Source organism: Marinobacter sp., from assembly GCF_035268745.1.
GTDB lineage: Bacteria > Pseudomonadota > Gammaproteobacteria > Pseudomonadales > Oleiphilaceae > Marinobacter.
This window is the reverse complement of record NZ_DATFKH010000070.1, coordinates 1-45,212: the sequence shown is the minus strand read 5'-3', so window position 1 is coordinate 45,212 and position 45,212 is coordinate 1. Positions and strand designations below refer to the sequence as shown.

The 45,212-nt window shown below is 57.5% G+C and carries 44 protein-coding genes; 21 read left to right on the top strand and 23 right to left on the bottom strand.

Annotated features, from left to right (window positions below; all coding sequences use genetic code 11):
• Window positions 1-139: 139 nt before the first annotated feature.
• The 7 genes from VJ956_RS06550 (at window position 140) to VJ956_RS06520 (ending at window position 9,244) form a co-directional block, all read left to right on the top strand.
• Window positions 140-1,180 carry a rod shape-determining protein gene (locus tag VJ956_RS06550; protein WP_324082994.1) on the top strand — a complete coding sequence of 347 codons (1,041 nt, stop codon included), beginning with the start codon at window positions 140-142 and terminating at the stop codon, window positions 1,178-1,180.
• A gap of 56 nt (window positions 1,181-1,236) precedes the next feature.
• Complete coding sequence (gene mreC / locus VJ956_RS06545) at window positions 1,237-2,031, top strand: rod shape-determining protein MreC (protein ID WP_324082993.1); 795 nt, start codon at window positions 1,237-1,239, stop codon at window positions 2,029-2,031.
• A complete protein-coding gene (mreD, locus tag VJ956_RS06540) occupies window positions 2,031-2,507 on the top strand; it encodes a rod shape-determining protein MreD (protein WP_324082980.1) in 477 nt (158 codons plus the stop codon). The genes mreC and mreD overlap by 1 nt, the downstream gene beginning before the upstream one ends.
• A 7-nt stretch (window positions 2,508-2,514) precedes the next feature.
• Window positions 2,515-3,120, top strand: coding sequence for a Maf family protein (locus VJ956_RS06535; protein ID WP_324082991.1), 606 nt, complete (start codon window positions 2,515-2,517; stop codon window positions 3,118-3,120).
• Entirely contained in the window at window positions 3,113-4,594 is a 1,482-nt protein-coding gene (gene rng, locus VJ956_RS06530) for a ribonuclease G (RefSeq protein ID WP_324082979.1), read from the top strand. Before VJ956_RS06535 ends, rng begins: the two co-directional genes overlap by 8 nt.
• 90 nt (window positions 4,595-4,684) lie before the next feature.
• Window positions 4,685-8,359, top strand: a complete 3,675-nt coding sequence (locus tag VJ956_RS06525; RefSeq protein ID WP_324082977.1) for a YhdP family protein — start codon at window positions 4,685-4,687, stop codon at window positions 8,357-8,359.
• A 21-nt stretch (window positions 8,360-8,380) separates the two neighbouring features.
• A complete protein-coding gene (locus tag VJ956_RS06520; protein ID WP_324082975.1) occupies window positions 8,381-9,244 on the top strand; it encodes a carbon-nitrogen hydrolase family protein in 864 nt (287 codons plus the stop codon).
• A 222-nt stretch (window positions 9,245-9,466) separates the two neighbouring features.
• Here the strand turns inward: VJ956_RS06520 and yjgA are convergent, their stop codons facing one another.
• The 12 genes from yjgA to VJ956_RS06460 form a co-directional block, all read right to left on the bottom strand.
• On the bottom strand, window positions 9,467-9,997 hold the full coding sequence (gene yjgA / locus VJ956_RS06515; RefSeq protein WP_324082973.1) for a ribosome biogenesis factor YjgA: 531 nt from the start codon (window positions 9,995-9,997) through the stop codon (window positions 9,467-9,469).
• A gap of 21 nt (window positions 9,998-10,018) precedes the next feature.
• A complete protein-coding gene (gene mgtE / locus VJ956_RS06510) occupies window positions 10,019-11,380 on the bottom strand; it encodes a magnesium transporter (RefSeq protein WP_324082971.1) in 1,362 nt (453 codons plus the stop codon).
• Between the two features lie 81 nt (window positions 11,381-11,461).
• Window positions 11,462-11,731 (bottom strand): HPr family phosphocarrier protein, encoded by a 270-nt coding sequence (locus VJ956_RS06505; protein WP_324082969.1) that lies wholly within the window; start codon window positions 11,729-11,731, stop codon window positions 11,462-11,464.
• A gap of 4 nt (window positions 11,732-11,735) precedes the next feature.
• Window positions 11,736-12,617, bottom strand: coding sequence for an RNase adapter RapZ (rapZ, locus tag VJ956_RS06500; protein WP_324082966.1), 882 nt, complete (start codon window positions 12,615-12,617; stop codon window positions 11,736-11,738).
• A gap of 26 nt (window positions 12,618-12,643) precedes the next feature.
• Window positions 12,644-13,114, bottom strand: a complete 471-nt coding sequence (gene ptsN, locus VJ956_RS06495; protein WP_324082965.1) for a PTS IIA-like nitrogen regulatory protein PtsN — start codon at window positions 13,112-13,114, stop codon at window positions 12,644-12,646.
• 137 nt (window positions 13,115-13,251) lie between these two features.
• Complete coding sequence (gene hpf, locus VJ956_RS06490; protein ID WP_150909810.1) at window positions 13,252-13,560, bottom strand: ribosome hibernation promoting factor; 309 nt, start codon at window positions 13,558-13,560, stop codon at window positions 13,252-13,254.
• Between the two features lie 26 nt (window positions 13,561-13,586).
• Window positions 13,587-15,116, bottom strand: coding sequence for an RNA polymerase factor sigma-54 (locus tag VJ956_RS06485; protein WP_324082990.1), 1,530 nt, complete (start codon window positions 15,114-15,116; stop codon window positions 13,587-13,589).
• A 165-nt stretch (window positions 15,117-15,281) separates the two neighbouring features.
• Complete coding sequence (lptB, locus tag VJ956_RS06480; protein WP_324082960.1) at window positions 15,282-16,007, bottom strand: LPS export ABC transporter ATP-binding protein; 726 nt, start codon at window positions 16,005-16,007, stop codon at window positions 15,282-15,284.
• Complete coding sequence (lptA, locus tag VJ956_RS06475) at window positions 15,985-16,590, bottom strand: lipopolysaccharide transport periplasmic protein LptA (RefSeq protein WP_324082959.1); 606 nt, start codon at window positions 16,588-16,590, stop codon at window positions 15,985-15,987. Before lptA ends, lptB begins: the two co-directional genes overlap by 23 nt.
• Complete coding sequence (gene lptC, locus VJ956_RS06470; protein ID WP_324082957.1) at window positions 16,574-17,182, bottom strand: LPS export ABC transporter periplasmic protein LptC; 609 nt, start codon at window positions 17,180-17,182, stop codon at window positions 16,574-16,576. Before lptC ends, lptA begins: the two co-directional genes overlap by 17 nt.
• On the bottom strand, window positions 17,179-17,739 hold the full coding sequence (locus VJ956_RS06465) for a KdsC family phosphatase (RefSeq protein ID WP_324082988.1): 561 nt from the start codon (window positions 17,737-17,739) through the stop codon (window positions 17,179-17,181). Before VJ956_RS06465 ends, lptC begins: the two co-directional genes overlap by 4 nt.
• Before the next feature lie 13 nt (window positions 17,740-17,752).
• Entirely contained in the window at window positions 17,753-18,733 is a 981-nt protein-coding gene (locus VJ956_RS06460) for a KpsF/GutQ family sugar-phosphate isomerase (protein WP_324082955.1), read from the bottom strand.
• A gap of 181 nt (window positions 18,734-18,914) precedes the next feature.
• Here VJ956_RS06460 and VJ956_RS06455 point away from each other — a divergent pair, with 181 nt between their 5' ends.
• The 10 genes from VJ956_RS06455 to hisC all read left to right on the top strand — a co-directional run bounded on the left by VJ956_RS06455 (window position 18,915) and on the right by hisC (window position 27,055).
• Window positions 18,915-19,733: an ATP-binding cassette domain-containing protein gene (locus tag VJ956_RS06455; RefSeq protein ID WP_324082953.1), complete on the top strand. Its 819-nt coding sequence runs from the start codon at window positions 18,915-18,917 to the stop codon at window positions 19,731-19,733.
• On the top strand, window positions 19,733-20,512 hold the full coding sequence (gene mlaE, locus VJ956_RS06450) for a lipid asymmetry maintenance ABC transporter permease subunit MlaE (protein WP_324082952.1): 780 nt from the start codon (window positions 19,733-19,735) through the stop codon (window positions 20,510-20,512). The genes VJ956_RS06455 and mlaE overlap by 1 nt, the downstream gene beginning before the upstream one ends.
• 282 nt (window positions 20,513-20,794) lie before the next feature.
• Window positions 20,795-21,253, top strand: a complete 459-nt coding sequence (mlaD, locus tag VJ956_RS06445; RefSeq protein WP_324082950.1) for an outer membrane lipid asymmetry maintenance protein MlaD — start codon at window positions 20,795-20,797, stop codon at window positions 21,251-21,253.
• Between the two features lie 46 nt (window positions 21,254-21,299).
• A complete protein-coding gene (locus VJ956_RS06440) occupies window positions 21,300-21,929 on the top strand; it encodes an ABC transporter substrate-binding protein (RefSeq protein ID WP_324082986.1) in 630 nt (209 codons plus the stop codon).
• Window positions 21,926-22,237, top strand: coding sequence for an STAS domain-containing protein (locus VJ956_RS06435; protein WP_324082948.1), 312 nt, complete (start codon window positions 21,926-21,928; stop codon window positions 22,235-22,237). Before VJ956_RS06440 ends, VJ956_RS06435 begins: the two co-directional genes overlap by 4 nt.
• Window positions 22,238-22,309: 72 nt before the next feature.
• On the top strand, window positions 22,310-22,552 hold the full coding sequence (locus tag VJ956_RS06430; protein WP_324082946.1) for a BolA family protein: 243 nt from the start codon (window positions 22,310-22,312) through the stop codon (window positions 22,550-22,552).
• A gap of 22 nt (window positions 22,553-22,574) precedes the next feature.
• Entirely contained in the window at window positions 22,575-23,837 is a 1,263-nt protein-coding gene (gene murA / locus VJ956_RS06425) for a UDP-N-acetylglucosamine 1-carboxyvinyltransferase (RefSeq protein ID WP_324082944.1), read from the top strand.
• A gap of 21 nt (window positions 23,838-23,858) precedes the next feature.
• The gene (gene hisG / locus VJ956_RS06420) at window positions 23,859-24,506 is read left to right on the top strand and encodes an ATP phosphoribosyltransferase (RefSeq protein ID WP_324082942.1); all 648 of its coding nucleotides are present in this window, start codon (window positions 23,859-23,861) and stop codon (window positions 24,504-24,506) included.
• A gap of 169 nt (window positions 24,507-24,675) precedes the next feature.
• A complete protein-coding gene (gene hisD, locus VJ956_RS06415) occupies window positions 24,676-25,983 on the top strand; it encodes a histidinol dehydrogenase (RefSeq protein ID WP_324082940.1) in 1,308 nt (435 codons plus the stop codon).
• Between the two features lie 16 nt (window positions 25,984-25,999).
• Window positions 26,000-27,055 carry a histidinol-phosphate transaminase gene (hisC, locus tag VJ956_RS06410; RefSeq protein WP_324082938.1) on the top strand — a complete coding sequence of 352 codons (1,056 nt, stop codon included), beginning with the start codon at window positions 26,000-26,002 and terminating at the stop codon, window positions 27,053-27,055.
• A 16-nt stretch (window positions 27,056-27,071) separates the two neighbouring features.
• On the opposite strand, the gene VJ956_RS06405 is transcribed toward hisC, so the two are convergent.
• Window positions 27,072-27,512, bottom strand: a complete 441-nt coding sequence (locus tag VJ956_RS06405; protein WP_324082936.1) for a YhcB family protein — start codon at window positions 27,510-27,512, stop codon at window positions 27,072-27,074.
• A 189-nt stretch (window positions 27,513-27,701) separates the two neighbouring features.
• Here VJ956_RS06405 and zapE point away from each other — a divergent pair, with 189 nt between their 5' ends.
• The 4 genes from zapE (at window position 27,702) to VJ956_RS06385 (ending at window position 35,294) form a co-directional block, all read left to right on the top strand.
• On the top strand, window positions 27,702-28,799 hold the full coding sequence (zapE, locus tag VJ956_RS06400; protein ID WP_324082984.1) for a cell division protein ZapE: 1,098 nt from the start codon (window positions 27,702-27,704) through the stop codon (window positions 28,797-28,799).
• A gap of 256 nt (window positions 28,800-29,055) precedes the next feature.
• On the top strand, window positions 29,056-30,957 hold the full coding sequence (locus VJ956_RS06395; RefSeq protein ID WP_324082934.1) for a DUF1302 domain-containing protein: 1,902 nt from the start codon (window positions 29,056-29,058) through the stop codon (window positions 30,955-30,957).
• Window positions 30,958-30,997: 40 nt separating this feature from the next.
• A complete protein-coding gene (locus VJ956_RS06390) occupies window positions 30,998-32,359 on the top strand; it encodes a DUF1329 domain-containing protein (protein ID WP_324082932.1) in 1,362 nt (453 codons plus the stop codon).
• A gap of 235 nt (window positions 32,360-32,594) precedes the next feature.
• Complete coding sequence (locus VJ956_RS06385) at window positions 32,595-35,294, top strand: helix-turn-helix transcriptional regulator (protein WP_324082931.1); 2,700 nt, start codon at window positions 32,595-32,597, stop codon at window positions 35,292-35,294.
• Here VJ956_RS06385 and VJ956_RS06380 read toward each other — a convergent pair.
• The 10 genes from VJ956_RS06380 to VJ956_RS06335 form a co-directional block, all read right to left on the bottom strand.
• Window positions 35,289-36,200: an acyltransferase gene (locus tag VJ956_RS06380; RefSeq protein ID WP_324082928.1), complete on the bottom strand. Its 912-nt coding sequence runs from the start codon at window positions 36,198-36,200 to the stop codon at window positions 35,289-35,291. The two genes, VJ956_RS06385 and VJ956_RS06380, sit on opposite strands and share 6 nt — an antisense overlap.
• A gap of 31 nt (window positions 36,201-36,231) precedes the next feature.
• Window positions 36,232-37,158 carry a glucosaminidase domain-containing protein gene (locus VJ956_RS06375; RefSeq protein ID WP_324082926.1) on the bottom strand — a complete coding sequence of 309 codons (927 nt, stop codon included), beginning with the start codon at window positions 37,156-37,158 and terminating at the stop codon, window positions 36,232-36,234.
• Between the two features lie 148 nt (window positions 37,159-37,306).
• Entirely contained in the window at window positions 37,307-37,876 is a 570-nt protein-coding gene (locus VJ956_RS06370; protein ID WP_324082925.1) for a YfaZ family outer membrane protein, read from the bottom strand.
• An 82-nt stretch (window positions 37,877-37,958) separates the two neighbouring features.
• Window positions 37,959-38,153, bottom strand: a complete 195-nt coding sequence (gene yacG / locus VJ956_RS06365; protein ID WP_324082922.1) for a DNA gyrase inhibitor YacG — start codon at window positions 38,151-38,153, stop codon at window positions 37,959-37,961.
• Between the two features lie 30 nt (window positions 38,154-38,183).
• Window positions 38,184-40,526: a response regulator gene (locus tag VJ956_RS06360; protein WP_324082919.1), complete on the bottom strand. Its 2,343-nt coding sequence runs from the start codon at window positions 40,524-40,526 to the stop codon at window positions 38,184-38,186.
• A gap of 63 nt (window positions 40,527-40,589) precedes the next feature.
• Complete coding sequence (gene tsaA / locus VJ956_RS06355; RefSeq protein ID WP_324082983.1) at window positions 40,590-41,336, bottom strand: tRNA (N6-threonylcarbamoyladenosine(37)-N6)-methyltransferase TrmO; 747 nt, start codon at window positions 41,334-41,336, stop codon at window positions 40,590-40,592.
• 31 nt (window positions 41,337-41,367) lie between these two features.
• Window positions 41,368-42,468, bottom strand: coding sequence for a hypothetical protein (locus VJ956_RS06350; RefSeq protein WP_324082917.1), 1,101 nt, complete (start codon window positions 42,466-42,468; stop codon window positions 41,368-41,370).
• Window positions 42,469-43,116: a dephospho-CoA kinase gene (gene coaE / locus VJ956_RS06345; RefSeq protein WP_324082915.1), complete on the bottom strand. Its 648-nt coding sequence runs from the start codon at window positions 43,114-43,116 to the stop codon at window positions 42,469-42,471. It lies immediately after the preceding gene.
• A complete protein-coding gene (locus VJ956_RS06340) occupies window positions 43,116-43,991 on the bottom strand; it encodes an A24 family peptidase (protein ID WP_324082913.1) in 876 nt (291 codons plus the stop codon). Before VJ956_RS06340 ends, coaE begins: the two co-directional genes overlap by 1 nt.
• Before the next feature lie 4 nt (window positions 43,992-43,995).
• A partial coding sequence (locus VJ956_RS06335) for a type II secretion system F family protein (protein ID WP_324082911.1) occupies window positions 43,996-45,212 on the bottom strand: 1,217 nt, incomplete at its 5' end.

The window sequence follows — 45,212 nt, the reverse complement described above, 5'->3', positions numbered from 1 at the left end:
CGGGAGGGGCCAGAACACTGAAGAAAAGCAAGAAAGGCCCCGCCAGAGCCCCGATGGTGCCTTGCCTGAGGGGGTGCTCACTGCTAAAGTTGCCGCATCTTTTCCGGACCGCAACTCTCAGGTTGAAACTACACGAATGTTGATCAAAAGACTCCGAGGCTTATTTTCAAGCGACCTGTCCATCGACCTGGGCACCGCAAACACCCTTATTTATGTCCGCGAGCGCGGCATCGTGCTGAATGAACCATCCGTTGTGGCCATCCGCACCCACGGTTCCCAGAAAATGGTCGCCGCTGTTGGCGCCGAAGCCAAGCGCATGCTTGGCCGCACCCCGGGCAACATCACCGCCATCCGCCCGATGAAAGACGGCGTGATCGCCGACTTTGTGGTCACCGAAAAAATGCTTCAGCACTTTATCCACAAAGTGCACGAAAACAGCTTCATTACCCCCAGCCCCCGGGTACTGGTCTGTGTACCCAGCAAATCCACCCAGGTCGAACGCAAGGCCATTCGCGAGTCTGCCATGGGAGCCGGCGCCCGGGAAGTACTGTTAATCGAAGAGCCCATGGCGGCCGCAATCGGCGCAGGCCTGCCGGTCGAGGAAGCCAGCGGCTCCATGATCGTCGACATCGGTGGCGGTACCACCGAGATAGCCATCATCTCCCTTAACGGCATCGTTTACGCCGAATCCGTCCGCACCGGTGGCGACAAGTTCGACGAAGCCATTGTGACCTACGTTCGTCGCAATTATGGCAGCCTGATCGGTGACTCCACGGCCGAACGCATCAAACATGAAATCGGCTGCGCCTACGAAGGCCTGGAAATCCGGGAAATTGATGTCAGGGGTCGAAATCTGGCCGAAGGCGTACCACGCGCGTTCACGCTGAACAGTGAAGAAATTCTGGACGCGCTGCAGGAATCTCTGGCGCAGATCGTCCAGACTGTCAAAAGTGCTCTGGAGCAGTCTCCGCCTGAACTGGCGTCTGATATCGCCGAGCGTGGCATAGTACTGACCGGCGGCGGCGCATTGCTTCGCGGTCTGGACAAGCTGATCAGTGAAGAAACCGGACTGCCGGTCATTATTGCTGAGGATCCGCTGACCTGCGTTGCCCGTGGCGGCGGCAAGGCCCTGGAAGTTATTGATCGCGGCGGAATCGGGATGTTCTCCCAGGAGGGTTAAACCCGTGGGGAGTACGCACTATTAAAACCATCTTCGTTCAGGGCTCGGTTCCCGGCATCCGTCTTGTCATTGTATGTGTGCTGTCGCTGGCGCTGATCGTCGCCGATGTACGCTTCAATCAGCTCACCTCTGTGCGCAGCGCCATAGGAACGGGGCTGGCGCCGGTGCACTGGCTTGGCAACGCCCCCGGTCGCCTCGGAGACTGGGTCTCGAGCCTGTTCACCACCCGCGATGACCTGATGGAACAGAACGAGGCGCTGAAGGCCCGGCTGCTCATCCTTGAACGCCGTGCCCTGAAATACGCCGCACTTGCCTCCGAAAATAACGAGTTGCGTCGACTGATGAATTCGTCCGAGGTCCTGGATGACCGGGTGATCGTCGGCGAAGTCGTGGCCGTGTCCCCGGACCCGTTTTCCCATGAGATTGTCATCAACAAGGGTAGCCGGGATGGTGTTGAAGTCGGGCAGGCAATCATAGATGCCAACGGACTGATGGGTCAGGTACAGCAGACCAGCAGTTTCACTTCCCGGGTTTTACTGATTTCCGACAGCAGTCATGCGGTGCCTGTGGAGGTTGTCCGCAACGGGCTGAGAGCCGTGCTTCTGGGCAACGGTGATGCTGATGCGCTTGAACTGGTCCATGTGCCGGATACCGCCGATATTCGCGAAGGCGACCTTCTGGTCAGTTCCGGATTGGGCGGACGTTTTCCAAGAGGCTATCCTGTTGCTGAAGTCCAACAGATAACCAAGGAGCCGGGAGAGCCCTTCGTGCAGATCAGGGCCAGCCCGCGAGCCGAGCTGAATCGAAGCCGTCTGGTTCTGGTGGTATTTTCACCGGAAGGGAGTTCCTGATGCTGTCGGTCATCAGTTACCCCGTTTTTATCCTCAGCGTGATTATTGCTCTGGTTCTGAGCAGTTCGCTGTTTCCGGTGGACTGGCTTGCATACCGGCCTGAATGGCTGGGACTGGCGGTGTTTTACTGGACCTTCCGGGCGCCCGCGCAGTTTGGCATTGTGCTGGCGTGGGGCCTCGGGCTTTTGCTGGATGTGCTGGAAGCAACGCCTCTGGGTGTGAATGCCCTCGCCATGGGGCTGATCGCATTTCTGGTACTTACCGTGCATCAGCGCCTGCGGATGTATCCGCTGCCGCAGCAATGCATGATGGTTTTTCTGCTTCTGGGTATCAATCAGATGCTGGTGCACTTTATAAAACAGTCGCTCGGCGCGGGTGACGCAGGCTTCAGTTATCTCTGGCCAGCGCTGACCAGTGCGCTTGTCTGGCCAGTAATATGCGTTGTGCTGGACAATCTGAACCGGAAGCTGGGGTAGAATCATGATGCGGCCTATCATTCTTGCTTCAGCATCACCACGACGGGCAGAGTTACTGCGGCAGATGGGTGCGCTATTCGAAGTGCGGCCCGCTGACATTGATGAGACGCCGCTGGACGGTGAACAGCCCGGTGATTATGTGAAACGGCTGGCCCGTGAGAAGGCAATGGTTGTCAGCCGGCTGGTCCCCGACGGAATTGTAATTGGATCGGATACCTCGGTGGTCGCGGATGGACGCATTCTCGGCAAGCCTGCCAGTCCTGCAGATGCCGCCAAGACACTGCAATTGCTCTCCGCCCGCACCCACCAGGTGATGACAGCTGTGGCGGTTGTCGTCAATGGCTGGGCCGAGGTGCGGCTGGTGGTCACTGAAGTGACTTTCCGTGAACTGCGACCGGATGAAATTTCCGCCTATGTGCGCACCGGCGAACCGATGGACAAGGCCGGAAGTTATGGGGTTCAGGGTTTAGGTGGTATTTTCCTGGAGAGTTTTCAGGGAAGTTACAGCTCTGTTGTGGGTTTACCGCTGCGCGAAACTGCCGATCTTCTGGCGCAGGCGGGTTACCCGGTCTGGACAACCTGGCAACCAGGACAGGAGAGCCTGAATGAGTGAGGAGATTCTGATCAACGTTACCCCGGTTGAAACCCGGGTGGCTCTTGTTGAGAACGGCATGCTGCAGGAGGCCTACATTGAGCGGGCCAGCCGCAAGGGCAATGTCGGTAACATCTACAAGGGCAAGGTCATCAGGGTACTGCCGGGGATGGGGGCAGCGTTTGTCGATATTGGTCTGGAACGGGCGGCCTTTATTCACGCATCTGATGTTGTAACCAATAACCAGACCGCGGATGGGCCGGAGGAATGTCCCAGAGTCGTCCCTGATATCCGCACCCTGCTTCGGGAGGGGCAGTCCCTGGTGGTGCAGGTGACCAAGGACCCCATTGGCACCAAGGGTGCGCGTCTGACTACCCAGCTCTCCATTCCCTCCCGCTATCTGGTGTTCATGCCCGGGGTTTCCCATATTGGCGTTTCCCAGCGCATCGAGGACGACGCCGAGCGGGCCCGCTTGAAAACACTGATAGAGGAAGCGGCCGCCGGGGAACCGCAGGGGGCTGGCGGTTACATTATACGGACCGCCGCAGAGGCGGCATCGGCGGACGATCTGATTGCCGACATGGTGTATCTGCACCGACTGGGACAGGCGATAGAGGAGCGTATCGGTCATGGTCAGGCCCCGACCGTGATCTATCGGGATTTACCGCTTTTTATCCGGACGATCCGGGATCTGATCCGCCCGCAGACGGAAAAAGTCAGGATCGACAGCAGGGAGAGCCATCAACGGGTGATGGAGTTCGTCAATGAATTTGTCAGCGAATTCTCAGACAAGGTGGAATATTACCCGGGCGAGCGCCCCCTGTTCGATCTTTATTCGGTCGAGGATGAAATCCAGAAGGCGCTGGGTCGCAAGGTGCAGCTCAAATCCGGTGGTTATGTGATTATCGACCAGACCGAAGCCATGACCACAATTGATGTTAACACCGGTGCTTTTGTCGGCCACCGCAACCTTGAAGAGACGATTTTCAAGACCAATCTTGAAGCCGCCCGCGCTATAAGTCGTCAACTCCGTTTGCGTAATCTTGGCGGCATCATCATTATAGATTTCATTGATATGCAAGATCCGGAGCACCAGCGCCAGGTCCACCGTATGCTGGAAAAAATGCTTGAACGGGACCACGCCAAGACCAAGATCACCGGTGTGTCCGAGCTTGGTCTGGTTGAGATGACCCGCAAGCGGACCACGGAAAGCCTGGGGCAGGTGTTGTGTGAGCCCTGTCCGATCTGCGACGGCCGGGGCTTTCTGAAAACCAGTGAGACGGTGTGCTACGAAATCTTCCGGGAAATTCTGCGGATCAATCGTGCTTACGATGCCGAGAGCTATCTGGTCATGGCGGCCCAGAGCGTGGTTGACCGGCTGCTGGATGAAGAATCGGATAACGTGGCCGACCTTGAAACCTTTATCGGTAAAGCCATTCGCTTTCAGGTCGAGCCCTTTTACAGTCAGGAGCAATACGATGTGGTTCTGCACTAGTGAACTGACTGGCCCGGGGCTTTAGTCGCTGCGACGCTGACCATGAACGCTCCTTCATCTGACCATAAGCAACCCGGGGCTGTCATAGGATTGCTGTCAAAGCTGGCCAACCTGTTCTGGTGGCTGCTTCTTGTTTTGCTGGTGATTGCGGCCCTGTACGCGGGGCTCGGGCGCCAGCTTACCCAGAACATTGATAATTACCGTACCGAAATAGAGCAGCAAATCTCGGATCGCCTCGGGCATGATGTCCGGATCGGATCTCTTTCTTCCCGCTGGAACTGGCTGAATCCCACCGTTATTGCCCGGGATCTGGTCGTAAAGCAGGAGGCCGGAGATGACGAAATCGTCGCCGCTCTGCAGACCCTCCGTGTGGGTCTGGACTTTCTGGCTTCCCTGAGGCGCTTGCGGATTGTGTTCTCCGATTTTGATGCCGATGGCCTTGATCTGGTTATCAATCAGAGTGCACGGGGCGAAATCAAGGTTGAGGGAGTCGAGCTGGCAGAGCCGGTTGCCAATGATCTGAGCCAGTGGCTTGAGCTGGCCGGCCAGTGGCTCTCCGATCCCTATGTGCGGATTACCCGGGTAGCGCTGGGGCTGCGGGATGGTAGTGGTCATTTGCGCCAGGTTGAGATTCCCCAGTTGAACCTGAGGTATCGTCGCGGGCTGTTCCACGCCTCCGGCCGCGCCATGAGACCGGGCACTACCGAGCAGTTGGCAAGCTTCAGGCTGGTGGGCCAGCATTTCTTCAGGGGCGCATTTACCGGCCAGTTTTATGGTGACATCAATTCCGGGCGCCTGTTTGATGGCCTTATTGAGGAATATGGCTGGAAAGGTGTTCGCGCGGAAGGGTTTGATATCGGGGGCCAGATCTGGCTGACCTTCCAGGACGGCCTGATGAAACAGGCCAGCGGAACCCTGGAAACACCCTATCTGCAACTGGGCGCTGGCCGACAGTCCCTGGCACCTCTGGAACAAATCCGTGCCAGATTCGGCTGGCGTCGTGACGGCACCGACGACCTTTTACCCTGGTACGCGACCGGCGAATTCCACCTGAGCGATCTGACCTGGCGCTGGAACGGTGAAACCGTGCCCGGTTTCGACCTGCGGTTCCAGCCTGGCCCCGGGGCCACTGCGGTCATCGCCGACAGATTTCCGGTTGGCCCGGTTCGCGGGCTGCTGAGAGGTCTGGGGGTTTTTTCCGAGCGAATTAGCCGGGCTCTGGACAACTACCGGCCTTCCGGCACCCTGAATCGCCTGTTGCTGAGGCTTCCCGGAGACGACAGCGGCAATTTCCGGTTGACCGCCGACCTGCGCAATATGGAAGTCCAGGCACACGGCGGCGCCCCGTCGGCAAAAGGCCTGAACGGGACATTACTGGTGACTCGGGCAGGCGGCCTGGTGCAGGCAGATTCGCCAGCACTGACGGTGGGTTTCCCACGACTGTTCGAGGGATTATGGGATGTCCGCAACTTCACCGCCGACGTCGCCTGGCGCCTTGAAGATGGTCTGATACGGGTTTTTTCCAGCGATATGGCCATGGATTTCGGCCCATCCGCGCGCCTGACCGGCGCCTTTGACCTGAGCCTGGGCGCCGAAACCGAAGACCAGCTGGGCCTTCGCGTCAGTCTTGCCGACGGCAACGCCGGAATGCTCGCGGATCTGGTGCCGGTAAAACTTGTAAAACCGGGCCTTTACAACTGGCTGACCACGGCGATCAAAGAGGCCGACATTGTAAGTGGCCGCTATTTCGGACACGGCCAGATTGGCAGCGGTTCGCCCCCGGGCTCGTTCGTGTCATCCATGGTTTACGATTTTGAAAACTCGACGGTGGAGTATGACAAGCGCTGGCCGGAAGTGACTGCTGCGGCAGGCCGGGTCTTTATCCATCAGGGGCAGACACGGATTGACCTTGATTCGGGCCAGACCGGAGGCATTGAGCTCAGTCCCGGACAGCTCAGGGTTCAGCCGGTCGCCGGGGGCAACACCATGGTTTATATCAACACCGCAGCCCCGGTGTCCGGCGATGCCCTGACTTTCTGGCTGGAAGGGAGTCCGCTTGGCGAACTGGCCGGTGCCGCATCGGATAACTTTGTTTTTGAGGGAAATTTCTACCTGAATCTTGCCATCGGTTTTACCCTGGATTCCGATCAGGCGCCGAGCATTGAGGCCACTGTTCGCACTGAATCCGGCGCCCTGAGCTTTTTACCGGCAGATCTGCAATGGACGGATATCGCTGGCGAAATCAGTTACAGCACTGACAGCGGGTTTTCCCCTGCGCCCCTGGCCGCCCGTTTTCTGGGCAATCCGGTGTCGGTATATTTCCAGGCCGATCGACCCGGCGGCGGGCTGAGCGTCCGTCAGACCGGTAAGCTGGATCTGCCGGCGTTACGGAACCGGCTCGGTCTGAGCGAGAGCAACCTGCCGGGCGCATCGGGCAGTATGGAGTATGAGGCCCTGGTGGAGGTGCCGCCGGAAAAGGCAGTGACGGTGACATTGTCCTCGGATCTGACCGGTGTGGTTCTTGACTGGCCTGCCCCGCTGGGGAAAACCGCTGAAACCAGTTCGCCGGCAACGGTCACGATTGCGCCGGGAGATGAAGAAAGTGACCTCGGGTTCGAGGTGAGATGGCAGCAACGGGCAGACTTTGATCTGCGCTGGCAGCCCGATCGGGTAGACCTGAACATAAATAGTCTGCGCCTTGGTGAGCGTCAGTTTGAGCAAGTCAGTGTCGATGCAGTTTTCGGCCATGAAAGCTGGTTGATCAGTGTCGACGCTGAGTGGATGCGGGGCATGGTGACCTGGCCGGTGTCCGGACGTGCGGTGACTGTCGACCTGGAAAGGCTTGCGCTTGTGCGAGCAAGCGACAGGATTGACGAAAGCGAGGCGCCACTGGAAACAGAGGACCCCTTGCGGGCCGTCAGTGAGCTCGATTTCGGAAGCTGGCCGGATGTCGATGTGCGAATTGCCGACCTGCAGGTCAACGCCGAGAGTGCGGGTATCTGGTCATTCGCAATTAAACCCGCTGCCAGCGGCCTGGCTGTGGAAGATATCGAAGGCAAGCTTAAATCGCTCACTCTTGCAGGAGCGCTCAGCTGGGGCATCGACAATGATCGGGAAACGACCGGCTTCAAAGGTAGCCTGACCGGAGAGTCCCTGGAGGACATCAGCACTCTGTTTGCAGCCAATATCCCGTTCCAGAGCGATGACACAGTGATCGAACTGGATCTGGACTGGTCAGGTCGTCCCGACCAGTTCGCGCTGGATAAATTGCATGGCAATGCTAAAGTGCGCTTTGAAGACGGCGTGATTCTGGAGGAAAACAGCACCGCGCAACTATTCCGTGTGTTCAACGTGCTTAATTCGGATACGCTTGCACGACGGCTCAAGCTGGATTTCTCTGACCTTTACGAAGCCGGTGTGGCTTTTGATGCAATTTCGGGCCAGGCCAGGTTTGCCAATGGCGTTCTGACTCTGGATCCTGAACTTCAGATTGTGGGTCCTTCCGGGGCGTTCAAGTTCAGTGGCAGCACCGATATGGCAGAGAAAACCCTGGATATGAACATGGTGGTGGTTCTGCCACTGACCCAGAATCTGCCGCTGGCGGCGCTGTTGTTAGGAGCCGGGGCTCCCATTGGCGGTGCACTTTTTGTCCTGGACAAGGTGCTGGGGGATCCGTTGAGCAAGCTTGCCAGCGCCTCATATAATGTAAAGGGCTCCTGGAGCAATCCGGATGTCAGGTTGAAGCGAATCTTTGATGGTGGTTGAAATACGCAACAGGGGCAGATTATGTCAGCAGTAACAGTGGAAGGTGTTTCAGTTCAGGCTAACCGGGTTGCTGGTATCCAGATGGTCAGCAGTGGCGACGATATTGACAGGAATCTGGAAGATGCCCGGCGGTTGCTGGCTCAGGCGGCGGGCCTTGGCGCCAGGGTTGCTGTGCTGCCCGAAAATTTTGCAGTCATGTCAACCAGTAAGATGGTCGAGTGTGGCCGCCGGGAAGGTCAGGCCGGTGCCCCGGTACAGAGTTTTCTGGCCGAGCAGGCGGCGGCCCTTGGCCTGTGGATTGTGGGCGGTTCCGTGCCGATCAGCACCCGGCCGGATGGCTCGGAGATCGAAGACCGTGTCCGCGCCTCCTGTGTGGTTTTCGATGATCAGGGCCAGCAGGTTGCCCGCTACGACAAGATTCATCTGTTTGATGCCACTGTCGAGGATGCACAGGGGCAGTATCGTGAGTCTGATACCTTCGAGCCTGGCGACGATATTGTTGTGGTGGATACGCCGGCTGGTCGGCTCGGGCTGTCCATCTGCTACGACCTGCGGTTTCCCGAGCTGTTCCGAAAACTGCGGGAACGGGGCGCGGAATGGGTGACAGTGCCCAGTGCCTTTACCTGGACTACCGGCGATGCCCACTGGCACGCGCTGATCAGGGCCCGGGCGATTGAAAATCAGCTATGGGTGGTGGCGCCGGGGCAGGGCGGCTACCACAGTGAACGCCGCCGGACTTACGGCCACAGCCTGGTGGCGGACCCATGGGGCCGGATACTGACCGAGCTGGGCGAAGGCCCCGGCGTGGTGACTTCAGAGCTGGACCACGACCGACTGACCGAAATCAGAACCCGTATGCCTGTGTGGGAGCATCGCAGACTCTGAGGTCCTTGCTTGAGCAGGCGGACAGGTCTTTCCAGAACACGCTGTAAATACGTCCTTGTACGCTCGGGCTCCGCCTTCAGTGCTTATTGCTCCTGCGTCGCACTGAAGTCCAGGGTAGGCCATCCATGGCCTACCCGTGAAGAGCTATTCGCTCTTCACCCATGGCTCCGCACGTTTCTGGAAAGACCTGTCCGCCTGCTCTGCCGTACTTCGGCGTTTTTTTCAGTCCTGTCCGGATTCGGCGTCGTCGATGCATTCCCGCAGGTAGCGGAACAGTTTGCGCGACTGGCCGGTTGCCTGTTCCTTCCGCGAATCGCGCCTGGCGTTGCGTGCCAGGTTTCTCAGATGCTGGATGTCGGCGCTGGTGCAGTAATCCAGAAACGCACCCACGGCGCTGTCGCCTTCAGCAATCATCCGGTCGCGCCAGCGTTCGGCAAGGTGGTGGCGGCGGGTATGCTCTTCGCTTCCGGAATAGAAAGCGTCAATCTGACGTGAAAGGCCTTCCGGGTCGTCCTCCTGGCGAATGATTTTACCGATGTATTGCAGGTGTCTGCGGCGAGCCTCATGCTGGCGGATGCGCCGTGATTCCTCGATAGCGGCTCTCAGAGTACTGCTGATTGGCAGGGCGTCGAGCTGATCGTTGCCAAGCTCCAGCATCCGCTTGCCAAGGTCCTGCAGTGACTGCATCTCCCGTTTGAGCTGGGATTTGCTGGGGCCGTCGTAGGCCGGCGGGTCGTCGTTGTAATGATTCATAGATCCAGCCCGTTTGTCGAGTTAGGCGTATACCAGAGTGGCAAGGCCGAGGAATGACATAAAACCAACAACGTCAGTTACCGTGGTCAGAATCACACTGCCGGCCAGGGCCGGATCGATATTCCTGGATTTGAGAAACAGCGGCAGCACTGTGCCCACCAGTGCAGCGGCGATCAGGTTGATAATCAGCGCTGCGGCAATGATGGCGCCAATCATTATGTCACTGAACCAGAACGAAGCTGCAGATGCCACCACTGCCGCCCAGAGCGCCCCGTTAAGCAGACTGGCGATAAATTCCCGGTTAAGCAGCCAGCCCACATTGGCGCCACTGATCTGGCCCACGGCCATGCCGCGAATCACCAGCGTCAGGGTCTGGCTTCCGGCAATGCCGCCCATGCTTGCGACAATGGGCATCAGCACGGCCAGCGCTACCACTTTTTCGATGGTCGCTTCGAAAATGCCGATAACCGCGGACGCGGTAAAGGCGGTCAGCAGGTTAATACCCAGCCAGACAGCGCGGCGGCGCGTGGTTCTCAGGATGGGGGCAAAGGTATCTTCGTCTTCGTCCAGACCGGCCATGCTCATCAGCGAGTGGTCAGATTCCTCGCGGATAACGTCGACCACGTCATCGATGGTGATCCGGCCCAGCAGCCGGCCTTCCTCGCTCACCACCGGCGCTGATATCAGGTCATAGCGCTCGAACAGGGTCGCTACCTTATTGTCGGAAAGGGTGACAGGGATGGGCTCGATGTCGGTGTCCATTACCTCACGCACCGTAGCAGCCGGGTTGGAGACCAGCATTTTGGTGATCGGCAGTATGCCGATAAATTCGTCCCGCCGACTGACGACAATCAGGCTGTCGGTCATGGGTGGCAGGTTGCGGTGCCTGCGAAGATATCGCAATACAACATCGATACTGATGTCCGGCCGCACCGTGATGGTGTCGGTGTTCATCAGGCCACCGGCGGTGTCCTCCGGGTAGGACAGGACTTCCTCTACCCGCTGCCGGTCCTGCTCGTCCATGGTATCCAGCACTTCCTGGATGACGGTATCCGGCAGTTGCTGCAGCAGGTCAGCGAGATCGTCTGACTCGAAATCCTCGATAATATCCGCCAGTTCCTGGGCGTTGAGCTGGCTCAGGAAATAACTGCGAATGTCATCGTTCAGATACTGAAGAACCTCGCCCTCAAGCTGTTTGTCGACCAGATTCCAGAGCAGGGCACGCTGGCGTGGCGGCGACGACTCCAGCAGGTGGGCGATATCACTGGGGCTCAGGCCGCCGTTGAGGATGCGGGCGACCTGCTTGAGAGCACCACTGTCCAGCGCCTCGCTCAGTGAACGAAGCCGTTGGCGAGCCTGGCTTTTTTCAAGGATATCGGTCATAGAACACCAGCAGTCGGAAAACCTTCGTATTATACCGGAGTCAGGCGGCCCTGGTGAGAACGAGTTGCAGGAGAGAGGGGGTTATTCACCTTCGCCAAAATAGTCCTCGATCAGGACAGTAAGGGCTTCTATAGCTTCGTTCTCGTCTTCGCCATCGGCAATCAGCTCCACCTCGGTACCTTTGCTGGCGGCCAGCATCATTACCGGCATGATGCTTTTGGCATCGACCTTCCGGTCCTTGCGGCTGATATTGATGGTGCTGCTGTATTCAGAGGCAGTGGCCACCAGCTTGGCAGCGGCCCGGGCGTGAAGGCCCAGTTTGTTGATGATCTTGATTGTACGTCGGACCATACAGTCAGGATCCCCGGCTTTGAAGGTGCGGCAGTTCGGTGTGTCGAACCTGAACATTACTGTATCTGTTATGGAAATAAGCGCCAAGTTGTTCGCAGATATAAACCGAGCGGTGTTGCCCGCCGGTGCAGCCGATGGAAATGGTCATGTAGCTGCGGTTGCTGTCGGCAAAGGCCGGCAGCCAGTTGTCCAGATAGTGGGTGAGATCCCCGGTCATTTTCCGGGTGAGCGGATTGGCCTCCAGAAAGTCAATGACTGGCTGGTCAGTGCCGACAAACTGGCGCAGTGATGTATCCCAGTAGGGGTTTGGCAGGCAACGGACATCGAAAACAAAATCCGAATCCAGCGGCACCCCGTGTTTGAATCCGAACGACTGGAACAGCAGCGCAAGTTCCTGTTCCCGGCGACCGGCCACCCGCTGCTTGATCATGTCCCGAAGCTCGTACATTGATAGCCCGGTGGTTTCGATATAGAGATCGGCAAGTCTGGATAGTGGTTCCAGTAACAGTTTTTCGTTGGTTATGGCTTCACGCAGCGAGGTCCGGTCGTCACTCAGTGGGTGTTTGCGGCGGGTTGCGTGGAAGCGCCGAAGCAGAGACTGTTCGTCGGCGTCCAGATAGATGATTTCGACGGTGGCGCCAATCTGCTGAAGGCGGTTGTGCAGCGTTTCAAAATTGCTGAGTTCACCGGACAGGTTCCGCGCATCAATGCTCACGGCCATTTTTGCAAGTCTGCCGGGTGACGACTGGTCGGCTGCCTCCTGGGTCAGGGGTACCAGCAGACCGATTGGCAGGTTGTCGATGCAGTAAAAGCCCAGATCCTCAAGTACATGAAGCGCGGTGCTCTTGCCGGACCCTGAGCGGCCACTGACGATAATCAGTTTCATGCCGGGTTACCTTGAAGGGTTTGGTTTTAATGGATTTCGGCAAGCATCTGCCGATAGAGTGTTTCGCCATCGGTGCATTGGCGCAAGTGATCACAGAATGCCCGGTCATTGAATTTTTCGGCAATCTGGCTCAGCAGTTCAAGATGTTCGCTGGTTGCTTCCTTGGGAACCACAAGCGCAAACACCAGATCGACCGGCTGATTGTCGATGGCGTCAAAGCTGACCCCGTCGGCCAGTGTCATCAACACCCCGACAACATGGTCCAGGCCGTCCAGCCGGCAGTGCGGAATGGCGATACCCTGACCGATACCGGTGCTGCCAAGGCGCTCCCGGGAAACCAGATTATTGAAAATCTGGGTGTCGTTGAGCTTTTCATCCTGATGCTGAATCTGTTCCGCAATGGTCTCCATCACCCGCTTTTTGCTGGATGCGGGCACCCGGCAGAGCGTCAGTTCCGGCGCGAGAATGTTATCGATGGTCAGAGTCGTGTCAGTCATGAATCGACGTCAGTTCCGTAAAAAAAGCTGCGGCGCCCCGGGGCCAACCTACCAGTCTGCCAATTTGCAATCCATTAGCCTGTAAGTCAGCGTCAGACGCCGCAACTTGTTGAGTGACATGCAACGAGGGCCGGCTGTCAGCGGGCGCCGTTGCCGTGCATCCGGTCCACATTTTTCTCTTTGTGCTTGAGAATCTGTCGGTCCAGTTTGTCGACCAGGGCGTCAATGGCCGCGTACATATCCTCATTTTCAGCTTTTGCGTGTATCTCACCACCGATGACATGAAGAGTCGCTTCGGCCATCTGTCTCACTTTCTCAACCTCAAGGGTTACCTGACAATTACTGATATGATCAAAATGCCGCTCGAGCTTCTCGAATTTACCAGATACGTAATCTTTGAGTGCGGGGGTCAATTCCACGTGATGGCCGGAAATATTTAATTGCATAGGCTTCTCCTCTTATCGGATGTTTATTACACCAGTCGCTTTCTTTCGTTTGACGGGGGAATGTGCATCGCCTCACGATACTTGGCCACGGTCCGCCTCGCCACCTTGATACCCTGTTCTCCCAGCATGGTCGCAATCTTACTGTCACTCAATGGCTTTTTCGGGGTTTCGCCGGCAATCAGTTTTCTGATCATGGCCCTGATGGCAGTGGAGGAGCATTCGCCGCCCTCATCAGTGCCGACATGGCTCGAAAAAAAGTATTTGAGCTCGAAGATGCCACGGGGGGTGTGCATGTACTTCTGTGTTGTCACCCGGGAGATGGTCGATTCGTGCATCTCCACCGCCTGCGCAATATCCGACAGAATCAACGGCTTCATGGCTTCTTCACCCTGATCAAGAAATCCCTGCTGATGCTCGACAATACGAGTGGCCACTTTCAGCAGGGTTTCGTTCCGGCTCTGCAGGCTTTTGATGAACCATTTTGCCTCCTGCAGCTGGTCACGCAGGTAGGTGTTGTCGGCACTGCTGTCAGCCCGCTTGATAAGTGAAGCATAGCTGGCATTTACGCGAATGCGCGGTGCTATATCGGGGTTCAGCTCAACCCGCCAGCGCTCGTTGTGTTTCCTGACAATAACGTCAGGGATTACGTAGTCCGGCTCAGCCTGATCAATAGTATCACCCGGGCGGGGGTTCAGCGCGGTAATCAATCCCAGCACTTCCCGCAGCTGGTCTTCCTTGAGGCGACTGCGGCGCAGAAGTTGCGCATAATCGCGATTGCCCAGCAGGTTGATGTAGTGGGTAATAACCAGTCTGGCCTGGGCAAGCCAGGGGGTTTCAGGGGGCAGCTGGTTCAGCTGGATCAACAGGCATTCCTGCAGGTCCCGGGCGAAGACACCGGGCGGATCAAAATGCTGCAGCCGATGCAGTACGGCTTCAACCTCGTCCAGTTCCAGTGGATCTTCATCGGCTTCGTCCATCATGCCGGAGTATATTTCCTCCAGCGGTGACGTCAGATAGCCGTTATTGTTGACGGCATCCAGCAAGGCGTGGGCAATGGCCTGATCGCGCTCATTCAATGGTGTGAGATTGAGCTGCCATTCCAGGTGATCCCGCAGGGTTTCTGTCGGGGAATTGCGGGTTTCGAAGTCGTGGTCGTTTTCGTCGTCGTTCCGGGCAGCTGTGCTCGGGGCAGGCTGGTAGATATCGTCCCAGGCGGTATCCACCGGCAGGTCATCCGGGATGGTGTCCGGGCTGTCCGTCTCTGATGACCAGTCCGGACCGTTTTCGGTCTCATCCCAGTCCCCCGGTGAATCGGTTTCGCCGGCGTCGGGTTTGGCCTCTTCTGCGGTGGTCTTGTCCTGACTGTTTTCATCAGTTGCAGCCTCAGAGGCCTGGTCTTCGTCCTCGGAGGTTTCCAGCATGGGGTTGGATTCCAGTGCCTGCTGGATTTCCTGTTGCAGATCGAGGGTGGAAAGCTGCAGAAGCCTGATCGCCTGTTGCAGCTGGGGCGTCATGGTCAGGCTCTGACCCAGCTTTAACTGTAATGAGGCTTTCATAACCATGATTCAGGATCCGTCACTGAGTCCCTCGCGTCCGGGGCGTTGACAAAAACTCTAAGTATGCTGGCAACTTGCCAGAGACAAGCAAGTTCTTTGCCGAGTGTACTTGCTTGCGGTTGGCAAAACAATCGGGCCCGGGCGGCTCTGGCCCGATTGAGGCTGTCAAAGCCGGAACTCATTGCCCAGATAGACTTCCTTGACCTGCTGATTGGCCAGGATCTGATCGGAACTGCCGGATGCGATGATATGACCTGCACTGACGATGTAGGCGTTCTCACAGATATCGAGGGTCTCACGCACGTTGTGATCGGTAATCAGGACACCGATCCCTTTATCCCGCAGGTGCCGGATAATCTGCTTGATATCACTCACCGAAATCGGGTCAACGCCGGCAAAGGGCTCGTCAAGCAGAACAAAGGCGGGTTCCATGGCCAGTGCCCGGGCAATCTCGACCCGTCGACGTTCACCACCGGACAGAGCCATGCCGACGCTGTCACGAATGTGGTTGATGTGAAACTCTTGCAGCAGTCCATCCGCCCTGGCTTCCCGCTCGTCCCGTTTCAGTTCCTTGCGGGTTTCCAGAATGGCAAGAATATTATCCCGTACCGTCAGCTTGCGGAATACCGACGCTTCCTGGGGCAGATAGCCAATGCCCTGGCGAGCGCGACCATGCATCGGCAATGGGGTTATATCCTTGCTGTCGATGGTTATGCGGCCATTATCGGCGGTAATCAGACCTACAATCATATAGAAGCATGTGGTCTTGCCGGCGCCATTGGGACCGAGCAGGCCAACAATCTGACCACTGCGTATCTCCAGCGACACGTCGATGACGACTTTCTTCTGTTTATAACTCTTGGCCAGTTTACTGGCTCTCAGAACTGCCATCTGGTTGTTGCTCGCTTGCGCTGTTGGGTGAGTTGGGAGAGCTGCGTGGCTGAATCACCATTTCTACCCGACCGCCGCCATCACCCTGGTCGGGGGAACCCTCGGCGGTCACGACACGGTCAACGCTATCATAATGAATGATATCGCCGCGAAACATATTGCCACCCTGCTCGATAACCGCCTCGCCCTCAAAGGTGACCCGATTGTCATCGGCTGACCAGCGGATGTTAACAGCGCGGGCGTTGGTCTCACCTTCATCACCGACCGAGGGCTGGCGGTAACTGGCAGGCTGGCCCCTGGCCTCGATGCGGTTTACGCCTTCACCACTGCGATAGAGCACAACCTCATTCGCCGTCAGCCGGATATCGCCCTGGCTCATCACGACGTCGCCGGTATAGGTGGCAATGCCCCGACCCTCGTCAAGGCGGGCATTGTCGGCATTAACGCGAATAGGGGTGTCGGAATCCAGGTCGAAAGCGACTGCCGGCGCCGCCGTCCATGCCAGTGGGGCGAGCAATGCCAGCACCAGAGCACGCAGACAGGCCCGCTGTCTGTCGCCTGAATGATTATTTACCGGGTTCATAACGTCCTTCCACCTGAGCGTTGAGTTCGAGTATGCGCGGGTCGATCCAGGCTTTCATTCCGGTTGCCCGGGTAACACCCAGGGCGTCTTTGATGGTTACCGGCTCACTGGTGTAAACCGTCCGTTCTTCACTGTCCAGGGTCAGAGCTTCTGTCGACAGTGACATGGGTTCAGAAGGTGATGCGGTGCCGCGCTGATCCGCCAGGCGGAGTATCCGCACATTGCCGTTCAGGTGTATCAGGTCCAGTGCCTGCAGAAATTCACCCTGTTGCGCTTCCAGCTCCCAGGAAGCGTCGTCGGCCTCGCCAAAAAGAGTGGCCCGCGGTTGCTGCATCCGTATGACCTGGTCTGATTCGAACTGTTCGATGCGCTGGCTTTCAATACGGATGGCCAGTTGCCCGGTTACATTGAATGAAAGGTACCGACCGCCTGTTACAAAAGCATCGGGCTCTGCTTTTCCACGCAGCGCAGCGGCGTCGTCAGGGGTCGCCGGTTCCTCATTCTGCCAGAGCATGGCAAAAAGAATCAGCACTGTCACCACCAGTCCGAGCATCCGGATCCTGGGGCTTCGTATCAGTTCGCCTGCTGTCATGGATGCAGTTCCCGGTAAGGTCTGAGCGCGCTGTCCAGCGCGCCGGTGGCCGCCAGCAGCAGATCACAGATTTCCCGAACGGCGCCTTCGCCACCGGCAACGCGGGTGCAGATATCAGCGGACTCGCGAACGGCCCAGTGGCCGTTGGGTACCGTTATGCCCAGGCCGACGAAGAGTATGGCGGGCAGGTCAGGCAGGTCATCGCCCATATAGGCGATGGCCCCGGGAGCCAGGTTCAACCCGCCGGCCAGTTCTTCAAGGGCCGCCTTCTTGTCCTCCCGGCCCTGCATCAGATGCGCAATGCCCAGGTCTTTCATGCGTTTTGCGGTCAGGGGCGAACGCCTGCCGGTGATCACCGCAACTTCGATGCCCGCAGCCATGACCTGCTTCAGGCCGAGGCCATCAAGAATATTGAAGCCTTTCATCTCATCGCCACTGGCGGTGAAGTAAAGTTTGCCGTCGGTCATGATGCCGTCGACGTCCAGCGCCAGCAGTTTTATCCCTGCCGCCTTTTTCAGGTCCGGTTCTGACCATTCTGGACGAAAGCTTTCGGACATCATATTGCTCCCCTCAGATGACGCCGGCCCGCAGCAGATCGTGCATGTTGATAGCGCCGGTCAGCAGGCCATCCCGGTTGATCACAGGCAGGGCATTGATCTTCATCTCTTCCATGATGCGCAGCGCCTCCGCGGCCAGTTGATCTTCATTGATGGTGCGGCCGTTGCGGGTCATTACATCGCGTATGCAGGTGGCGTGGATATCGATGGGGTGGTCCAGGGTGCGCCGCAGGTCGCCATCAGTGAATATGCCGCACAGCTCGCCACTGGCATTGACAACGGTTGTCATGCCGAGCCCTTTACGGGAAATTTCCAGCAGGGCGCCGCTGAGTGTTGTGGTCTCCTGCACCCGCGGAATCTGGTCGCCGGAGTGCATGATATCGGACACCCTGAGCAGCAGACGCCGGCCCAGAGTGCCGCCGGGGTGAGACATGGCGAAGTCTTCGGCGCTGAAGCCACGGGCCTCCAGCAGTGCCACCGCCAGCGCATCCCCCATGACCAGGGTTGCCGTGGTACTGGAAGTGGGTGCGAGGCCAAGCGGACAGGCTTCTACGGCCACACTGATATCAAGGTTGGCGACCGCTTCTCTGGCCAGAACGGAGTTGGCATTCCCGGTCATGCTGACAAGCGGAGCGCCCATGCGCTTGAACAGTGGCAGAATTGTGAGCACTTCAGCGGTGTTACCGCTGTTGGAGATGGCCAGCACCACATCCTGGCTGGTGATCATGCCAAGGTCGCCGTGGCTGGCTTCGCCGGGATGTACGAAAAAAGCCGGTGTGCCGGTGCTGGCCAGAGTGGCGGCTATCTTGTTGCCGATATGCCCGGATTTGCCCATGCCGGTTACCACCACCCGGCCGTTGCAGCCGATGATCACTTCGCAGGCTTTTTCAAAGCTGCCATTGATCCGGCCGCTCAGTGCGTTGATGGCATCGAGTTCGATTGCAATCGCCCTCAGTGCAGATTCCCGGTAAGTCAGGCTTGTGTCGCTGGTCATTTGGCTTCCATTGTGGATTGGTACTTTACTGGCCAGTGGTCGGTTAACAGTTGGCGACAGTATATCACTTCCTCCGGCCTTGAAAGATTGCATTGCCATCCGCTCATTTTGACGCTGTTCGATTGAGGTTCCCTTCAGGCTGGCATAATGTAGCGCACTGAATCGAGTGGTGGATATGGATATGAGTTCAGAACCGGAATCCTACATTGAATTGCAAGAGGTGGTTTTCTCCAGGGCCGGGCGCCGTATTTTCGACGGTGTCAGCCTCCGCATTCCCCGTGGCCGGATTACCGCCATCATGGGCCCCAGCGGTACCGGGAAGACCACCCTGTTGCGGCTGATCGGGGGCCAGCTAAAACCGGATTCCGGCTCAATCACCGTGGACGGTGAGTCGGTACCCGACCTGAGCCGCAAAGCGCTGTACCGGCTGCGGGAAAAAATCGGTATGCTGTTCCAGAGCGGCGCCCTGTTTACCGACCTGAACGTCTTCGAGAATGTCGCTTTCCCCATCCGCGTGCACACCAGGCTGCCGGAGGACATGGTCCGGGACATTGTGCTGATGAAGCTGGAGGCGGTCGGCCTCCGGGGCGCGCGGGAACTGATGCCGGCCCAGCTTTCGGGTGGCATGACGCGGCGCGTGGCGCTTGCCCGCAGTATCGCGCTGGACCCCGAACTGATCATGTACGACGAACCGTTCACCGGCCAGGACCCGATCGCCATGGGTGTTCTCGTCAAGCTGATTCGCGATCTGAATCATTCCATGGGTATGACCAGCGTGATTGTTTCCCACGACGTCCCGGAGTCTCTCAGCATCTGCCATTACGCCTGCATTATCTCGGATGGCCTGGTGATCGGCGATGGCACGCCTGATGAGTTAAGCAACCATCCTTCAGCGAAAGTGCAGCAGTTCCTGCAGGGTCATCCGGATGGCCCGGTGCCGTTCCATTACACCTCAGTCAGTGCCGAACAGGACTGGGGTATCGGCGGGGGAGACCGGTGATGCAGCTATTGGTGGATCTGGGCAGGCGGGGCCGGGAACTTATCGGATCGCTCGGGCGTTCCGGCCAGTTTCTGTTTGGTGCTCTGGCCGGGGTGCCCAGTCCCAGGGTCGGTTTTCCGCTGTTGGTTAAACAATTGTATTTTGTGGGTGTGCTGTCGCTGGCTATTATCGTGGTCTCGGGCCTGTTTATCGGAATGGTGCTGGGCCTGCAGGGCTACACCATCCTCAGCGATTATGGCTCGGAGGCCGCAATCGGACAGATGATCGCCCTGACCCTGGTCCGCGAACTGGGGCCGGTGGTAACGGCGCTGCTGTTCGCCGGGCGTGCGGGTTCGGCACTGACTGCTGAAATAGGCCTGATGAAGGCCACCGAGCAGCTGTCCAGCATGGAAATGATGGGCGTGGATCCGCTGCGACGGGTGATTGCTCCCAGGTTCTGGGCGGGTTTTCTCGCGGTACCGGTGCTGGCGGCGATATTTTCGATGGTGGGCATCTGGGGCGGCATGCTGGTCGGGGTGGAATGGCTGGGCGTGTTTGAAGGCTCTTTCTGGGGCAATATGCAGTCGTCGGTCAACTTTACCGGCGATGTCATGAACGGTGTGATCAAAAGCGTGGTATTCGGCTTTGTCTGCACCTGGATTGCAGTCTACCAGGGCTATGATTGCGTGCCGACTTCAGCGGGCATAAGCTCTGCAACCACCAGAACCGTGGTGTTTTCGTCGCTGGCGGTGCTGGGGCTGGATTTTGTGCTCACGGCGGTGATGTTTGGTGATTTCTGAGCAGCTTATATTGATAAGCAAAAAAGTAAGCGAACAGGGAAGTATTACTAAGCTGAAAGAAAGTAGGCGGACACGTCCATTCAGGACCGTATGCAGCAGGGATGCTGCATCCGAGACTACATGGATGTATTCACGGCGTGTCCTGAATGGACGTGTCCGCCTACTTTCCTACTCATTAGTAACAGCGTGTGTTGCAAAGACCTGTTCGCTTACTAACGCACGGATTAATGATAATTGTGAGAGTCGGCAATGACTGCAATGGATAGGGACGAGGATTAACTCATGGCGCAAAGAACAACTGACCTGGTGGTGGGGCTGTTTATGGTGGCCGGAATTGCAGCTTTGCTGTTTCTGGCGCTGCAGGTCAGCGGGCTGTCGCCGAAATCGTCCGGCGATTCCTACACCCTCTACGCCAACTTCAATGACGCCGGCGGGCTGACGCCGCGGGCCAGGGTTTCCATGGCCGGTGTGACCATTGGCAGTATCCGGGAGATTACGCTGAACCATGAAACATTTCAGGCCCGGGTAGCCATGGATGTGCAATCCAGTGTCGACAATATTCCGGCCGACAGCGCCGCAGTTATACGTACATCCGGATTGCTGGGTGAACAGTATATTGACGTGTCCGTCGGCGGCGACATGGAATCCCTGGCAAACGGCGACACTTTTTATTCAACCCAGTCAGCGATGAATCTTGAGCGGCTGATTTCCAATTTCGCGTCCGGCCAGTTGTCGGAATAACGTGGCTATACAGGAGACAAGGACAATGCTAGTTCGAAGCGGGATCATGGCCCTGGCATTTATATTTGCATGGGTTTCGACGCCTCTGGCCGCAGAGACCTCCGAGGATCTGCGACAGTACGTTGACCGTAACACCCAGCAGCTGGTCGAGCAGCTGAATGCCGAGCGGGGCCTTTATGAGGAAGATCCCGAGGCATTCTACGCAAACATGGAAGAGGAACTCAGCAATTTCGTGGATTTTCGCCGGATAGCCGCCCGGGTTATGGGGCGGTACGCGCGCCAGGCGTCGCCGGAGCAGCGGGATGAGTTTGTCGCGAAGTTCAAGCGCAGCCTGTTCGACAGTTATGCCCAGGCGCTGGTCAGTGCCGATGACTTCGAAATCAGGGTTAAAGAAGCCATCATCAATCCCAACGACGATTCCCGGGCCTCGGTCCGGATGGAAGTCATCAGTGCCTCCGGCAACCGTTACCCGGTGACCTATTCCATGTATCAGACCAGTGAAGGTCGCTGGATGATGGAAAACATTATCGTAGAGGGCGTGAACATCGGTCTTGCGTTCCGTGATCGCTTCAGCCAGGAAATGGAGCAAAGGCGTGGCAATGTCCAGGCGGTGATCGACAACTGGGGAGGTGCCGTTGAATCCGTCAACCTCGAGCAGGAAACCGATAATTCATGAGCCCGGAACCCAGGCTGTCGCTCAGCGGCAACCGGTTACTTGTTACCGGCGATATCAAGCCGGATAACGTGGTCGCCATCCGCACTGAAGGCGAGCACCTGATTGCCGGGCAGACGCAGGGCCTGGTCATTGATCTTTCCGGGCTGGGCGCAGCCCACAGCGTGGTATTGTCGCTGCTGCTCTGCTGGTTGCGGCTGGCAGGCTCGCGCCACCAGGCGATTCATCTGGAGGACATGGGTGAGCGGCTCCGCTCTCTCGCTGCCCTCAGTGGCCTCGATAACCACCTGCCAGAGCAATCCCGAAGCTGACCCGACGTCGTTAATTGGTTACAATTCGGTTCCAAGTCTATCAACGGGTTCACAAACACCTGAGGAATCTTTATGGAAGCCCCGGAAGTCGTCGAGTTGGTCAAGGCCGCATTGCCGGACTGCGAAGTCGAAGTTCAGGTTGATGGCAACCACTATCTCGTCGTTGTGGTGGGTGAGATGTTTGCAGGCCTGCCGACCATCAAGCGGCAACAGATTATCAACAAGGCGTTGTTCCAGCATGTGATGGACGGCACCATTCACGCCCTCCATCCGAAAGCATTTACTCCCGCGGAATGGGCTGCCCGTCAGGGCTGACAGCTAATAACAGGATTCAATTGTGGATAAACTTCTGATCAGAGGCGGCAAGCCACTGTCCGGCGAAATCCGGATTTCCGGCGCCAAAAACGCTGCACTTCCGATTCTGGCGGCAACCCTGCTGGCAGATGAACCGGTGACGGTTGGCAACCTGCCGCATCTGAACGATGTCACCACCATGATCGAGCTGCTGGGCCGGATGGGCGTCGAGTTGATGATTGATGAGAAAATGAGCGTGGAAATTCACGCCAACACCATCAAGCATTTTCATGCGCCCTACGAACTGGTGAAAACCATGCGGGCCTCGATTCTGGTGCTGGGTCCGCTGGTGGCTCATTTCGGCGAAGCCGAAGTCTCCCTGCCCGGTGGCTGTGCCATTGGCAGCCGGCCGGTGAACCTCCACATTCATGGTCTGGAGGCGATGGGTGCGGAAGTAACGGTGGCAAACGGCTATATCAAGGCCAGAACCAATGGTCGCCTTAAAGGTGCTCATATCTTCCTGGATACGGTGACGGTAACCGGCACCGAAAATCTGATGATGGCGGCAGTACTGGCGGATGGCAAAACCATTCTTGAAAATGCAGCGCGGGAGCCGGAAGTGGTGGATCTCGCGGAGTGTCTGATCGCCATGGGCGCAGATATCCGGGGCCATGGCTCTGCAACCATTGAAATCCATGGCGTGAAACGCCTGCACGGGTGTCACTACAACGTGCTGCCGGATCGTGTGGAAACGGGCACTTACCTGGTCGCGGCGGCTGCCTCGGGGGGTAAAGTCAAACTGAAAGACACCCGCGAAGAATTGCTCGAAGCGGTTCTGCTCAAGCTCGAGGAAGCAGGTGCCGAGATAGATACCGGCAAGGACTGGATCTCCCTCGATATGAAGGGCAACAAGCCCCGCGCCGTTAACATCCGGACCGCACCCTATCCGGCTTTCCCGACGGACATGCAGGCGCAATTCGCGGCGATGAATGCAGTTGCCGAAGGCTCTGGCACCATTGTCGAGACAGTGTTCGAGAACCGGTTCATGCACCTGCACGAGCTGATCCGGATGGGCGCTGATATAACGCTTGAAGGCAACGCGGCGATCATCAAGGGTGTTGATCACCTGACCGGCGCGCCGGTGATGGCCACTGATCTGCGGGCCTCGGCCAGTCTTGTCATTGCCGGGGTGGTTGCGGAAGGGGAAACCATTGTCGACCGCATCTACCACATCGACCGTGGCTACGAATGCATCGAGGAGAAGCTGCAACTGCTCGGCGCGAGTATCCGCCGTCTGCCAGCGTAAAGACACTGACCGGAACAGAGCATGACCGATTCCATCACCATCGCATTGTCAAAGGGCCGGATTCTCGATGAAACCCTGCCGCTGCTCAGAGAGGCAGGTATTGAGCTGGTCGACGATGTGAAAAAATCACGGAAGCTGGTATTTCCGACCACCGATCCGGACGTCAGAATTCTGGTTCTTCGCGCCACCGACGTGCCGACCTATGTTCAGTATGGCGGCGCGGATCTGGGCGTAACCGGCAAGGATGTGCTGATGGAGCACGGCGCGGAAGGACTTTACGAGCCGCTGGATCTGAATATTTCCCGCTGTCGGCTGATGACGGCGGGCATAAAAGGCCAGCCCACTCCGAAGGGCCGCATCCGGGTGGCCACCAAGTTTGTCAATCTTGCCCGGCGCTATTATGCCGCCCAGGGTCGCCAGGCGGATATCATCAAGCTCTATGGGGCGATGGAACTGGCGCCGATTCTGCATCTGGCGGATGAGATCGTCGACATTGTGGATACCGGTAATACCCTGAAGGCCAATGGCCTTGAGGAGCGGGAGCTGATTGAGCACATCAGCAGCCGGTTGGTGGTGAACCGCACCTCCATGAAGATGAAACATCGGTTGCTTAACCCCATAATTGAGAAAATGGCTGCCGCCGTGGAAAAGCGCCGAACTTCAGCGTAAGGAGAGGTCAGGTACAGCCTTCCAAAACACGCTCAAGCACATCCATGTGGCGCTTGGGCTCCGCCATCCCTGGCTCCGCACAGTTTTGGAAGGCCGTACCTGACCTCTCCCCATGCCTTGGTGCCGGCCTCAACATTACTGAGCAAACAATCCGCGACAGGATTTGGAAATGACCGATATCAGCATCAGAAGACTGAACGCTTCCCAGAATGATTTTGACAGTGAACTGGCGAAACTTCTGGCCTGGGATGACAGTGTTGATCAAAAGGTAGGCGAATCGGTTCGTCACATTCTGCATCAGGTGAAAACCCGGGGTGATGCGGCGGTTCTGGAGTTTACCGGGAAATTCGACCGCCTGCAGGTCGGCTCTGTCGCTGAACTGGAAATCAGTCAGCAGCGCCTGCAGCAGGCGTTGAAGGCAATTCCGCAGGACCAGCGGGTGGCGCTGGAGAAGGCCGCCGACCGGGTTCGTGACTATCACCAGCGCCAGAATCAGCAGTCCTGGCAATACGCCGAAGAAGACGGCACGGTGCTGGGGCAGAAGGTGACGCCGCTGGACCGGGCGGGTCTGTATGTGCCGGGCGGTAAGGCTGCTTATCCTTCCTCAGTGCTGATGAACGCCATTCCCGCCAAGGTGGCGGGTGTCGGCGAGGTGATCATGGTGGTGCCGACGCCCGACGGTGTCGTTAACGATATGGTTCTGGCGGCAGCGGCGATTGCGGGGGTGGACAGGGTGTTCTGCCTGGGTGGGGCTCAGGCAGTGGCTGCTCTGGCTTATGGCACCGAGACCGTTCCTGCGGTGGACAAGATTGTCGGCCCGGGGAATATTTTTGTGGCGACCGCCAAGCGCGAAGTGTTCGGCACTGTTGGTATCGATATGATTGCCGGCCCCTCGGAGATCCTGGTGATCTGCGATGGCCAGACCGATCCGGACTGGATTGCCATGGACCTGTTTTCCCAGGCCGAACACGATGAACAGGCGCAGTCGGTTCTGATCAGTCCGGACCCCGGGTTTCTGGATGCGGTGGAGAAGAGCATCAATGCGCTTCTGCCAACGATGGAGCGCGCGGACATTATTCGTACCTCGCTGACAGACCGGGCAGCATTGATTCAGGTCGCCAGTCTGGACCAGGCGGCTGAAGTGTCCAACCGTATCGCGCCGGAGCATCTGGAACTTTCGGTAGCAGACCCGCAGGCCATGCTGGATCTGATCCGCCATGCCGGGGCCATCTTTATGGGCCGCTACACGGCGGAGGCGCTCGGAGATTACTGCGCCGGGCCCAATCACGTGCTGCCGACCGGCGGAACAGCAAGATTTTCGTCACCACTGGGTGTTTACGATTTCCAGAAGCGGTCGTCGATTATCGGCTTCAGTGCGCCGGGCGCAAGCAGAATGGGTCGTGTTGCATCCGTTCTGGCCCGGGGTGAGGGCCTGACGGCGCACGCCCGCTCAGCGGAATATCGCATCAAGGACTGAAAGGACTGTAACCATTATGAGTAAGTTCTGGAGCCCACTGGTGCATGACCTGGTGCCGTATGTACCGGGCGAGCAACCGAAAATGGCCAACCTGGTGAAGCTCAATACCAATGAAAACCCTTTCGGGCCATCGCCGAAGGTGGCCGAGGCCATCCGTCAGGAGTTGAACGACAACCTCAGGTTGTATCCGGATCCGGAGGGCGAGTCGCTGAAACAGGCCATCGCCCGCTATTATGCTGTGACTCCGGATCAGGTGTTTCTCGGCAACGGCTCCGATGAGGTGCTTGCGCACATTTTTTACGGCCTGTTCCAGCATGGGCAGCCGGTACTTTTCCCCGACATTACCTACAGTTTCTACCCCGTTTACTGCGGGCTCTACGGTATTGAGGGCAAGAAGATCCCGCTCACGGAGTCGTTCGAGATTGATCCGGATGATTACGTGCAGCCCAATGGCGGCGTTATTTTCCCCAACCCGAATGCGCCTACCGGGCGTTTTCTGGAGCTGTCCGGGGTCGAGGCTATCGTGGCTGCCAACGCCGACCGCGTGGTGGTCATTGACGAAGCCTATGTGGATTTCGGCGGTGAGTCGGCCATTACGCTGGTTGATAAATACCCGAACCTGGTCGTCAGTCAGACCTTGTCCAAGGCCCGTTCTCTGGCAGGGCTCAGAGTCGGTTTCGCGGTGGCTCATCCGGACCTGATTGAAGCCCTGAACCGGGTCAAAAACAGCTTTAACTCCTACCCGCTGGACCGTCTGGCGCTGGCAGGAGCCGTGGCTGCTTTTGAAGACGACAGCTGGTTCAAGGCAACCCGTGAGGGTGTGATCGGCGAGCGCGACTGGGTCACCGGCAAGCTGGAAGGTCTCGGTTTCGAGGTGCTGCCATCGCGGGCAAACTTCGTGTTCGCCCGCCATCCTGGCCATTCCGGTGAGTCTCTTGCCCGGGGATTGCGGGAGCAGGGCGTGATTGTGCGTCACTTCAACAAAGCCAGAATCGAGAACTTCCTTCGCATTACCACTGGTACCGCCGACCAGAACCGGCGTCTGATCGAAGTGCTGGGCACCTTGGTGTGAAGGCGCGCGGCCGGCCTCAGGACTTTTTCTGGTTTTCCGGCATGCCGAAATCTTCCGCCAGGGTGCCTTTTTCGCCGGGGTCGCTCTTGGGGGCATAGTCCCGTGGCGGCTCTGCGCCATCCTTGTCACTGGCGTCGCCCTCAAGCCTTGCCCTGGCGTTTTCCTGTTCCAGTTCGCGCAGCCACTCTTCATCGTTGCACAGCCGGTTTGCGCCACGGGCCATGTGCTGGTTAACGTCCCGGTAACTGTCATTGAAGCGCCGGAGAAGGTGGGCCGACTCCATGAAGTGCTCGTTTACCTGGGCCTGATAGCGGGTGTATTCGTTCCTGATTTCTTCAATCTGTTGTTCCGCGCGGCGCTGTCTGAGCGTAGAACCCTGTCCGGAACGGCCAATCAATATGCCGATAATTACGCCAATAACCAGGGCGGCGATAGCTGCCAGAATCAGGTTGTTCATAGTTGATTTCGTCCTTTCGTTGGATCTTCGATGCCGGTACTCCGGGCACACTGCGGTTTACTATCTCATCGTGGCACTGAATCTCAAAATCGGCCACAATTAGCGGCCGGAATCGGCGACTCCCCGTCGGGACTCGTATTGATGAACGTTCAGAAGCGCAACTACATGTCACCACCGAAGTCACCGCCAATGTCACCCCGGGAGCGCTACCAGAAAGACCTGGAACGCCCGGAATTCCAGCGCGACTCCGCTCAGGAGGATGCAGTACGACGTTTACAGTCACTGTACGATAAACTGGTCGTGGCGGAAAGCAACCGTGATAAGCCATTAGTCAAATTCCGGCTGAGGATAAAGAAGGGCAGTAAAACGCCGATCCGGGGCCTTTATTTCTGGGGCGGTGTCGGCCGCGGCAAGACCTACCTGATGGATACCTTTTACGAGTCCCTGCCGTTCCAGCGCAAGATGCGGGTTCATTTTCACCGCTTCATGCAGCGGGTGCACAAGGAAATGAAGGCACTGAAGGGCGAGAAGAATCCGCTGGATATCGTCGCCAGACAGTTTGCAGAGGAAGCCCGTGTTATCTGCTTCGATGAGTTTTTTGTCTCCGATATCGGCGATGCCATGATCCTGGCTACCCTGATGGACGGGCTGTTCAGCCGGGGCGTCACCCTGGTGTGCACCTCCAACATTCCCCCCGACAGCCTGTATAAAGACGGGCTGCAGCGCGCGCGATTTCTTCCCGCGATCGAGCTGGTGAAGAAACACACGGAGGTGGTGAATGTGGATGGTGGCGTGGATTACCGGCTGCGTACGCTCGAGCAGGCGGAACTGTTTCATTTTCCGCTGGATGCAGAATCAGACATCAGTCTGCAGAAGAGTTTTGACAGCCTTGCGGTCGAGGCCGGCAGCCACAGTCTTGAACTGGATATTAACGGGCGCAAGCTCAGGGCCGTCAATCACGCCGATGACGTTGTCTGGTTTGATTTCAGAACACTGTGTGACGGGCCACGAAGCCAGAATGATTACATTGAACTGGCCCGGGAGTTTCATGCTGTGATCATCGGCAACGTGCCGGTGATGGACAAGGAAAAAGAAGATCAGGCGCGCCGGTTCATTAACCTGATTGATGTATTTTATGACCACAACGTCAAACTGATCATCTCGGCAGAAGCAGCGATAACAGATTTATACACGGGCGGTCGACTGAAGTTCGAGTTTGAGCGTACCGAGTCGCGGTTGCTGGAAATGCAGTCCCGGGAATACCTGGAAGCGCCTCACAGGCCATAAGCTGATGTCGCCGGGCGGCAGCAAATCCCGCTTCGCCGGCTGGTTACATAGGGATTTGTTGGCTATATTGATCCTGTGCGAGGGAAGCCTGCCGTTCAGAGGGGTGTAACCGTAAAATCATACTTTTGACTGATAAAAGCGCCCGTTGGCGTTAGCTATAGTGCGAACATCACGGGCACTGTGCATGAAGCCTCCTAACATCGTGAATACCAATAATCAGAGCAGCGACTCAGAATAACAATGGAGTAGCCTTCCAATGACAAGAACAACAGACCAATGGCAGCAGTGGGTTAAATTGCCTCTGGCCGTCGCAGTTGCAGCCGGCATCTCCGGCCAGGCAACTGCCTATTCATTTTATTTCGGCGATGCGCAAGCGTCTTTCAACACAACCCTTTCCGCTGGCATTGGTTGGCGTACAACCGAGCAGGACAAGCGACTCATTGCTCAGGGTAACCTCGGCCCTGAATTCGCACCCGGCCAGCCGTTCGCAAACATTGGTGCCTCTACCAACAACTACGACAACGGCAACCTCAACTTCGAGAAAGGCGATACCTACTCAAAAATCGTCAAGGGCAACAGCGAGCTTTTTGTCGATTACTCGGTAGACAGCGACACCCTGACCCGGGTTGGCGGTTTTGTACGTGGCCGTTACTGGTATGACTTTGAGCTCAAAGACGAGAACCGGGCCGTGGATCCCGTCGGCCAGCGCCGTGAACTGAATGAACAGGCCAAGGACAACGCTTCCGGTGGAGAGTTGCTTGATGCCTACGTTTTCTCTGACTGGTATTTCGGCAACGTACCGGTCAGTCTGCGTTACGGCAAACAGGTCGTAAGCTGGGGTGAAAGCACGTTCATCCAGGGCGGTATCAACGTCATCAACCCGATTGACGTGCCGGCATTGCGGGCGCCGGGTTCTGAACTGAAAGACGCCCTGTTGCCGGTTGAAATGTTCTACGTGTCGGCAGGTGTAACCCAGAACATTACAGTTGAGGGTTTTGTCCAGACAGACTGGGAGCCCATCCGCGCAGATGACTGTGGTACTTTCTTCTCGACGAGCGACTTTACCTCGGACGGATGTGGTCCGGTTCTGCTTGCCGGTGCCCTGCCGGATTCACAGGCACTGGCGCAGGGTTTTGTGGCCCCCCGTCTGGCCGACAAGGAAGCTGACTCCAAAGACCAGTTCGGTGTGGCGTTACGCTGGTATGTACCATCACTGAACGACTCGGAGCTGGGGTTCTATTACATCAAGTACAACAGCCGCCTGCCGTACGTCAGTGGCCTGGTGAATAACCCCTCTTCACCCAGTGCCAGCCAGGACAGTGACGGTAGCGAACCGCCCGCCCAGTTTCCCAGCTACTTCATCGAGTATCCGGAAAACATCAATCTCTACGGCATCAGTATCAACACCACAACGCCCGGCGGCTGGTCCCTGGGTGCGGAATACAGCTTCCGCGACAACATGCCACTGCAGTGGAACGCATTCGAGCTGATCTTCGGCGGCCTGCAGCAACGCGGACCGAACGGCGAGATTCTGAGTAAACTGGAACAACAGCGTCGTGACGAAAACCCGGGTGTCAGTATCGCTGGCGAACCGTTTGCTGGCTACGACCGGTTCAACGTTTCCCAGGCCCAGTTCACGCTGATCAAATTCTTTGACCGGGTCATGGGCGCAAGCCGTCTGTCCCTGATCACCGAATTTGGTGCCACCTACGTGCATGACCTGCCGGACACCGATGAGGCCCGTTATGGTCGCTCAGGTACTTTCGGTATCGGTACGCTTCCTCTTGACGGTCCCAACTTCACCGGAGATTTCTGTGAGGCGGGAGCCAATATCAACACCAACTACTGTAACAATGAAGGTTTCACCACCTCCTTCTCCTGGGGTTATCGGACCCGGCTGGTATGGGACTACAACAATGCATTTGCCGGTATCAATCTGTCTCCCCAACTGGCCTGGAGTCATGATGTGCAAGGGTATGCACCTTCCCCCGGCGGCAATTTCAACGAAGGCAACAGGGCGATAGGTGTGTCTTTGAAAGCGGTTTATCAGAACCGGATTACAGCCGATATCGGATACACCAACTTCATGGATGGCGAACCGTTCAACGAGTTGACGGACAGGGATTTTGTGAGCGCAAGTGTGTCTTATTCGTTCTGAGTTCGAGTCTGTCTGAATTCGTTTAACCGAGGTAATTTAAATGAAACTGAACAACAAACTTCTTGCCACCGGCATCCTGTCGGCGGCGCTGTTGACAGGCAACGCCTACGGTGCAGTTCCCGCAAGCGAAGCCGCCAAGCTGGGTGATACCCTGACTCCCATGGGTGCAGAAAAAGCCGGAAACGGGGGAGAGATTCCCGCCTGGACAGGGGGCCTGACAACGCCGCCTGCCGGTTACCAGAACGATGGCATCTACGTGAATCCGTTCCCGGACGAGACGCCCAAGTTCACCATCGATCAGAGCAACGTCGATGACTACGCGGAGAATCTCTCCCCGGGTCAGATCGCGATGATCAAGCGGTATCCGGACTTCAAGATGCCGGTCTATGAGACTCATCGCACCGCGGGTTTCCCTGATGACGTTATGGAACAGACCGTCAACAACGCGACCACCGTCGAGCTGATCAAAGACGGTAACGGTCTGGGTAATTACAAGACAGCCACTCCATTCCCGATCCCGAATAACGGTGTCGAGGCAATCTGGAACCATATTACCCGTTTCCGGGGCGGCTCCGTGATGCGGAATGTTGGTCAGGTCACACCGACCGAAGGCGGCGATTTCAGCGTTGTGAAATTCCGGGATGAGCTTACCTGGCGTACCTACCTGACGGATTATGAGCCGGGCGAAGACGAGAACGTGCTGTTCTACTTCAAGCAGGCCATTACCGCGCCAGCGCGTCTCGCAGGAAACGTGCTGCTGGTCCATGAAACCATCGACCAGGTCGCCGAGCCACGCCGTGCATGGGTATATAATGCCGGCCAGCGTCGTGTCCGGCGCGCACCGCAGGTCGCCTATGACGGGCCGGGTACCGCGGCGGATGGTATGCGTACCTCTGACAATTTTGACATGTTCAACGGTGCACCCGATCGCTACAACTGGGAACTGATGGGCAAAAAAGAGATGTATATCCCCTACAACTCCTACAAGCTGCTTGACCGCGATCTGACCTATGACCAGATCGTCAAGGCCGGGCACATTGAGCAGGATTACACGCGCTATGAACTGCACCGGGTGTGGCATGTGCGTGCAACCCTGAAAGAGGGCGAGCGCCACATCTATGCCCGGCGTGATGTTTTTATTGACGAGGATTCCTGGCAGGCAGCGATCATCGATCATTACGACGGTCGCGGCGAAATGTGGCGTGTTGCAGAGGCCCACAACATGCAGTTCTATGACCAGAACGTGCCATGGTATGCCATCGAAACACTATACGATCTGCTGTCCGGCCGCTATCTGGTGCTGGGCCTGACCAATGAAGAGCCGGAGCCCTATACCTTCGGTATCGAGCGCAGGTCCCGTGAGTACACCCCGGCGGCGCTGCGCCGTTCGGGCACTCGTTAAGGAAGTTTAATTTTCCTGAAATTCAGGGTGTTAACCGAGAGGCGAGCCGTACGGCTCGCCTTTTCCGGTTATTACGCCAGTCTTTTTTGCAGCCTGACCCGCTCTTGGTTTAACCTTTCCTGACAATACTAAAGGCGTACCCATTGCAGGGCGCCTGTCATCCTGGATCGGTTCGAGAAAACTTTTGCCGGATGGGGCGAAATGCCCCGCATCTCCGGAGCCAGCGGGGCAAAGCGTGAAACCATTTGATGATGGCTGTGCCGCCAACGATGAGTTCCAGTCTGGTCTGGGTGAGTCTCATCGCGGCGAGCTTGTTAAAGATCTGTTGCGCCGGCGGGTACGGATGCCCGAAGCGCCTGCCGCCGGCCTGGCCAGGCCGGCGCTGAGGGAAAAAATAATTTCGGCTATTGCCCCGGGCAGGGTGCTTTTGCTCGAGGCCCCGACCGGTTACGGCAAGTCTCATGCCCTGTGGTCAGCCCTTGATGAGTCCCCGGTTACTGGTGATGAGGTAAAATGGCTTGCCCTGACGACGCAGGAGAATGACGCCGGGCGGTTGCTTGCTCTGATTGAAATTGCGCTGGCCGGCCGGCCGGCCACAGCTTCCCGGGGGCGGCAGAATGCGTCCAGCTGTGTCGATGCATTATCCATGCTGCTGGCGGACGCCGGAGAGGCCAGAACGGGTGAAACCAGAGCGCTGGTTATTGATAATCCCGGGTTAATCGTCCATCCGGCCGCCATTGCTCTGCTGCGGCAACTGGCGTTTGAAACCCCCCGCAATCTGGCGGTGGTATTTGTCGCCAGACAGCCACTGCCGTTTGAAACCCATTCGCTTGAACTGACCGGTCGCCTCAGCCGTCTCGGTGCTGAAGATTTTGAACTGACCCGGCCCGAGACCTTTGAATTCTTCGGGGATCTGCTCGCCGGTCAGGTCATAACCTCGGTTATGGTAGAGCATCTTTTTGCCCTTACGGAGGGCTGGATAACGCCATTGGGGCTTTACCGCAGAGAGCTCACACAAACCCCGGAGTCGCGGCTGCCGATTCAGGATTCGGTCAGTGTCGAGCGGTTTCTGCGTGATGCTGTTCTGCTTCCGCTGACGCCGGCTCAGCAGCGCTCACTGCGTATCATGGCCGAGCTGGACATGGTTTCCGATGAGCTGTTCCTGGCGCTTGCGGATTCAGCCTGTGATCATGCTTTCAGACCTTCAGTCGCGGCGGAATCGGCCATTCCGTTGCACGTGGTCCCCGCAAGAGGCCGCTGGTACCGGTTTAATCCCCTGGTCCACCAGTCGCTGAAAACGCCGGTAACCGGCGGTGCCGGGGACCGGGCCCTGAAGGCCAGCCGCTGGTTCAGTCACCATGGGCGCTTTCCTGAGGCGCTGAAATATGCGTTGCTCGGTGGCGCCCATGATGAAGCTGTAAGGATCGCCTCGGAAGCATCCGAGGCTCTTCTCATCGGTCAGGACACGGCCTCGTTACTGGCTCTGCGCCAGAATCTTCCGTCCCGGCTTTTCGATCAGAGCCCCCGTCTGCGAATTGTGTATGGCTGGGTCCATGCCATTGGTGGCCAGTTTGCCCTTGCCCATGGGTTAATCAAGGAACTCGAAAAAACCGCCGACGACACTCTTCAAGGCCGCATTGATGCCTTGCGGGCCTTTATTCTGCGCGGGGAAGGGGTAGTCGGCGCGGCGCTTGACGTTGCCGGTCGCGCCCTCGATTCATCCGATCTCCCGCCTCAGGGCAGGCTGGTGACGGAGCTTGTCCGGTCCAGTGCTCTGTGCGCCCAGGGCAGATTCAATGAAGCCAGGAATGCTAACCGGAACGCCGCACGGATTGCCAGGGAGTCGGGTGACGGTGGTTCAGAGGCGCTGGCCGTTTACGCCCACGCCAGAATCGAGCTGGGCAAGGGCGCCTTGCGGCACGCCGAACAGTTGCTCAGGACCGGTCTCGATATGGCAATGAACGAGTCAGCGCGCTCAGCCAGAGTGGGGGAAGTCCGGTTGCAGCTGAGTCTGGTGATGGTGCTCTGGCATCAGGGCAGGGAAGCCGAGGCAGACCGCTTGCTGGTGACCTGTATCCGGCACGCGGAGCAAACCCGTGATCTGGCCCTGTTGCTGGCTTTCGGGCTCCGGGTTCTGATATGCCGCACTCATGGCAGGATTGATGAAGCCTTTACCTGGCTGGGCCAGGCCGAGCGTACCATGCAGGCGTGGAAGGTCGATGAAACCGTGTATGTGCCGGTGCTCGAAGCCCTCAAGAGTAGCAGCTGGCTTGCATCCGGTCAGTTAGAGGCGGCGTCCCAGGCGCTTGTCCGGCTCGGGCCCTGGCGGGCAGAAAATTGCGTTCCTGACATGTTCCCGATGATGCCGGGTCTGCTGGACTGTCTTCAGGTGCGGCTGGAACTGGCCAACAACAGAAATGATTGTGCAGCAAAAACACTCGGAACCATCCGCGCCAGACATGACGAAATGATGCCCTTCGGACTGGAGCTGCATGTCCGGCTCCTGGAAAGCGTGATTGCCTGGCGCAGGAAAGGCCTGGCCGCCGGGCAAACGGCATTGACTGATGCTATCGGTATGGCCGCGGAGGAGCATTACATGAGCCCGTTCTCTGAGCTGAGGCGGGAGCTGCAGCCGTTGGTTGAGAAAACCTGGAATCAACTGCCCGCCTCACGATTTGTGGACGACATCGGCAGGCTCTACGGAATCAACACGGTTTCGCGCCCGGAAGTCGCCGCGCTGGCAGAACCGATCAGCGACCGGGAGCTTGGCGTTCTTGAACTGATCGCGCAGGGGTTTTCGAATCAGGATATCGGGGACAAGCTGCATATCTCCCTGCACACGGTAAAAACCCATGCCCGGAAAATTAATGCCAAACTTGAAGTAAAATCGAGAACCCAGGCGACTGTGCGCGCGCGGCAACTGGGCCTGCTATAGCGGCGGCTCTGCCGTAGCCGGAGACCCGGCCTGGTCCAGCAGGTTGTCGATTCGCTGATCCTTCTCCTTCCAGATCTGACCCACCCAGCGCTGGAAGTCGGCCCGTACCTCGCGGTTGCGCTGGTAATCCATGCCCCGGAAGCGCGGGGGAATGTCCCGGGTGCGGATATCGATAATGATCCGGTGGACCCGTCCGCACAGATAATCCCAGACTCCTTTCCTGCCCTCGGGATAGACAATGGTGACATCCAGCATGGTGCTGAGCGAGTCGCCCATGGCCTCCAGGACAAAGGCAGTGCCGCCGGACCTGGGCTTTAACAGATGGCGGTAAGGCGAGCCCTGGGCTTTATGCTTGGCAGGTGTGAAACGGGTGCCTTCCATGAAATTGAAAATGGTAACCGGGGTATAGCGAAACTTTTCACAGGCAGCCTTCGTCGCCTCTATATCCTGGCCTTTCAGGGCAGGGTTGCGGGCAATCTGTTCTTTGGTGTGGCGTCGCATGAACGGAAAGTCCAGCGCCCACCAGGCAATGCCCAGAAAGGGCACCCAGATCAGTTGCTGTTTCAGGAAAAACTTCAGCAACGGAATCCGGCTATTCAGGGCATGCTGAATAGCCGGAATGTCAGTCCAGCTCTGATGATTGCAGGTGACAAAATACCACTGTTCCGCCTTCAGCTCCTCAGCACCGCGGACATCCCAGACGACATCATGCAGCAGGTCAGTCAGCACATTGTTGAACCCTATCCACAGCCACGCAATGCGATTCAGCACCCGGGTGCAGGCCTTTCTGGCGCTGTTGAACGGAACAAGCAGTTTGATGACGGCGAAAACAAGCAGAATCGGGAACAGCCAGAGCGTGTTCAGCAGTATCAGGATGATTGCCAGGGTCCCTTTGACAGGCCCCATTAACGACCCCGGCGACCGGGCCGCTGGCGAATCAGCCCTCATTGGCGGATGAGTCCGCGCTGTCCTGTCCTGGCAGAAGGACTGTTTCATCGCTGCCGGAGGCAAGCTGGACCAGCTCCCGCGAGCCATTTTCGCGAATGGCCCTGCGGAATTCATCGTCGTATTCAGACAGGTTGTTGAAGCTGATCATGCTGCGAATCTCGCTGATGTATTCCTCACCGCGCTCCGAATAGCTGACGAGGCCTGCGGCAAGCTCGGAACCGCTGGCAAAGCGCCCGTTCTCGCGGGCTTTGCGGCGCAGGTCCCGGACCAGCTGGTAGCTCGGGTGCCGGTTCAGATTCTGGATATACCCGGTAATCGAGCGATAGGGCGATGCAAAAGTGGCGACTTCATGGGTCTTGCCCTCGCCACGGCTCTGGGGAACCATGCCGCAGCCCTCGGAAAAGCACCACTGCCCGAACAGGTTATTGCCCTTCAAGGCAAAACGGGATGTACCCCAGGCGGACTCGTTAGCGGCCTGGGCCAGGATCAGCGAGGGCGGAATGACGTCCAGCCGTGACCTCAGGCGTCGGAACATCTCCTCGCTGCCGGGATCTTCATCGACCCTCAGTCTTTCCGCCTGTTCTGCCAGCCAGTTAATTTCAGAGTCGGACAGGGTGTCTTTGCGGCTGAGGGTTTCCAGATACTGACGTTCGATCAGGATCCTTGAATTGGCCAACAGGATGCGGGGATAGAGAAACGAAAAAAAGGCCTCCTTTTTCTCGTTGACGTCCTGATAGCTGTCGAAATCCGGTAAGCCGGCTTCCGCCCAGCGGGGCAGAGCAGGCAGGGCCTTGAGGGTAATGTCTTGCCCGGCGCCGGGTATTCCACTGTTGGTTGCCGGCACATATAAAGCGCCCCAGATGGCGGAAACGACCAGTGGAAAAACAAGCAGTAGTGCCCTGATACCTGCCGACATAAACCCTCTCATTGCTATGAATTATTAATCCGTGCGTTAGCAAGCGAGCAGGTCTTTGCAAAACAGGCTGTTAATACTTTCCTGTGCGCTTACTTTCTTGCTTATCAGTAAACCGGAATTATAGCAGGGCTCGTCGCTTTTGCTGCCGTCAGAAAAACAGCTTCATGCCCACGATGACACCCTCGTCAAGATTGATATCACGCCGGTTTTCCAGATCGGTATTGAGGTAACGATAACCGGCGAAGATCTCGGCATTGCGAATAACCCGGTAATTGGCCCGCAGCTCGAGACTGGTCATATCTTCCGAATCCCCGAAGGCCAGAATGCTGGGTGCGTAGTGCAGGCCCCCGGTGAACGACAGTCCCGGCGCGTCTGGAATATTGACAGTTGCGAAGCCGCCGAGCCCGACCGCGCCGCCGTCGAGGCGGTCAGTATCCCAGCCAATGGCGCGGAACCCGAGGCCGGCCGTGGTTGGCAGGTTGCCCACCGCTGTACGACCCTGGGCATGGAAGTCGAGATTGCCAACGTGGACGTTGTCAATGCGGTGGTTGCTCTCCTGGTAGGTATAACCCGCCCCCAGTTGCATATCGGAAGTGGCGCCAAAGAAATTGATCTGACCCTTGGCAGAATCATTGGTCAGGCTGATGTCTGCATCGGCTGCAAATGCGGCTGAGCTGACCAGCGAAAGAAAAACAAAAGAAATGCGAAACGCTTTCATGCTACGACCTTTCAGGAAAAAAATTGGGAATCCGCCAGAGCACTCTACCTGCGCTGCCAGGGGCGCTCAACTTACAATTGGTTTAGGCCTGGTGACTGCTGGAATCGCCACCCTGGTCGAGATCCCCCGGGGTGGAGTTTTCCGCAGGAACCCGGTACTCCTCATTGGCCCAGGCCCCCAGATCAATCAGCTGACAGCGGTCAGAGCAGAACGGCCGATAGGGGTTGCTGTCGGTCCATTCGACGGATTTGCTGCAGGTGGGACAATCTACCTTCATAAAACTGTTTCAACTGTGGTGACATTGGGGTCAGGACGATGGAGCCCCGGTGCAGTATTGTTCCAGAACTGCGCGCAGCATTTCAATGTTTACCGGCTTGGCAACAAAAGAATCCATCCCCGCCTCACGGCAACGCTCCTCGTCTTTTTCCATGGCGCTGGCAGTCAGCGCAACAATCGGAACCCGTTGCCGGCCCTGCAGTTGTTCCCACTGGCGCAGACGTCGCGTGGCCTCAAAGCCGTCAAGACGTGGCATTATGCAGTCCATAAAAATCAGATCAAATGGATGCCACTGCCACAGGCTGGAAGCCGCTTCCCCGTCGTTAGCGGTCATGACGTTGCAGCCCAGTTTCTCCAGCAGCCGCTGGGTCAGCGTGCGGTTTACCGGGTTGTCTTCAACCAGCAGAACCCTCATGCCACCGCAGGGCAGTTCCTGGCGGCGGATACTGTCGCCGACTTTCTGCAATGAGAAGCGGGTAAGAAAGCCTCTCGAGTTTTTCGCGGCGTCGGCAAACAGCTGGTGCAATATGGACGTCAGGCAGGATTCCCGCAGCGACTTGCTGAGAAAGGCATCGGCGCCGGCCCGGCGGAAATGCTCGGCATCCCCCCGCTGGGGATTGGATGACATAATCAGCAGCCGGGTGTGCTGCCATTGCGGGTTGCCCCGAATCTGACGACAGAGCAGGTCGCTGTCCATATCAGGCACAAAGCCATCGACAACAACCGCATCGTAGGGCTCGTTGGCATCCGCAGCCACCCGCAGCGAAGTCAGAGCCTCGGCGGCGGATTTCACAGCCTCGATATCCAGGTCGTGACGCGCCAGCATCTCCAGGGTAATTTTCCGGGAAAGCTGGTAGGAGTCCACCACCAGTATCCGCTTGCCCTTCAGCATGCTGGTATCGGGCCGGGCCCGGACGCCGCTTTCCGGCGCAACGGCAAGCGAGAGTTCGACCCAGAAAGTCGAGCCTTCCCCCGGGCGACTTTCCAGCTCCATTTTACCATCCATCAGTTGCACCAGCTGGCGCGAGATGGTCAGTCCCAGACCGGCTCCCGGCAGGTGTCTGTGGAAGCGCTGGCCGAGCTGGACATAGGGTTCGTAGATCAGCTCGAGGTCTTCGGGGTTGATGCCGACACCGGTGTCTTCAACGGACATCCGGAGCCGGACCTTCTGCTCCCGCCGCCCCAGAACTTCAATGCTGATCAGAACATAACCGGAATCGGTAAACTTGATCGCGTTCGAAGTCAGATTCAGCAGCACCTGGCGGAGCCTCAGCGGGTCACCCTCAAGGACCATGGGCAGGTTTTCGTCAATTCTCAGTTCCAGCGCCAGGCCCTTCTCACGGGCCCGGGCGCCCAGCATATGGACCAGATCGTTGAGGGTGTCCCGCAGGTCGAAAGAAATGCTTTCCAGGTCCAGTTTCCCGGCTTCCATACTGGAGATATCCAGCAGGTCGTTGAGGATGGCAGAGAGGCTTTCGGAGGCATCAAGAAGGGTCTGAACGTATTCCTTCTGCTCTGGGTCCAGCGGTGTATCCGACAACAGGTTGGCGTAACCCAGAACCGACTGCAGCGGAATCCGCAGTTCGTGGCTGACGTTGGCCAGAAACTGACTTTTGGCATGGTTTGCACGAACCGCTTCATCCCGCTCGTCCCGGGACTGAGCCGTGTTTTTGCGTAGCCATCGCGTGTCTTCCAGAAGCTGCAGGCGCATCCTGTTCAGTGCCTGTTCCAGCTCGCTGAGCTCGTCGCTGACCCGGGGTGGACGGCGTTTCAGCTGCAGGGGTTCGATCAGCGCATCAAGATTCAGGCGGGCGGCGTAATCCGCGATGGTTTCGAGGTGTCGTGACAGGGTAAAGCGCACAATCAGCAAAAGCCCCAGGGTGCCCAGCATCACAAACAGCGACTGGAACAGCAGGGTTCTCAGCGTCCGGTCCATGATGTCGTCATAGACCGTTTCCACCGAGGAGGTAAGGGTAAGCATACCTATCGGTTCCCGGTTTTCAGAGGGTACCCGGTCAACCACCAGCGGAAAAGACTGGCTGATCACGCGGCCGTCCGGGTAGGTGCCGGTGCTGAACTCATCACCGCCGGTGATGATTACCCGGGCATGTTCAATGGCCGGAATGACCCTCATGTCCTCCAGGCTGTTGGCCACTTCGGCGTAATTCATCAGCCGCAGATTGTTAGCCATGCTGCCGGCGACCAGTTCAGCCGCCTTCTCCTGGGTGTCGTACAGTTCGGCTTTGCGGCGATCGACTTCGCCAATCATCTGAACGCCGGTGGCAGCCAGTGACAGCAATACGCTGAACAGCAGGACGTACACCAGCAATCTCGCTGTCAGTGGTCGCACACCTGATCGTCTCTCAAAGCGCATCGGAGGCAAGGCACTTTTCCCTGTGTCGTGTAAGAAGTGTCGTCATTATAACCATATCGGAGTCTAGCAGACCGTCAGTACTTGAACACGTTCCGCAGACGCCTCACGCACGAAGCGGAATCGCACGTTCAGATCGTACAGGTGGATGCCGTAGATCCGGTCTTCATCCCTTCCGCGCCGGAACGAGGGCCGGGGGTCGTAACTGACGACGTCTCTTATCAGAGCCTTCAGATCCGGGTAGGCCAGTGATGGCAGCCGGACCAGTTGCTGCTCCGCTTCGGGCATGAATTCAACGGGCAGTCCGGCCGTTGGTGCAGAGTCTGCCCACCCCAGGCCCGCCTCGGGCACCGAATCCGCAAACGCGAGATAGGGTTTGATGTCGAGAATGGGCGTGCCGTCGATCAGGTCATGGTCGCTGATGTCAAGAACCAGGTTGCCCTCATCGTCATGACTTAACCCACGGTTGCGCACAACCGAGAGTCCCAGGCTGTTGGGCCGGAACGGCGAGCGGCTGGAAAAAACCCCGACCCTGCGATTGCCGCCCAACCGGGGCGGCCTGACCACAGGGCGCCATTCGGCGCGCACGGCCTGGTGGAACTGGAAAATCAGCCAGAGATGGCTGGCAGTTTCCAGGCCCCTGAAGGCATCCTCCCGGTTAAACGGCGAGGCAATTATCAGCCGCGCATGGGCATGCCTGGTCAGCCCCGGCTGGCGGGGCACACCGAACTTGTCCCTGAAACAGGACCGGGTAACGGCAATGGGTGTCAGCGTCAGTGTCTCGGCCGCTGGCAGGGCGTGGTGTCGGCTCATAGTCATAAAGGCGATGGTTGAATAAAGTGTATCACCAGATCCGGTCAATACTGCCAGAAAAATAGAGTTCAATCCGCAGAATCAGTGAACCCCGGTCCTTGAAGCCTGCGCTGCGGGGGAACTCCACAGCGGGAATCATCTCTGCAAAAACCCAGTTATCGTGCAGGCGGTAGCGCCAGGTCAGGTCGGCAAATACAGAGGTTGTGCGCCAGCCTGGCTGGCTTTCCCCGATGACGCCCAGGCGGGGGGTGATAGTGGAACGGTTGTTGAGCCTTTTGTGGCTACTGAGAACCTGGGACAGCTCGAATTTTCGTTCCGCGTGCAGCCACTCGATCTCCGAAGCCAGCAGTGTCTGCCAGCCGTCACCGAATTCCCGCCCGGCGCCAAACCAGCTGCGGCTGCCCCACCCATCCTGATGGAAATAATACAGGCGCTGGCTAACAGCCAGGTGCCAGGGGGAATTGGTCTGCCACTGCTTCTCTGCCGTTACCCGCCAGAACGCATCGGGTGGAATTCTGAGCCGTACGCCCAGGTCGTTGCTCAGATTGATGGCGTCGCCAACTTCGGACAGAAAGCGAAACGCGCCGGTCGCATCGGTATCGCTGCGTTCCGCCTCAGTGAGCTGACGATTCCTGCGGCGCTCGGAAAGAGGAATCAGTTCGTCGCTCTCGCTTTCCACCACAAGTCGCAGTTTCTGCTCTACCGTGGGGATATCCAGTTTGAACCGTGCCTCCGGTTCGAATTGCGCCGGATCACCATATTCAGACTCGGTTGCAAAGCCGACGCGCAGATAGCTTTCGTTATTGGGCATGGCCTGCTTGCTCCCGGAAAGCGTGCGGTCGGCCCATTCGCCCAGGGACTGAACCCGCTCTCCGTGGGCTCTTTCCTGCCTGATCACCCAATTGGAGAAGTCCAGCCAGTAGGAGTCTCTGGGTTCACGCCAGTATTCATCGGGAGCAAAGTCGTAAAAGGAGGCAGGCAGATTCTCGGGTAGCAGGCGGCCGCCGTCATCGCCGGGCTGTACGGGCGAAACCGGAAGGCCCCAGGCCGTTGTGGCATTGATCATTACCGCCATCGTGGCAAGATCCCTGATGGCGGCGGGAAGGTCGCTAAAACAGTGAGTGAGCGTCAATCATCTGATCCGTTGAAATTCGGCCAACAGCTGGTCGTGGAGTGCGGCCACCTGAGCTTTTGCGCTGTTTTCGTCATTGGCGGTCGCGGACGCATTATCGATAATGTAATCAGCGTGTTTCAGGCGCTCTTCCCGGGACATCTGGGCATTGATGATGCGCTGGATCTGTTCCCGGGTGTTGGTGTCTCTGGCAACGGCTCTTGCAATCTGAACATCAACGGGCACATCAATAACCACAATTCTGTCCACCAGTTCATGCTGGTCTGTCTCCAGAAGCAAGGGTGACACCAGAAGCGTGTAGGGCAACCGGTAGTCGCTCAGGTGAGTGCCCCCGGGGTGAAGTTGGGCCAGAATGCTTTCCCTTATAAGCGGGTGAAGCAGCGCTTCCAGCCACTGCCGTTGCTGTTCGTCCTGAAAAATCAGGGAGCGCAGTTCAGCGCGGTCCAGCGCTCCGGAGTCCAGCAGAATCCGCTCACCGAAATGCCGGGCGATGGCCTTCAGCGCCGGAGTGCCGGGCTCTACAACCTCACGAGCGACATCGTCTGCATCCACCCAGTGAACACCGTGTTCGGCAAACAGTCGTGCTATCGTTGATTTGCCGGAACCGATGCCGCCGGTTAATCCCACAACCTTCACAGAACGTTTCATCACAGTCCCAGATAGTTGTACCAGGCAGCCTGGATTTCCGCCCCGAACCAGAGGCAAAGCAGGCCTGCAGCGGCAAGATAGGGGCCGAACGGAATCGGGATTTCGCGCCCATGTTTGCGGAAGACAATCAGGCTGATACCAACCATGGCGCCGACTACTGAAGACAGCAGAATCACCGCCGGCAGCAGTTGCCAGCCAAGCCAGGCCCCCAGCGCTGCCAGCAGCTTGAAATCCCCGTGCCCCATACCTTCCTTGCCGGTTGCCAGTTTGAACAGCCAGTATACTGACCACAGTGACAGATAACCGGCAATGGCGCCCCAGAAGGCACTGCTGAAATCCGTGAATGTGTGGTAATAGTTCAGTATCAGGCCCAGCCACATCAGCGGCAGGGTCATGCTGTCCGGCAATAGCTGGGTGTCAAAATCAATGACCGTCAGGCCGATCAGGGTCCACACCAGTAACAACGCCCACAATGCCTCATAGCCGGGGCCAATGACCACGACAGTGACCACCGAGAGCAGCGCTGTGACCGCCTCGATAACCGGATATCGGGGCGAAATGCCGGTCTTGCAGGAAGCGCACCTGCCTCTCAGTATCAGGTAGCTGATTACCGGAATATTCTCCCAGGCACGAATGCGGTGACCGCAGGACGGGCAGGTGGAGGCCGGAGAGGAAAGCGTAACAGGCTCTTCTTTTTTCCGTTGGCCATCAGGGAACTGCAGGAATTCCTCGCACTGGCAGCGCCATTGCTGCTCCATCATTTTTGGCAGGCGCAGGATGACGACATTGAGAAAGCTGCCGATGCAGAGCGAGCTTAAGGCAATCGCCGTGAACAGAAGCCACGGTGTTGCGAACAGGGTGTCGAAGAAAAGCATTCGGTCAGACGACCTGGCCCATCTGAAAGATTGGCAGGTACATACCGATGATCAGACCACCGATAAGTACGCCCAGAACTGCCATGATCATCGGTTCCATCAGGGCGGTGAGGTTGTCCACCATGTCGTCTACAACTGACTCGTAATGGTCTGCGACTTTTTCCAGCATTTCGTCAAGATTACCGGATTCTTCGCCGATTGCAGTGAGCTGGACGGCCATGACGGGAAAAACACCGGTTGTTTTCATTGACATCTGGAGCTGGGTACCACTCGAAACGTCATCGCGGATCTTCAGAACCGCGTCTCGGTATATGGCATTGCCAGTTGCGCCAGCCACCGATTCAAGTGCATCAACGAGAGGAACGCCGGACGCAAAAGTTGTCGAAAGCACCCGGCCAAATTTGGCAACTGCAGATTTATCGAGTATTTCGCCGATGATTGGAAGCTTCAGAACATATTTGTCTACAAGGTCGGAAAAGGAGTCTGAACGTTTTTTGGCTTCTTTAAACAGAAAGATAGTTGCAACGATGCCGAGCAAAACTATGAACCACCATTGCTGCAACCACTCTGATACGCTGATTATAAACTGAGTGAAGACTGGTAAATCTGCGCCAAAACCTTGAAAGAGACTTTCGAATTGCGGCACTACCTTCACCAACAATATTGCTGTGACCACGATCGCCACAACAACAACCGCTATCGGGTAGGTCATCGCTTTTTTGACTTTCTTCTTCAGAGTTTCAGTTTTTTCCAAATACATTGCAATGCGGTCCAGCATCTGTTCAAGTGCGCCCGCTTTTTCACCCGAATCGACAAGGTTGCAGTATAAATCGTCAAAATGTTTTGGATGACGTCGAAGTGCGTTTGCGAAACTGGTTCCAGACGCAACATCATTTCGAACTGCGGAGACCAGCTCTCTCAAGCCCTGGTTTTCCAGACCGTCGGTTACTATGTCAAAACTCTGGACCAGAGGCACACCGGCCTTCATCATTGTCGCCATTTGTCTCGTAAATAGAGCGATGTCAAATGGGGTGACTTTTTTGCTCCCACCAAACAGGGGCTTAGGCTTCTTCCTGACCTTGTTCGGAATAATGCCCTGCTTGCGCAGTTGCGCCTTGACCAATGCCAGGTTGGTGCCAGACACCTCACCCTTGGACTTGTTGCCCTTGCGGTCTTTACCTTCCCAGACAAACGCCTGCAGTTTTTCTGCTTTCTCAGACA

Excerpts from the sequence above, each read along its gene's own strand:
- mreD (WP_324082980.1), top strand. The coding sequence starts at position 2,031 with ATGCTGTCGGTCATCAGTTACCCCGTTTTTATCCTCAGCGTGATTATT.
- VJ956_RS06535 (WP_324082991.1), top strand. The coding sequence starts at position 2,515 with ATGCGGCCTATCATTCTTGCTTCAGCATCACCACGACGGGCAGAGTTA.
- rng (WP_324082979.1), top strand. The coding sequence starts at position 3,113 with ATGAGTGAGGAGATTCTGATCAACGTTACCCCGGTTGAAACCCGGGTG.
- VJ956_RS06520 (WP_324082975.1), top strand. The coding sequence starts at position 8,381 with ATGTCAGCAGTAACAGTGGAAGGTGTTTCAGTTCAGGCTAACCGGGTT.
- yjgA (WP_324082973.1), bottom strand. The coding sequence starts at position 9,997 with ATGAATCATTACAACGACGACCCGCCGGCCTACGACGGCCCCAGCAAA.
- mgtE (WP_324082971.1), bottom strand. The coding sequence starts at position 11,380 with ATGACCGATATCCTTGAAAAAAGCCAGGCTCGCCAACGGCTTCGTTCA.
- VJ956_RS06505 (WP_324082969.1), bottom strand. The coding sequence starts at position 11,731 with ATGGTCCGACGTACAATCAAGATCATCAACAAACTGGGCCTTCACGCC.
- rapZ (WP_324082966.1), bottom strand. The coding sequence starts at position 12,617 with ATGAAACTGATTATCGTCAGTGGCCGCTCAGGGTCCGGCAAGAGCACC.
- ptsN (WP_324082965.1), bottom strand. The coding sequence starts at position 13,114 with ATGACTGACACGACTCTGACCATCGATAACATTCTCGCGCCGGAACTG.
- hpf (WP_150909810.1), bottom strand. The coding sequence starts at position 13,560 with ATGCAATTAAATATTTCCGGCCATCACGTGGAATTGACCCCCGCACTC.
- VJ956_RS06485 (WP_324082990.1), bottom strand. The coding sequence starts at position 15,116 with ATGAAAGCCTCATTACAGTTAAAGCTGGGTCAGAGCCTGACCATGACG.
- lptB (WP_324082960.1), bottom strand. The coding sequence starts at position 16,007 with ATGGCAGTTCTGAGAGCCAGTAAACTGGCCAAGAGTTATAAACAGAAG.
- lptA (WP_324082959.1), bottom strand. The coding sequence starts at position 16,590 with ATGAACCCGGTAAATAATCATTCAGGCGACAGACAGCGGGCCTGTCTG.
- lptC (WP_324082957.1), bottom strand. The coding sequence starts at position 17,182 with ATGACAGCAGGCGAACTGATACGAAGCCCCAGGATCCGGATGCTCGGA.
- VJ956_RS06465 (WP_324082988.1), bottom strand. The coding sequence starts at position 17,739 with ATGTCCGAAAGCTTTCGTCCAGAATGGTCAGAACCGGACCTGAAAAAG.
- VJ956_RS06460 (WP_324082955.1), bottom strand. The coding sequence starts at position 18,733 with ATGACCAGCGACACAAGCCTGACTTACCGGGAATCTGCACTGAGGGCG.
- VJ956_RS06455 (WP_324082953.1), top strand. The coding sequence starts at position 18,915 with ATGAGTTCAGAACCGGAATCCTACATTGAATTGCAAGAGGTGGTTTTC.
- mlaE (WP_324082952.1), top strand. The coding sequence starts at position 19,733 with ATGCAGCTATTGGTGGATCTGGGCAGGCGGGGCCGGGAACTTATCGGA.
- mlaD (WP_324082950.1), top strand. The coding sequence starts at position 20,795 with ATGGCGCAAAGAACAACTGACCTGGTGGTGGGGCTGTTTATGGTGGCC.
- VJ956_RS06440 (WP_324082986.1), top strand. The coding sequence starts at position 21,300 with ATGGCCCTGGCATTTATATTTGCATGGGTTTCGACGCCTCTGGCCGCA.
- VJ956_RS06435 (WP_324082948.1), top strand. The coding sequence starts at position 21,926 with ATGAGCCCGGAACCCAGGCTGTCGCTCAGCGGCAACCGGTTACTTGTT.
- VJ956_RS06430 (WP_324082946.1), top strand. The coding sequence starts at position 22,310 with ATGGAAGCCCCGGAAGTCGTCGAGTTGGTCAAGGCCGCATTGCCGGAC.
- hisG (WP_324082942.1), top strand. The coding sequence starts at position 23,859 with ATGACCGATTCCATCACCATCGCATTGTCAAAGGGCCGGATTCTCGAT.
- hisD (WP_324082940.1), top strand. The coding sequence starts at position 24,676 with ATGACCGATATCAGCATCAGAAGACTGAACGCTTCCCAGAATGATTTT.
- hisC (WP_324082938.1), top strand. The coding sequence starts at position 26,000 with ATGAGTAAGTTCTGGAGCCCACTGGTGCATGACCTGGTGCCGTATGTA.
- VJ956_RS06405 (WP_324082936.1), bottom strand. The coding sequence starts at position 27,512 with ATGAACAACCTGATTCTGGCAGCTATCGCCGCCCTGGTTATTGGCGTA.
- zapE (WP_324082984.1), top strand. The coding sequence starts at position 27,702 with ATGTCACCCCGGGAGCGCTACCAGAAAGACCTGGAACGCCCGGAATTC.
- VJ956_RS06395 (WP_324082934.1), top strand. The coding sequence starts at position 29,056 with ATGACAAGAACAACAGACCAATGGCAGCAGTGGGTTAAATTGCCTCTG.
- VJ956_RS06390 (WP_324082932.1), top strand. The coding sequence starts at position 30,998 with ATGAAACTGAACAACAAACTTCTTGCCACCGGCATCCTGTCGGCGGCG.
- VJ956_RS06380 (WP_324082928.1), bottom strand. The coding sequence starts at position 36,200 with ATGGGGCCTGTCAAAGGGACCCTGGCAATCATCCTGATACTGCTGAAC.
- VJ956_RS06375 (WP_324082926.1), bottom strand. The coding sequence starts at position 37,158 with ATGTCGGCAGGTATCAGGGCACTACTGCTTGTTTTTCCACTGGTCGTT.
- VJ956_RS06370 (WP_324082925.1), bottom strand. The coding sequence starts at position 37,876 with ATGAAAGCGTTTCGCATTTCTTTTGTTTTTCTTTCGCTGGTCAGCTCA.
- yacG (WP_324082922.1), bottom strand. The coding sequence starts at position 38,153 with ATGAAGGTAGATTGTCCCACCTGCAGCAAATCCGTCGAATGGACCGAC.
- VJ956_RS06360 (WP_324082919.1), bottom strand. The coding sequence starts at position 40,526 with ATGCGCTTTGAGAGACGATCAGGTGTGCGACCACTGACAGCGAGATTG.
- tsaA (WP_324082983.1), bottom strand. The coding sequence starts at position 41,336 with ATGAGCCGACACCACGCCCTGCCAGCGGCCGAGACACTGACGCTGACA.
- coaE (WP_324082915.1), bottom strand. The coding sequence starts at position 43,116 with ATGAAACGTTCTGTGAAGGTTGTGGGATTAACCGGCGGCATCGGTTCC.
- VJ956_RS06340 (WP_324082913.1), bottom strand. The coding sequence starts at position 43,991 with ATGCTTTTCTTCGACACCCTGTTCGCAACACCGTGGCTTCTGTTCACG.